This window comes from Candidatus Odyssella thessalonicensis L13 (genome assembly GCF_000190415.1).
In the GTDB taxonomy this organism is placed as follows: Bacteria; Pseudomonadota; Alphaproteobacteria; order Paracaedibacterales; family Paracaedibacteraceae; genus Paracaedibacter; species Paracaedibacter thessalonicensis.
Map to the genome: position 1 here is coordinate 1 of NZ_AEWF01000010.1, position 57,671 is coordinate 57,671.

Consider the following 57,671-nt stretch of genomic DNA (forward strand, 5'->3'; position numbering starts at 1 on the left):
AGAAGGGCGTCTGGACGAACGCGTCAAGCATAGGCAAGTTAAATACCTCAACAACATCCTCGAACAAGACCATCGACGCATCAAACGCCGTACTCGCCCCATGTTAGGATTTCAATCATTTAAGACGGCTAACCGAACCCTCAAGGGAATTGAAGCTATGGTCATGATGCTCAAAGAGCAAACAGTTTATTTGACAAAAAGCTTCCAAGATCAGGTTCGGTTTTTCAATCGTCTTTTCAATGTTTACGCCTAAATTCTGTCCAAATTATCCCGCTCTGCAATCTCAGCTCGGCCTATTTCCAGATTTGCAACGGAAACCAAAAAAGAGGCCTCTCTTTTAAGGATAAGTGGCATATTGACGAAATGAGAGTCGTCATTAAAGGAGAAATCTTTTGGCTTTGGCGTCTGATTGATAGCCAGGGGGAAGAGATCGAAATCCTTCTTCAGAAAAGAAGAAATGCCAAATCTGCTATCCGTTTTTTAAAGAAGGCCCTAAAAATGGTGGGCTGTGTGCCTCGGCTCATGGTAACAGACAAACTGGGAAGCTATAAGAAAGCACACAAGATTGTATGCAGCTCTGCCGAATACCGCAGCCATAAGCGGCCTTGTATGTATTGTCCAACGGTTTGAAAAGGTAGAAAAATAGAGGGCGTCCGTTATCCAGGCTTTACCGTATCTTCTACGTAGGTACCACCCTTACGCATATATTTTCCAAGCCAACAGTAAGCCTTCTCTTCTATGGTCATATATGTTAAGTCGTTGCCTTACAAGATCCCCTAAGATTACCCAGGCAAACAGTGAGACTTGTTAGACTTTCAATAAAGAGACTAAAATGAAAAAAAATATATCTTTAACTGTATTACTTTTCTTATCCTTATATTTCTTAACCTTTAACGCCATTGGGAATGATATAAATCCTGAAAATCAGCCAGGATATGTCTATCACCGCCCTATCATTAAAGGTGATTTAAGTAATTTCCAGGACGAGAAAGTAATTATTTTATATCGCGGCGTAAATTGCTTAGAAAGCAAATTCACTCCAATTCAAAGGCAAAATTTTCTTGCCGAAAATCATGTTAACCAGGGGATGTTTGCTTCAGCGGCTTATGAATTATCCGGTTTAGATTATAATGTTCACGATGATCCGGATCTGATTGAGCACGCTCAGGCAGTTGCGGAGGATATTAACGTTCTCAACTTTAAAGCCCCTTACACAGTTAATGGCTGGCAATTTCCATCGAAAAGATTTGCTCTTCAGCAGCTTTATTCTAATAATTGTCTGGGATTTTACAAGCAACTTACGGATCCGGCGCCAGCGTATGCTCCCATATTTGATACCTTCGGCTTTACAAAGAATCCCATCCTTTCTTTTTCAGACAGAATAAAACATCCAGGCAAATATGGTTATGGAATAAAGAACTTTGGCCTCGATACTCCCCTTTCAGCTGAATATGATATAAACGGGAAGCCTAAACATCCTGTACTAGGCAAACTTTATGGGGTGATTTTGGATGAAGCTGCCGTGGAAGAATTACAACCGCTTAATGTTGCTAAAGCCCATCATTCAAATTACCTAACCCTGAATACCCATTATCGCAATGATATTCTAAGTGAACGCGAAATTGCGATTGCAGGTTATATTCCAGGGGAATATGTAGTCTTTGAAATGCCCCTTCAAGTGCCCTCTTTTCATCATGCTACTTGTCCGTCCTATTATGTTCAGAAATATGGGCTTTCCCAGGTGCGCTATCGAAACTATCGTCGTTTCTTCACTTCCCCTAATGCAACTCTAGAGGCTCGAAAAATGAAAGAGACTAAGTTAATTAGCGAGCTCATTCAAGCGGCCAACCAAGACAACAATTTACGGTATATGAATTGTCTTGATCCTTTTATTCCCAACCTTTTCGCTAATGAGTTCGGACGGTTAAATATTAATATCGGTCAGCTCAAGCTGGACTATACAATAGAGTAACAGAAGCTAAAAAACGAGGATGGCACAGAGAGTTTGTAAGGTCTGCTTTCAAATTTTTGTGCTTCCATAACAAATCTATTAAGGATATCTTTTTAACTGAATCTTATGTCCATTATGAAGTAAAAGGTAGGCTCTCTTAGCGGTTCCGTTGCAAGTTTTTGAGGAGTTAGTAATTTAGGGAAAAGCAGTTCTATAAATGAGCTAAATGATGAAGCCCAAAGAGTTTAGATATCGCCATTTTCTTCCCGACGTTATCTTGCAATGTGTGCGTTAATAAGCCTCTCATTTATATATCCAATAAAATTTTGCAAAAATTATATCGTTATAAGTATATAAGAAAACGGGTTTTAATAACAGGCTAATTAGCAGCTGTAAAATTAAAATAGAAAAGCGAGCTGTCAAATTTAGAGGGAGAATTTAATGTTCACTAAGTTATAACTTAGTAGACGTAAAACAATATCTGTTTTAAACTGTCTATAAAATCGTCTTTTTGCACGTTAGGAGACAGAGTGTCTATGAATCGATTTAAGCGACAAATTTCATGAGGCTTTTTGGGTATGCGCGTGTGTCAACGAGTCAGCAGTCTTTAGATATTCAAGTTAAGGCTCTTAAAGAGGCTGGGGTAAGAAAAGACCGCATATTTACCGATAAAGCTTCTGGCAAGGAATTAGACAGAGCAGGATTGAATTTGCTTAAGCTTAAAGTGGAGGAGGGAGATGTCCTCCTGGTAAAGAAGCTCGATAGGCTTGGACGCGATACCTCCGATATGGTCAACCTTGTCAAAGAATTTGATCGTATGGGGGTAAAGATCCGCTTTCTCGATGACGGTATTAGCACAGAAGGGCCCATGGGTAAAATGGTGGTTACCATTTTAACGGCTGTGGCCGAGGCTGAGCGGCATCGTATTCTCGAACGAACGAATGAAGGCCGTCTAGAGGCTAAGTTAAAAGGGATAAAATTTGGTCGCAAGAGAACAATTGATAGAGATAAAGTAAAGTCTTTCCGTTCCGCCGGCATGGGTGCAACCGAGATAGCAAAACAAGCTGGTATTGGAAGATCAACTGTATACAAGCTTCTTAAAGAGATGGATAGGCGATGAATCATATTAACACCGACCCACAAAATCAAATGCTGATATATCAGTCTGAAGATGGCAGTTTTCAAACCGAGGTGCGTCTCGAATCAGACTCTGTCTGGCTGAGTCAGAAGCAAATGTCAGAATTGTTTGGAACCTCCACGGACAATATAGGGTTACACCTTAAAAATATCTATACTGAAGGAGAGTTGTCGGAAGATGGAACTACCGAGGCTTTCTCGGTAGTTCAATTAGAGGGTAAAAGAAAGATTAAAAGACATGTCAAGCATTACAATCTAGATGCCATTATTTCTGTAGGCTATCGAGTGAATTCCAAACAAGGAACGCAATTTAGGATTTGGGCTAATAAAGTACTCAAGGGATATCTGTTAGAGGGATATGCTTTAAATGAGTCTCGATTAAGACAACAAATTGAAAAAATAGTTCTGCTGAAAGAAACGTTAGCTATTTTTCAAAGGGCACAGCAAGAGTCCTTAGCTAACACCGAAGCACAAGGCCTTTTATCACTCTTAACAGAGTATACTCATAGCTTTGTTTTATTGAACCAATACGATACAGGAAATTTACCAAGAGAGGGGTTATCTAGAAATGTATCTGCTGCAATTGATGAGGAGGAAGCAATATTAGCTGTTAAAAACCTCAAAGAAAAGCTCATGGCGCAAAATGAGGCGACACCTTTATTTGGACAGACTAAAGATGATAGCTTTAAAGGTATTTTGGGTAATATTATTCAGAGTTTTGATGGCAAATATCTGTATCCTAGCATAGAAGAGCAGGCGGCACATTTACTGTATTTTATTGTAAAAAATCATCCTTTCACTGATGGAAATAAGCGTATTGGTGCATTTATGTTCATATGGTTTCTACAAAGGAATATGCACCATTTGAAAAAGAGTGGGGAGCCGAAGATAAATGATAATGCATTGGTTGCAATTACACTCCTGGTTGCGCAGAGCCAACCAGTCGAAAAAGACATCATGATTGATTTGATAGTAAATTTAATTAAAGAGCAGTCGAGCCCTTAATGAAGTGTGAAGTTTCAAGAGAAACGCTACACTTCAGCTATCTTTACGTGCATTAGTTTATCTCTATAAAAGCATCATTATTAATATAGAATTTTATTGCTCGTATATAATCGTTCTCAGATGTCAACACCGGTTTAAAAATGATACAGATGAGAAGAGATCACCGATTTAAAAATGATACAAGAGAGATCATTTTTTAAATGGAAGTATATGGTGTTCCATTACCATATAATGAAAAGTTTAGAATATTGGATTTAGATGAGAAGAATTACCATGAATATATTCATGAGCATACAGATTGGGAGAGAATCCATCAGTTGATGCACCTTACACGGACCTCAGATTAAGGCAGGGCCGAAACTATCTGTTTACTCCCAGGCAGACATCGAAATTAACGATGTCCAGCATGTGTCCGAGCATCAAGCTGAGCTTACTACTAAAAAGCGCGGCTTTGGGGGAACCAAAAAACAGCCCATCAGCTTTCCTCCTCAACTACCGTTTCTCAAGGCGCCCAGTTGGAAGCCGAGCAAGTTGAAATGGCATCGGTTAATAGCAATGTTAAGTTGGTCAATCCAACGATTAACGGCACCAAAGCTTCCGTAACGGCGCCGCAAGGAATCGTTAGGTTTAATGCGGGTGTCAATCACACGCTGCTCGCGTCCAGCACCACCAAGAAAAGTCCGATGTGGCAATCTGCAAAACAGCATAAAGAAGAACATAAAACTTATGCCTATCCTTCACTGAATTGTCCTGTTGAAGTAACTTCTCAAGAAACCATTGCTCAGGTGGTTAACGGAAAACCTGCCCTGTATCTTGATCAGATCACCTTAAATGGGGGGAAGTTAACTCAAGAAGCTCTGCAGGAGATTCATGAAGTTCACATTAAAAAGGTTAAGGGGCCTGGTCAAGCCTTAGGGGCTCTAATCGCTTTGGCCATGACAATCCTGACCTATGGTGCCGGAGCGGGCTTTGCTGCAGGGGGCTTTGCGGGATCGATAGGTTTTGCGAAAGGCACGGCCCTGTGCGCTATGGTTAATGCCGGTGCCGCCTCTTTGTCGACGCAGCTGGTCAATGGGATGTTGAGCCACAGCGGCAACCTAGGTAAAGCCATCCAGGGTGTAAACACCAAGGCGCTCCTAATATCTGTTGCCAGCGCTGGCATCACCCATGGCTTGAGTACTGAATTCAATATTGCTAAGCCTGATATGCTGACAATTGACTCATTGAGCAATTCTGAGATCTTCATGCAGCATTTACAGTATAATTTGATGCAGTCGGGAGTCTCGGCCACCTTATCCATGGTTGTTAACGGCGAAGCCCCCAAGGACGCCTTAGTCAATGGCTTGAAGAGTGTGGTGGCTAATACGGTTGGTGGATTTATGGCCAACCAGATTGGCAGCTTATATAATGATGGGAGCTTGGATTATGTCACCCATAAACTTATGCACAGCTTAGTGGGTGGGTTAATGGGTGCCATTATTTGCGATAAGCCTGAACGCGGAGCTCTCGCAGGAGCGATTGGGGCTTTTGCTGCAGAAGTCGTGGCCGAAGCGGTAGCCGGAGATACCCAATCTCTCACGGATCGCATTGCTAGGAAAGCCCGGGCCGAAGGACGGATCCTCAGCGAAGAAGAGTTTACCAAGCAATTCCAGGCAGGCTTAATGGAGTCCGCTCAGTGGGGCAAGCTGGGCGCTGCTTTGGCAACCTTGATCGCTCATCAAGATGTCAATGTCGGCATCCAAACCGGCGCCAATGCTGTTGAAAATAACTTCCTCATCTTTGCTTACTATGCAGCCGTTACCGCCGGTATCCTCTATTCAGGGTACAAGATTGCAGAAGTCCTTGACAAAGAAGGACCCGAAGCTGCTTTAAAACAGTTGGGAATTGAAATAGTTACCAATGTTGTTGGGGGCGCTGCCTTTCGGGTTGGGGCACCGGTGGTTTTCCGCTTTGCTGGCAAAGTGTATACGAGCGTGAAAGAGGTAGTCAACGCTGCTTTGAGTTACACACCGGGGTTAAAAACTGCCCTTGGAAGTACGCTTGAACGGTTGATTGTGGCCGCGGAGAAAATGATTAGCAGTTATGCTGAGAAATATGCCGCTTCTGCGGTCGGTAAGAAAGTTGCAGAAATTGAAAGCAAGCTTATTCAAACTGAAGCTAAAGTTGTAAATGAAGTAAGAGAAGTCGGGCAAAAGGTTAACCAGAAATTTGTTGAAGTCAGAAAGACTTATCAATTAAATAGATTCCTTAATCAAAATTGGCAAAAAAAATTCGGTATTAAAGATACTTGGAATAAATATGCTGTATTGTTTCAAGAACAAGCACTACACCATATAAGCGCTACTTTGTATATAGAGATTATGCTCTAAAATGAGTGCACCATAAATAAGATTAGACAGAACTATGATACACAACTCAATGCCTTTTTCTATGATAGCTAATCGTGAATATAGTAATGACAGATTGGGTGATAATATTTTCAAGAATATTGTGCAACAGCTCCCTGTTCCCGTAATTATCTTTGATAATGATCTCCGCTTTATGGTAGCAAGTGACCGCTTCTTCGAAGAATCACCTTTAAAAAAGGAAAATGTGAAAATAGGCGACCATTGGTACAAGCTTATTCCTGATATGCCTCTAAAATGGAGAATGATACATCAGAAATGCTTAAAGGGAGAAGATTTAAAATGTGATGAAGATCCTTTTCCCCGAGAAGATGGAAGTACAGAATGGTGGAAATGGCGAATAAAGCCCTGGTTTCAACGAGCCGGCGATATAGGAGGGATAATTTTATATGTTGAGAATATTACTGAGAAAAAGAAGACAGAGAATGGGCTTTTAAAGAATATCCGTTCTCTAGAGAAGTCTAATAATAATCTCTCAAAGTTTGCTCATATATGTGCTCACGATCTCCACCAGTCACTTAGGACTATTTCTCTTTATACTCAAATTATGCAAACAGATCATAGTATAGGTTTAAATCCCGCGTTAAATAAATATATGAATCGTATTATTGATGCCGTTGATCAAATGCGAAACTTTATTCGCAGCATGCTTGACCTTTCCCATTCGAAAGATAAAAAGCTTTTACTGACGAATGTCTGTATGAACGAAGTTGTTCAGAGAGTGGTGATAGCTCTCAAGAAAGAAATCGAGTATAAACAAGCAGTAATTAAGTATAATAATCTACCCTCAGTTCGAGCCAACAAATACCTTATAACTCAATTGATGCAGAATTTGATTTTTAACTCCCTTAAATATAGTGGCGAATCCATTCCGACAATTGAAATAAACGCAGAGGATAAAGGAAAGCTTCTCCTATTCTCTGTACAGGATAATGGCATAGGCATTGAAAAGAAGCACTTAAAGAAAATCTTTTATGAACGCAAACGCATTAATCCTACCCAACAACAAGGCTCAGGTCTTGGACTTAGTCATTGTAATAAGATTATAAAGGAACATGGGGGAAAGATATGGGCAACTTCGACTATCAATGAGGGAACAACCATTTTCTTTATTATCCCTAAAGCAGCAATAGAAGTATCTTACCCAAGTGATAGTTCTCTCTAGAGAGAGCTAAATCATGTTCTAAATATTTACAAAAATATAATTGTAACTATTAAGTTGATGACAGTTAATAGGGAACACAGTAGATAAGACATAATTAAAGGCTGATCTTTTAAGCGAATTGCATAAAAAAGCCAGCTTAAAGAACAGAATAATGCCACCCCTAAACCAGGCACAGATATATCGCCCGAACTTTGAGTTTGTAGAGTTTTAAGTATTTGTAATAAGCTGGGGAATTGGGCAAGTATTGCAATAATCTTCATATATCTAAACATAAAGGTATACTTTGCTTGATTGCTATCAGAGGTAGAAGTGCTATTTGAGATCTTTTGTCTTGAACTACTCATATTTCCTAGGTGTTACTTATTATATATTACAGAAAATTATACATCCTTTGTAGCTAAGGGGCGATACAGCTTAATTAATTAAAAGCCTGTCCAAGCTCTTTGCTGATTACTATTCTAGTAAAAAGTTCTCGCGGAAGGAGAAGATTTTGAATTAATGTTTGCTACTTTCTCTAATTGCTCCTGAGCCCAAACGCATAAACGTGCAATTGGATAAGATTCTAATCTTGCTACTCCTATAGGATTACCCGTATGTTCACAATAACCATATGTACCATTTGTGATACTAGCAAGTGCAGCATCGATTTGTCTTAAAAGCATTTTCTTGTGCTCTATACAAGCTACTTGAGGGTAATTTATCTCTTTATTAGAGCAGTTATCTAAGGGGTCATTTTCCCGAGTAGTTACATCAGCCAAACTGTCGACTGATGATTGTTCAGATTTTATAAGGCTATTTTTCCATCCGACTAACTTGCTATAAAAGTAGGCCATCATTTCATTTGACATATAGGAGTCATCTAACTCTGGTCTATATCCTTTTAAATTAATAGCTTCTTTAGAGAAAGATTTTTCCATAGGTATATCCTCTTAAAATAAATTTAGTTCAGAATAAATTTTAAGCATATAAATTGTGGCTTAAAGGCCATCTCAATAGCTTGAAATTGTAAACTTAATTAAGAAATAAATTGCGTCCTAGGGGTATGTTAAAATATATAAATTTTTCATCATTTTTCTTCCTAAGCTAGTGTTCTTTGCATAGCAGCTGTGCGAGAATCATCACACGTTCAAAGATGCATTATTCAATCACATAAGAGTATGAATTTTTATCTTTCAGAAGCTTCTCTTCTCTAAGAGAAGAATATTTGCTTAATTTATATTGCTATACTGTATAGTCTTGTCGAGATATTTATAGGGTACACAATTCAAATAATCAGGCTTGATTCTAAGTTCAAACGGCTTCTACAGAACTATTATTTTTGAGGAATCTTATAATAAATAGATATAAGGTTACCTAAAGTTAAGGATCAAATCTATAAACAGCGCATAATCTATATTTCTACCCGCACGGCAAGACAAAAATTTCTTAAAATTTGCTTCTATTCCTGAACACCATACGCACAATCTTAATCTTCCCGAGCTCTCCTTAAGCCTTAATCTTCTTGCAAAGTGTAGTAAGCTAGATACGCTGCATCCTTATGGAGATATTATATGGGATACCTAGGGATATGACTTCCCCTTAAAGGAGAACAGAGTATTAAAGCTCTTAGTTCTTAAGAGTGAGAGGTTAAGCAGGCGACCGAATTTAAGGTTCTTATTAGAAAGCTATCTGATAGGGTATGCCTGCTCCCTGTTCATATTTCTAGATAAACTTGTCTTAGTGGCTCATTTAAAGCATACACGGCCGTTCTTTTGGAAATCTTTCTCTGCTCTACAATCTTCTTATTAGTTAGGTGCATCTCCGAGTAGTTTTTAAAGCATTCATAGACAATAGAAGCTGCTGGTGAAAGTTTCTAAATATTAATGAGGCACTCATAGTAGATATCAACATTTTCTAAGGCTTCGCTAATAATCTTAATCATATTGTTTAGAAAGTATTGAACTCTGTAATGCATGGGGTCTGAGTCCTACACTCTCTCAGAGTACTTATTTAAGATAATTCTTAATGGTTCTCAATATGCTGGTTAATAGCTATAAGAGGCATAACAAATTTAATAGCTTCCTGATTTGATTGTAAAAGAGCGAGCGCAAAAAGCTCTCTTCCTAGCCTGCCATTTCCGTCTTGAAAAGGATGTATGAATAAGAAATGGAAAACAAATTCGCTTGCAACTGCAATAGTTCAGGGGTCTTTTTTTATGGCGTGATTATATCAACTTATTAAGTCTATCATTGCAGCTTGCGTAATGAGGCCTCTTTCAGCAATAACCTTTGACCATAATCTATCACTCTCAATGCGCCTTCTTGGAATATTATAGCTTCTTGATGGAGATTTTATGGATCCATAATTAATACCTATCAGGGATAATTTTTAAGGGATTTAGCTTGCTGATCCTTACTTATCTTCCCTAACACTTCCCGAAAACTTACTCTTAATAAATTATTTTCAATACTTCGCTTGGGGCAACCTTGGCTTTCTATTGCTAAATGGACAAGAAGAGGTGCTGAATATAAGATCGAAAATTTATCCACAATTCTGGGGATAACTCAGCAATTTATTAATAGTTTGTTAACCTATAAGCGGCACAAAATAAACTTGTTCACCACTTTGCCTAGTTTTTAGGCTTATCAAAGATTGAAAATTTAGAATATATTTATTATTAACTATTCTATAGCAACATAGCTCTAAATGTGCTCATCCAAGGACCACTAATGATAAATCAATTATTCTGCTGTTATTTTCCCACAAAAGTTGTTTTTGTGGATGATAATAAAAGTTTCTTAAAAAGTATGCGTCCTCTTCTGGATGATAATATTGCTAGTTATGATTTTTTCGATAATCCATATAACGCTTTAGACTTTATCAATGGAATCCAAGGTATTGATTTCTTGCCCTCGGCTTTCCCTGCTCGCCCCCACATAGATGAGGAACTTTATAAAGCTATCTATAGCTCTCGGCGTTATGAAGAAGTATCCACCGTCATTGTGGACTATGAAATGCCTGGCATAAAAGGATTAGAATTCTGCGAAAAGCTTGCAAACCCTTATATTCGTAAAATCTTGTATACTGGAGTTGCTGATGAAACTATGGCGATTGAAGCCTTTAATAACGGCATTATTGATGGTTACATCCGTAAAAAGGGTCCTGATCAAGATGTTCTGGTACGAGAATTTGTTATTATGAGTCAGCTAAAATACTTTAAGGCGCTCTCCGATGTGTCGATTGAAGTGTTGCTCAAGAAAGATATTGTATATGACAACCATCGAGATGCTCCTTTTTATGATCCCATGTTTATTAAGTATTTTAATGAGCTCATAAAGAAGAATAATATTAGTGAATATTATTTTAATGATTATATTGGTGGATTTGTATTTCTGACATCTCAGGGTAAGACTAGTGCTCTTTACACATTAGGAAGTGAAATCTTTGATGACGTGCAGTCAGAATTTATTATAACTCTTAAAAAAGAAGATGCTAAGAATAAACGGTTAGCTTTATTAGTTAAGGAATTGGAGCAGGAGCGTAAAACGATTTGTTTGCCATTTCAGGGTAATAACCAGCACCCAGATGCTAGAAATTGGGAAGAATATGCTTATCCTTTGGATATTGTGCAAGGAAAAAACACGTATTATGTAGCGTACGTGCCAGAAGTTAACTATATTAACTCTCCCGATATTTTTTCTTTCGAAAGATACCACCGCGATAGATAAAAGCGATTACTTTCAGCATAAATCTATGCAATTTAGATAATTTTTATGGATGGATTGATTGGCCCCCTTTCTTATTACTGGACGAGGTCACCTCACTGAGTACAATCACGACCACTTATTCTTTTATTAAGGGGAAACTTAGAATAAAGTAGGTAAATTTATTCTCATATAGTACACCAGCTGTAAACCTACCAAACTTAATGCAAGAGCGATCAGCGCAAAAGCCAATAGTATCCCTAGAGATATCCAAGGGCCAGGCATTATTCGCTTGGCTGCTAGTGTCATAATCCTCCGGGGTGGTTCAAGTGATATACTTATTCAACTGGCATCCTTTCAACATCAAAATAAGTTAACAATTACGCTTCACGAAATAGAACCTATGGAGCGCACCATTTTTATTCTTAGCTGGATCAGTTCCCTTTTCCTGCAGTGGCGCACACAGATGGAACTTCATCATACTCTTAAATGAGTTCTAAACTGGAACCCTAGAGGTGAGATCACTAATCGCATATCAGAGAGCCAGCATTTACGAATGATGCATTTCAACTTGCTTGCTGCCATCATCATCTATTGGAATACTAAACATCTAGGTCGTATCACTCATGCTATGGAACAGAATGAAATAATCATACCGTCAGAGAAACTGGCACATCTCTGGCCTCTTGAATGTTAGCATATCATCATTATAGTGTGCTATAAGATGGTGATCATTTATCCTTAACATAATTCCCTGTACTTTCCTGCAAACTAGCCCTTTTTGGGGGTTTCCATAAAAATATCACCATATTATTAGCGGCTTAAGTCGCGACTTAAACTGCGGGTTTGTTGTTGGATTTGTTGTTTCTCATGGTCTTTTGCGAGAGCTTGCACATCTTGATGTAAGTCGGGGTACCAACCCCGCATATAAAACATAGCATTGTCATCTTTTGCAAGAGCCACTGCTTGCTTAGCGAGCGCTTGTTTATCCCCGAGGGTGGTTTTACCTTGAGCTTCGGCTTCTTTGTAAGAGTGATAAGCCTCTCGGAAAGCAAGGACATCTTTCTCAAACTGAGGCCGGTAAGAAGAGACCGGTGCTTGGTCTGGCGTTGCCTTAGCCGCGCTCATCCGAGAAGGAGAAGTTACGTTATGTTGCTTCTGCATTTTGGCTAACATCTCTTTCCAAGACGCTTTAGGGGCTTGCGGCAAGGATGGAGCAGAGGAAGAGCGGAAGAATTGAGCTTTCGCTTGCTGATACTCTTGCAAAGTTCTCCCGGTGGCTTGGAAGATACGTTTTTCCATATCCTGTTTCTCTAGATCAGCCAACATTTCCTTCCATGACTTAGGAGCCTCTGCGGTAGGAAGATTTATTTCTGGTTGAGGAGGAGTGGAGTCTAAGGAGACAGCCTTGTCCTGATTAAGGGCCTTTGCACGCTGAGCCTCAGATGGAGCAGTCTCCACTAGAATCGCCTCAAACGGGGGATCCTTGTGCAACCAATGGTTGAGGCTGCGTTTGGCCGTATAATGAATGGCTTTCAGGGTATTGGTGACTTTCTCCAAAGCTTCCCGGATAATCGAGCTCTCTTCTTTGACCAGCTTTAAAGCCTGATCAGTATCGATATAGTCGAGTGAAGATAGCTTTTCTTGCTGTTTTGAGAGCTGTTTAACTAAGACCCCTTCTGTCCAAAACTCTTGAGAACTGCCATAAATATAGGCGTCTTCACGGTGACGTGTTAAGGCCACATACGAGAGATTGCTGTGGAAATGGTTAGAGGCCAGGATAAAGCTTTTATCATTAGTCGCCCCTTGCTGCTTGTTGATATTAATGGCCCAGCCTAAGTCAAAGTAAGGATAAAGCTTAGAGGCAAAAGAAACGAGTTCGCCCTGTTTCCCGTCTTTACCATCTAAGCGGACTTTTAATTTGGTCGCATTAATCTCTTCAATGGTGCCGAGCATACCATTGCGAACGCCTAAGCCTTGATCATTCTTCATAAACAGAAGGCGATCGCCTTTAGAAAAAGCACGTTGCTTTTGAAGTTTACTTTGGTCGCCGAAATCATTCTCTTCCAGGCGCATAATCGTATGAGTAAAGCTTTGCTTGTCGACCGCTCCATCTTGGATACGCAGCAGACGAGCTTGCTCATTTAAGGCTTCCGTCTCTTTCAAGGTAAAAGCCATTAAGACATGGGATTTATGAGGCTCCGCTTGAATGGAGGCATGCCAATCCCGCATCAAGGCCGCTTGAGTCGCTTGCTTGGGCTGACAGATAAAGGCTTCACCGTCTCTCCTTTGGTTGTCGAGGCCCCATTGCTGCACGAGGCGCTGGAGTTGATAATTTTGCAACGGTGGGGCTGTTTCAGGAATGAGATGCGCCGCAAGACGATAAGGATCCGTCTTTAAGATCTGTAGAGCGGGGCGGCAAGCATCAATATTCTGAGTGATAGCTTGGGCCGCTTCAGCTTCAAGCTGTTTCCACTGTTCTAGCTGACCGTTTCCGCGCTCCTTTTCAGCAGCATTGAGCTCAAGGCCACTGCGGAAGCTCCAGCCGACCAGCTTTTGCGAGCGAACAGCCGTATTAAAGGTCTCTACAAGGCCTACATAATTCTTTGCGCCTGACAAGCTCTGAATAGAGGGTAAAGGTTCATCAACAATCTTTATCCGCCCCTGGTCGTGATACTTCTGCAAGGCCGCTTCAGTTTCACCGCGGCCAAAGTGCTGCGTAGCCTCTTTCATCCCCGCGCGAAGCCCATCCGAGCTTACTCTGACCCTGCTTTGACAATTGAATATCCCATTCAAAAGATTGACCCTGAGTTCTAGAGGACCCCTGAACCCACTCATTTCCGAATCTGTCTATATAACCCTTATTGTCTCCTCTCGTTAATGGCATAGATGGGTTATAGTTCTTCCTTGGTATAAAGCGGATCTTTCCTTTAATGGGTAACTTAGCTTCTTTTAACCTAGATTTTATCGAATGTTTTTGATCTCTTGTCAATATCTGTATCTGCGGCCCATCATAAATCTCGAAGCCTTCAAGAGTAATATTGATGCTGGAGGGTGCCTGGTCAAAGCCTTCGATACCTGGTCTTGCAGGCTCTGGAATAGGAGTCGACAGTATTTGCACCTTTGTGGGCTCGGTGGTGAAACCTTCATCAACCCAGCCTTCGACGGGATCGGTGGTTTCGCAGTGGCTGGTGCTGCTGCCAGAAACTCTTTCCTTTCCTTTATCCGTGCTGGGATTATAGACGCCGGGAATGGCTGTGTCCGCGGCTGCTAAATTATAGGTATGGCGCTGCAGCCAAGCTTGACCTTGTCTGGAAAGTCCATTTGGTAGAAGAGAGTTGATAACCTTACCTTAACTTGACAGTAAACTCATAACTGATAAACAGGTAACTATGACTTGACTGTCTAATCAAGTTTAAACTTTTACATCTAAAACTTAAGCCGGAACTGTCAAGATATAGGTTGCTTTTTTAATTGAAGGTAATTAATACCTAAGAAGTTATCTATATCATCTAAAGCTGATCCTGCTTGGCCACTTAAATCGATATCATTTCCTAAATAGGAATCAATAACACATTGCAAAGTGAAAGGATCAACAAGTCGATCATATACTCTTGCTATATGCCCGACAGCTGTCATAGTTAGCCCTTTAATATCTGGATCATCCGAGGTGATATACTTTCTACATACCCTATCCGCCAAATCAAAATCTATTTCATTAAAGGAGGCCACTAAAATACAGTCCAATATATCTTGCTTTGACACGCTTAATTTATCTTCTAGGATCATAGAGATAAGCTCTTTTGCTTCCTCATCGTTTGTTATTGATGAAAATATACTTTGTTTAGTCATTTTGGGAGATTATCTTTCCTTTTTTTGTTACCTTACCAGCTTTTATGAGAGCATTCTTCATTTTCTGATCTAATCCACGCTTTTCATCACTGCTATCCCAGGTTCTCACATGACCATGCCAAGTACCATCATTAGTATTATTGAATACCACAAATTCTCCAGTTTGAGAATCAACAGCAACTCGCCTTCTAGGATTAGCGGGATCATATACAATTGATTGCTCAAGAGTAGCTTGGGGATGAGAGGGGGCTCGTGACTTGTATCCCTGAGAGTTAGAATGATGATAAGGAGCCCCTTTATAAATTAGATCCTCATTTGTCAATATCTGTATCTGCGGACCATCATAAACATCAAAGCCTCCAAGAGTAATACCGATGCTTGATGGTGCCGGATCGAAGCCTTCGATGTCTGGTCTTGCGGGCTCCGGCATAGGTGTTGAGAGGACGTTAACTTCACCCTGATGGGTGTCAAATCCTTGGTCGACCCAGCCTTCGACAGGATCGGTAGTCTCGCAGTGGCTGATGCTGCTACCGGAAACTCTTTCCTTTCCTTTATCCGTGCTGGGATTATAGACACCTGGAATGGCTGTGTCGGCGGCGGCTAAGTTATATGTATGGCGCTGCAGCCAAGCTTGACCTTGCTGGAAATGAGATGATTCATAGGCTTGCTTAAGATCTTCGCGTTCGGCAGCGGCTTGACTTTCTTTGGCCCGTTCACGGTCTTGATACCATTCAAAACCTTTATAGACTCCATACACTGTACCTAATGCAGCTGCTGTCATTAGCGCTGTATTAGGATTCAAAGGAACTTTACCGAACCCAGCTGCTGCTACCTCAAAGATCGCGGGGGCTCCGCCAGCCGTGGCGGCGGCTAAGCGTGGCATAGCTCCTTGCATTATCTGGCCTGCGGCCGTTGCGGTGGCGGCCAGACTGGCCATCATCACCGAAGGGGTGGATGAGCTTGAACTGGAGGCTGCATAGCCAGAAACCTGTGCCAGATCAGGGACGGTGTGGCTCGCCAAGGCCTGCTTGGCCCGCTCAATGATATCAAATTATCCCTAAGCAGTTAATGAGTATTTTAGGCAGAACCTCTAACTGCCTTTAATACTCTTTAATCTTCGTCTTTTTCCCAAGTTATAGGATTAAGTCCAAATCTTTGTGCAGCTATTTCTTGAGCAGCTTTTAAAGAAGCTGGTTTTAAATATTTCTGCACCCCTCTAGTGGGATTAACTTTATCTAGGAAAGGCTCAATAAAACTTACTTTTGCCACACATCTTACTTCAAAATTCTCATGTTGAACTAATTCTTCAATTAATTCGAATGCTTTCTTGAGACTTGATCGGCTTAAGCTATCTTTCTTCTCAAGAATGCTTAAAATGTAATCACATAAAACTTGCTCATAAATACTATGAGCACTATACTGATAATCTTCACAAGCCTCAGCAATAATCTCTTTGTACTTTGAAAAATCTAATAGCTCTGGGAAACTTTCAAACAGAGCCTCATTGCAATATGTAGAATAATCATATTTTGCCATCTTATTTTCCTTTAGCCATTTCTATTGCTTCTCTTAAATCTCTTACCAAGCGTTCTGCTGCTTGACGATCTAAGCGGGAAATTTTTTCATTTCCGTCTTGTAGAATTCTCTGTATCCTTCTTAAGCGTCCCTCGCATTTCTCTAAATGAGTTCTTTCCATATTTTGAACTATTTCTCTTCGCAATGCTCCAGCTGATCCTCCAGGATACATGTCCTTATCACGATACAATTCATTTGCAGTATCTTGAAGCTTTTTATTTTCAAAGTTCGGTCTATTGGGAACCCAATCTTTATCCTTAGCTTGGTCATTATGCCATCTGTCTTTATTATTCTTTTTCCATTTATCGCCTTCATGATCGTCCGGTTCCCAATCTGGTGGAAGAGAAGAAGAGCTGGAAGAACGCTGATTTATACTAGAACTAGATCTTGTACTCCCCGTATTGCTAGCTTGTTTAATGAAGATATCGGGATTATGAGCAGACGCAGATCTCTCTAAAGCGGCAGCATTTTCTATAAATTCAGAACCGATTAATTTCTCTTTACCCTTGTCGGTGCTAGGATTGTAGACGCCCGCAACGGCTGTGTCGGCAGCTGCTAAGGTGTAGGTATGGCGCTGCAACCAAGCTTGACCTTGCTGGGAACGAGATGATTCATAAGCTTGCTTAAGATCTTCATGCTCGGCAGCGGTTTGGCTTTCTTTAGCTCGTTCACAGTCTTGATACCATTCATAACCTTTATAGGCTCCATACGTTAAAGCTGTGGCAGCTGCTCCTATCATCAGTGTATTAGGGTGCAAGGGAACTTTACCGAACCCAGCTGCCGCTAGCTCAAACATTGCGGGGGCTCCGCCGGCAGTTGCGGCGGCAAAGCGCGGCATAGCTCCTTGCATTATCTGGCCTGCGGTCGTTGCGGTGGCGGCCAGACTGGCCATCATCACCGAAGGGGTCGATGAGCTTGAACTGGAGGCTGCATAGCCAGAAACCTGAGCCAGATCAGGGGCGGTGTGGCTCGCCAAGGCCTGCTTGGCCCGCTCAATGATATCAAAGCGTCGCTCCGTGGGTTTGACTATTAAGTGCGGTTGCTGCGCTAGCTGCTCGAAGGTCGTGTGGGCCGTATGATGCTCGACCAGGAGCTGACGGGTCTTGTCCTCCATAGCCTTGCGGGCTTGAATATTGGCAATGCGCTGGTCACGGGTAGCAGCATCAAAAAAGAGTCCCGAGAGATCCTCAGCGGTCGAGGCTGTATCCCCATTACCGAGACGATACTGTCCTTTCTGCAGGGCCTGCCCCTCTTCTCTTAAATCCTCCCACTGGTCTAGGGTGGCTTCCAGCTCAGCTTCGCTACGAACACAGGTTTCATCCGCCGCTTTCGCTTGCTGCTCCTGCTGGGAGAAATCATCAATAGCAGTAGCAGAGAGCATACTGAGCGCAGTAAAGACCTGGTTACAGTTATTCTCCTTTACTCCTTAACGATTATTCTTGTTTAAGGGCAACCTATCTGGTCCAAATACTTTACGATGAATCCGGATATAGCTAGCTTCATTTAATCTAGCAGATCTGTTATTATCATGAGTTAGAGGTAAATCAAATTAGATGTCTTGAGTTATCACTGATAAAAACCCGCTGTAAATGAAGTTTACGGCCAGGGAGCAGGCGTATATCCTAGGATTGCTTCCGGTGTTAACGGTATCTTCTGCTCCCAGATCTCACAGTCTTCGATGGTTAATGGAATCTCCCCAAGTTTAGAGCGAATCTTCTCCACTGGTTCTGTTGGCAGCTTATACTTCCGCAGTACATGTAAAACAGCTTCACAGGCAGCAATAAGATAGATTTCCTTTAATAGCTCAGGATTATTCTTGTCCGCCCAGTCTAAAATTAAAGTGTCGAGCTCTACGTATATTGTAAGATCTTTATATTTTGAATGTATGCGGTCATACTGTGGAATAAGTTCAGTTTTAATGCCATATCTGTAAAAAAGATAAATAACGGCAAATTTCTGATCCTTAAAATATCTATTATCATACATATAATGAAAGATAGGCTTAAGCTCTGTTATCCTTTGCGGTCCTTTTCTTACAAAGCGCCCTACAACCATAGCCACAGCTCCCCCAATACTTATTCCACTCGGTGGGATGACAGATTGAATCATTTTTACTCCTTAACGATTATTCTTGTTTAAGGGTAAGCTATCTGGTCCAAATACTTTACGATGAATCCGGATATAGTTAGCTTCACTTAACCTAGCAGCCATTTTAGTATCAAACTCCTTAATGATTTCAGTATAATACTCTTGACCTGGATGTTGTCGCTTTAATTTTTTTGCCTGAGCTTCTGCCCTGATTGATTGGCCTAAACTATTCTTCCCCATTGCACTTTCACCATACTTTAGGATCTTACCAGATGCATCACGAATTACATAGACGTGAGTTTGCCCGACATAACTCAGAGAGTTTCTATGGATCGCGGTTTTTCGAGAAATACTTGCCAGATCTAAAGCTTCAAAAGTACTGGTGGCTGCAGTAGAGTCTACCATTCCTGCCCACCTAGCCACTTTGCTAGCACCTCCTACTTTCATAGCCTTTGCCGCGGTGCCTGGCGTGACCATCTCAGCAGCTAACATTATATAGTCAGCCGTTTCTTGAGCAAACGTAGCATTTCCAGTGAGATCCCGTAGCCCTCGCCGGATGCTCGTGTTTGCGGACTGAGAAGCTTGACCCATCAGTTCTCCTGCTTTTGAAAGATTTCCTCCGCTGACAAAGTCCGCAGCCTTTGCCATATATCCGAAAGTATTTAACCAATCGGCACCATGAGCTTTTAGAAAGGTCTCTATATTCCTTTCACCGTTTCTAAAACGAGCCTTCCCTTCGTAAAGAGTATCACGCGTGTCAACCATCATACGTCTAAACTTCTCAAAGCTTGCCTTTTGGTCTCTGGGTGGGCTGTTTCCTTGGGAAGAACAGGAGCGAAGCTCGCGTGTCCGACTCCGGCCGCGCGGTTCTTCTTCAGCAATGCGCCACATCAAATCCTGAAAGTTAACCTTATCCGCAATCTGCGTATCAATGTTCTCTGTTATGAATGAGCCGGTCGCCTCAATATCCTCGTAATCCTTCTCATCTACTGCTTTTTCTTTACCTTTAGAACGGCTTTTGGAGGCCCTTGCAGAGGAGCGCTGATCTGATAAAGCTTTTTCCTCTTCTCCTAATTGATCCTTAAACATGGTGGCAAATAGGTCATCAGGGTCGTTACTCTGCAGAATTCCTTCAAACACTTGGCTGCTGTTATACCTCAAGGCCATTTCCGCAGCATTTACTGCTTCCTGGATATCAAACCCTAACCCTTGGGCTGTCATCACAGCTGTCATTTGGGAGAAGAGCTTGATTTGTTTGTAATATATTTAAATTGGATAACTGATCCAATCCCGATACTTGTAGCTCATGCATATGATCCATATGTGCCTTGTCTATCAGTTTCTTAACTCTCTTATAAAGTTCAGGATCAGGTGCCCCATGTCATGTTATTTCAAGTAAAGACAAGATGAGTATTAAATGTGGCTTTCTCAAAGAGAAGCCTAGACATATCCGCAATTGTTGACGCCCATATTGGCGAAAAGGTTCGTATTGGACTAAATTAGTTGATGGTCTTTTAATTCGTTTAACCAGTCTTCACCTGCAAATTCATGGGCATGTACACCAAAAAGATAATCACATATAAAATCAGTAAAATTATCAGCCACTGTATGAAATTCGCCCCCATCAGTATCTATGGATAAAATTTCTCCATCTTTGTTCTCTGCATATAGAAACCCCGCAGGATCAGAACCAATAATTACTAAACCTTTATTGTTATAATCAAATTGGTTTTCTAGAAGATTAGAGAGAGGAGGCTCTACATTACCGCAGCCAAATAAGCGTATGATATCTAAATTAATACCATTCCAATACTTTAAAAATTGTTGATATTCTAAAGATAAAGAATGAGGTAGTGTTTTATTTGTTAACTTTATTTCTTCCTCAGTGGCTCCGTTATTAGGTAGAAAGTATATCCCTTTAATTAAAATTCCTGAATTAACTACTTTATTTATTTTCCTGAAAATTTTATCCATTTGCATAGTTAATTTTCCTTAACATTTATTTTAGTAACACGCGTTTCCTTACCTTTTGGTAACTATGGGGTAATTTGTCTTCCTAGCTGCAGATCAATAATAGGATCCGTATCACATCCTCTTAGCTTTACTAAAGCATTCTTACGAGCTTGAGGATTATTCTTGTAGATCTCATTTACCCTCTGAACTAGCTCTCCTCCATATTGTCGTGCCATGGAGATTTAATAAATCTCCTATAGATAACCTTATATTATATTGTCTGTGAATTTTTCGTATTTAAGGTTAGGCCCATCCTTGTTTAACCAAGAAATCATAGAATTCATTGTCTTCCGTAAATGAAAATTCTGGATATCTTTTTCCTAAAACACACTCATCTATAAAAGTTTCAAATGAGTTTGATACTAAGCATGGTTCTTGCTCCTCATAAATTTCAGAATCAAACATGACTATTGCACCATCTTTATTAATACAGTAAACATTTGACCCACTATCTTCCCCTATCGGACAATACTGCAGCTCTAAGAAATCCAAATTATGTGACTCTTTCCACAAATTGAGAATACTAAACAAGCTAGGGAATATAGATGAGGAAGAACCATAAAGAGTTATCCAATCCAATCCGATTCCATCATTAGAGCGTAAAAATTCTAAATATGAGAGAGGTAGCGGCAAGAAATTCTGTGTTAATTCTTCAAGAAAATATTCTGAACATCCACCTTCTGATAAAAGAATTTGGGCTTCTACCTCATCTGATAAATCTAGATATATTAATTTTAAGTAATTAATCTTTTCCATAAAACTCACTTTTTGACCTCCTTAATAATAATATTGCTAATAGGAGTATTATTCGGCAGTTTCCTTAGTTGTTGCCATAATTGATAGCCCAGTAATTGGTTAACATTCGCATCCAGTAAACATAAATTTGAAGCATGATCTAAGCCTTTCACTTGCAGATCATGCATATGGTCAGCTTGTTTATTTGCTATTTTTTCCTTAATCTTATTATATTTTTGAGGATCCGAAACCTTCCATTGCTTCTCAGCTTGCTTTTTTATACGAGCTCGATAAGCAGCTGTCACTCGAGGATTTCGTTGAACAGGATTTGAAGCCTTAAAAAGTTTGCCACGTTCTGCTAAATCTTGCAAGGCTTTCACCTTTCTATTAAAATCTCGTAAATTCATCCCTTCCTTAAATTCTAGGGTGAGAGTAACTCCTTTTGGTTTTGCTAAATCTAGCCCCTCCAGAGTTCTGCTGGCTTTTGTTGCTCTGTTGGAACTCTTGGCCATCTCGGCCAATTTCTCAACCTTACCCACTATCCCTACTTTGCCCAGTGGGTTGATAATCGCTCCAACCACCATTCCTGCCCCCCTAATTAGGGTTTCAACACCTTTACCGGTATCTTGAGCGGTCGCTTTCTTAAACCCTAAATCCCGCATTTGCCGGGCTACGCCTTTTCCAATTTTATGCCCGCCATATTTTACCCCCTTATCCATGAGGTGGTCTAAACCATTGAAGAATCCATGAGAACTTAAAGCACAATACTCTTCCACCCACTCCTTTCTTAAGTTTGCTTGGTCGGCTTGTGAAAGACTGCTAAATTGAATCCCCCCTCTTTCTTGCTCAAATTGGGCAATTCGAGAGTGTTCAAAGTCAGCGTAAGGAGCATCATAAGGGGCTTGGTGCTCGGCCATCTTATGCAAGCGAGCTTTCGTCCTACGGCCAAAGTTAAGCAATTTCTTCCCATACGCAGTTTTATCTAAGGCCTCTAGTCCTTGGTTTACCTTCTTCTTTTGACCTTGAAGAAACTGGTTGAGCGGCGTATCTTTTTCATCCCCATCGCTAAAATACCCCGGGTCATCAAGGTTTGCGTCCTCAACAGCCTCTTCTTCTAATTGAGCCTCGACCATGGCGGCAAATAGGTCCTCAGGGTCGTTACTCTGCAGAACTCCTTCAAACACTTGGCTGCTATTATACATCAATGCCATTTCTGAGGCATTTACCGCTTCCTGGATATCAAACCCTAGCCCTTGAGTCACCATGACAGCTGTCATTTGCGAGAAGAGCTTGATTTGTTTAAAGGCTTCATCCTTAAGCTCTTTTTGCATTTGGATATACGCCTCACTGCCCTCCTCTAATCCTGACTCTTTCAGCTTTTGCTCAATTCTCGGCGCATAGACCAGCATCAACAATTCACTCATGCTCTCGGCCGCCACAGCCCCACTCATCGCCCCCATGACGGAGTCCCGCAATTCTTTACCCTTAAGATGATTGGCTTTCCCCACTGCTGCCGCTTTGGCCGCTGCGACTGCTGCATGCATAGCTTTATGAGCAATAAAGTTCAGAATTTGATTTTGATTATCCGTCAACGTCCCCTTGCGCCAGCCGCCAATCTTGCTCAGGCCCTGTTCGGTCGCTGTATTAGCTACCCAGTTAATGCCTGCTTTTTTCAGATCCCAGTCTTTATCAATCAGACCATCGGCCATAAAATCCACTAAAGTGGGGGCTAAATTATTGACCAACCTTTGGCTAAATTCCTCAAGGCAGCTACTGGCTTGGATGCCTTGAGACCCACTCGTGCTCCCATCTCCCAAAATGCTATAGCGGATCAGGTTCTTATAGAACTGTTTCATCCCTTGCTTGTTAAAGGTGTCTTTGGCAGCCCGATCCAGGTGACCGCGTTGGTTAACCGCATTCACAACAAAGGAGGCGGCAAAGGTCTTGAGTGCCACACCTAGAAGTCCCCCCAGACCCGGAATAAAATAATTCGCAATCAAGGAGACCACAATCTTTGCAGCTTTGCTCATCTCTTGATGGGCAAAACGGCCGGAGTCGTGGCGTTCATCCACCCAGACTCGGGTGACATCATCGCGTTCATCGAGAAGTTTGAGCCATTCATAGCCGGGCTTATTGCTGTAATCTTTGAGGCGTTTCCACTCGCGCGGACGACCCTTATCAACATCACCGTCGGCGCGTGAATGCTTCTCGGTGACCATTTCAACAACAATTCCTTCTGGAGTTCGGAACTCCACGCCACCCCCTTCAGGGAAGTGGAATTGGCAGGGCAGCCGCTCCTCATCATACTCAAAGGTTTTTGACTGGCATTTCCAAATCGCATCTTTGGATTCTTTGCTTACCTCTACAAAGTTGACATTGAGGGCTGTTAAAAGGCGGATCAGACTTTGCTTACTCTCGACAATGGTCTTAATGGCGTGAACAGTGGTGCCAACGGACGTGGTGGGCCCTTCACTGCCCAAGTAAACCGTTTCAAGATAGCCTGTTCCGGTGTTAGGGCGAACTTCCGAAACTTGGGCTTGCTGATTGTAATGCCTTGTACGTATTTTACGTTTACGGCCCGTAACTCTCTTTACTCCTTTTTTCTTTTTCTTCTGATTGGTAACCTCGTCCTGCCAGTCGTAGACTTCATGCACCGTTAAAGAGAGACGACCTCTTAAATAGGCGGCTTTGCCTGGGTAAATCTTTACTCCTTGATCCAAGGCATGCCCTTCGGATTGAATTTCAATTGTGCCCGCTTTCGACGGCCGGTCTAAGAAAGCGATAAACTCTTGAGCCTCGGCCTCAGGCAATAATATGTTATAGTGGTTCAAGCCTGCATCACTATCTAGAGCCGATTGTGACGCATTCTCTAAGGGCAATTTTAATGCCCATCCGCCCTTTGTTCCGGCTAAGGTGTGAAGCAGGGTGACTGGCTCGCCGTCAAAGTCATCTTCATGATCTATCTGGAACAGGCCGTCAGCGGTTTTCTTAATCACCCGCAATTTCTTATTCAGTAAGCGAGCCAGTAGGTTGAAGACCGACGTGCTAACTTTATAGCGTCCTAACGTGGCATCCTTTTGATCATCCAAGACTTCAAGCATCTTATTAGGCTGACCAAATGGCTGGGGCGCATAGAGCTGAATATACAATTTATAGATATCCGGTTGGCGGGCAAAAGCTTGGAGATCCGCATCAAAGGATAAATAGGCCTGAGCTTGACGGATAAAGTCCGGATAAGCGTCTTGGAAGCCTAAACTTAGAATATGATGATAGGTCTCACGCCAAGTATCATCTTTTGGGCGACCGAGTTCTTCATTGATGCGCGTACCCACTTCCTGCTCTAGCTTTTTGCGTAACTCGCTTTGTTGTTTTAATGCTTGAAAATCGTTGCGATTGCGGAAGGCCGCACTCTGATCCAATCTTCCTTGAAGGAAAGCCTCAACAATTTCTGGAGCTACAATTGCCCGAGCCGCTGCATCATTTTTGCGACTTAACAGTAACTCCACCGCTTTGGCCCGGCTAATATCAAGACAATTGAAGCCACACTCATTATTGTCACCGGAAACAGCGACCTCATAATAACGGCACACCTGGGCTGTGTCGCGGTCAGGGCATAACAGCGGCATTCCCAGGACAACGGCAGGAGAATCGGGCGAGACCTCAGCTTCGGGATCTAAGCGCGTATTCTCAGCAATAAATCTAGCATGGGTGCACCGATCTACCTTTTTCTCGCCTTTCTTGATGGGAATAACAGATTGGGCAAAGAGCGGAACAGCCCCTAAACGGCGATTACCGCCATTGTTCATAGTCACCGATTTGCCGTACAGCCGTATCGCTAAAGCCGTCACATCTTCTTCAACTTGAATGAAGAGGTCACTGAACTGGCTACCCAGAGTGGTTTGGCGTTGACCACGTTGGTAATAGCCTTGGTGCGTATAAATGGTCTCAATTAAAGTGTAGGCATCCAGCTCTTGAGCTTGGATCAGCGTCGGTCCGCGCTCACTGGTCACCGTGCTTGAGGCTGCTGTCAGCTTTCCTTTGACAGCGACATGAGCTGTCTTGCCGGCATGAGCCGTACTATCAGTCAGGGTCACCGCGGCTTGCGCTTGTAAGGTTACATCGCCTTGAGGGGCCGTTGTGTCTAACCCTGCTAAGGTTGACTCTTGACGCAAGGTTTTTTGAATAGAGCCGCTTTCATTAAGTTCTTGGGCCCTGACCGTACCAATGCCAGGGATGTGGGCGGCTCGGGTTTCCTGCTGGCCAAAATTGAGATTCATTTTAGCCTCAGCATCAGTCACAGCGATCACCCCCCCTTCCATGGTTTGCCGCTCGATTGTCAAATCCATGGTTCGGCTTTGTACAGAGCCTGAATGCTGAGTACGATCCGCTTGCGTGGTTTGCGGCACATAAGCGTAGGATTCTAAAGACAGTCGGCCCTGGCGATTAACCGCTTGGTAGAAGATGAGAAAGGTATTAACGGTTTCAAGAAACTGCGGCGTGAGCTTAATGCCTAACGATCCCAACTGGGCTCCGGCCTGAGCACCCGCTTGATAAAGAGCAGCACCACTATTGCCTTGATTATCATAAATGCGACCGGTCATCTGCTGCGAAAGGCTCATCGTCGCCAAGGTCTCCAAGGTCGGATCCAGGTGAAAGGGAAGATTGAGCGGGATATTTAAGGTTAGCTGACCGGTCTGAGGGTCAAGATAAGCGACATTGGCCGGGCGATTAATGCCACCTGCCTGCCCCGTTCCGAGTGTGAGGTGACCTTGGGGGTGGTGATGAATTAACGAGGTTCCTGGCGCTAAACCTTCAGCCACCGTTGTTAGAGAGGTGGGTTGGCTCTGGGCCCGTTGAAAAGCGCCAGTAAGGGCGCGCAGATGAGCGGACGACAAATTTGCCGTTATCTGCTGGGCTGTGACCGAGCCCCCATTCACAGTAAGCTCGCCAGCCATATTTACAGATAAATTTTCGCCTAAAGCGAGATTACCGCCTGAAGTGCCTCGTTGAGAGTAGACGTACTTATGCCAGGTCGTATCGAAGGCCGTATTATAGTGCTCATAAGCCGACAGAGTTAAGACAGTGCGGGCCCGTTCTAAATCGGTAATATGTTCTCCTTGCCACCTTAAAGCCCCTGAGATTAAGGCATCAACCCCGAGAAATTGGACAGAAGGACACTGGAGATTTAAATTTCCCAGTAGGAAGAGCTTAGGAACATGGGTGACCTGAGTCACCGCGTTGAAATTGCTGTAATTTCCATAGCGTCCGCTATCTACCTCTAAGGCTTGGTTGGGGGTGCGATGATAAGTTAAAGTCTGAGCTCTAAACGAGCTATCGCCAAACAGGAAGAAATTAACGTCGAGAAAATCTAGGTTAGGAGCCCTACTTTTCAACCCTTGGGGAGCCAGGAAAGAGCAGAAAGCAGCCTGAACACCTTGGTGCGCTTTTAGTTTGATATGGGCCGTTTGAGAAGTAAATTGGCTGCCATTACTTAAGTAAAAGCCCCACCATTTATGAAACGAATTACTAGGATGAGACGAGTTGGAATTGAATCCGGCTCCTAAATGGAGATACGGATTACTTTGGACGCGGCTGGCAACTTCCGCAGCTGGCACAAAGATCTTGTCCCCTAATTCAATTCTCCCTTGCAACGATTCTAATCTAATCTTCTGGTGAGCCTGAATGGAGCCATACTTACCATCAATGATATTGTTAACACGAAGATCGACTCTCCCCTGATCAGCTTGGAGTTTTCCCATCTGGTCATTGCTTGCACCGAGGTAGACTCCGAGGGTATTGTGAACTAAGATATGGCCTTGGTGTGCCCGTAAAAGGCGTAAAATAGAAAGATTGCGGACATTACTGAAGGTGACCCTTTGGGTTAAGATCTCATTTAAAAAAACGATATCTGTATAAAGGGGATATCCTAAAAAGTTGAGCTCCCCTAACCTGGACAGATCATAATTGCCTTGGATCACATTTTTTAAAGCGATTCGGTTCTCATTTACTAAGAGAGCAATATTCCACTGCGTAAGAGCGGCAATCTGATGGGTGCTTGCTAAGTGATCTAAATAGAGATCATTTAGCGGCAAGCGCGAAAGCTCCAGGGCCTCTGCCTCAACTTGACCCGTTAAGAAATACGAAGGTGCAGAGAGCTGAGGGTCGGAAAACGACAGCAAAGAATCTGGATAAAGGAACTTATTGAGAGAGCGATAGGAGTAATCATACATCAGTTTGCCGTGCGCCTTAAACACGCCTGTATTGTCAAGGATCCGAACGAGGGCCCGGCCATTAATCTCTCGCGCCGGTAAATCTAAGGTTTGGCTCAATTCCAAGCGGCCAAGATTATCGATCCAGGACGTCAGTGCCAAGGAGTCTATATCTAGAGCCTGCACGCGCGCTACGCCGCTATTGTTTAAGACGCCTGCCGGTAAGAAAAGTAAGCCCACGTCAAGCTCGGCCCCTTGCCTATTGATCACCTGAGCCCCTCTGTTGAGGGTAAGAGTCTCCGCCTCAAACTGACCCTGATTATCTAGGGTCCGGCCTAAGGAGGTTACGGTCTGGCTTTCCCAGACACCGAGATTGCGAATCGGAGTAGGAGACGGGACGCGACAGGCTTTGAGAAGAATATCCAGGGCTGAGATTTTGCCCTGAGCTTCGTTGGTAAATTCGACGACCTTGTCCCCGATCACCACCTGCTGGCCTTGGATCTCGGCCTGCTTTTCAGCCGTGCCGCCATTTATCAGCCGCTGTATATTGATAACGAATTTTTTATTCTCAGGAGTTATCAGCGTGCCGCGGTTTTCAAGCAGCCCAGTGCCTGAAATTGCTGCTCTGGGTTTCCGCCCCTGCTGCGGGGGCTGAGGACTAAAACTAAGGACTCCATCATTTTGCAGCTTTTGGCCATCAATAATTAAGGTATGCAAGGTAAGGTGGCGTTTGTTGATAAAGATTGATTGGGCTCCAATATCTACATGTCCTAAATGGGCCGCTTGACCATCAAAAATAAACTCTCCGCCTTGCTGGAAAAACTGCTCACACCGCATCACCCCGGTGTGAACGACTGCCCCTCCTCGGACAACCATAGCTTCGCACTGCACCACCCCGCGTAAAACTAAGAGTGCCGCAGAGGACTGAGTGGACGGCGTGAAAAAGTGGGTTACGAGGATCTGGCTTTTATCTGCCATGGTGAAGTGACGCAGATCCTTGCCCAATACCAACTGGCGAGCTTGAATGGTGGCGCCGTTTTCTCCGCGATCCCGCATCTCAAAGCGCTGGATATCAATTTGAGTCACCCCATTGGTTTTCTCTTTATGGAGATGGCCCTCATGAATAAAAGCTCCGTTTCCTTGAAGACGAGAGACCCACATATTAGCCTGATTGGTAAATTGACCTAGAAGGGTCAAAGTTAGCGCAGATAAATCGAGGTCCCCTGTATTTTGTCCCTGATCAATCGTTAAGGTTCCCGATGCTGTGAGAGAGCCGGCATTCGTCAGGGAGACTAGTGACGAATGAGCCAAAAGCTGTCGCAGCTGACACTGTCCTTGATTTTCTAGATTCACCGCGTGAATGAGACTGCGTTGATGAGTGAGACTACCATGATTGATCAGACTGAGATGATGGAGATTGCCCTGCTCCGCTTGCATCTGCCCTCGATTAACAAGCTGAGCTGAGGTATCGGCCGTTCTGCCTTTTATCTCATATTCGCTGTCACTGCTGAGGGTTCCATCGTTCGCGAAGTAGCCGCCAAAAGTATAAGTGCCCTTTTTTCGGGTGTGCAGCGTGGCGGAGATCGCATTGGCAATATTACCCGTCACGGCTAGGGTTGCCGTGTCTAAGTTAGAAGATCCTAAATTGACATAGTCTTGAGCTTGTACAGAAAGATGGCCGCCGTCAATGGTGCCACGGTTGGTAACCACGCTTGCATTAACAATAGAGCTGGGTCCCTCAGTTCCGTCAACGGTGAAATGCTTTAAGTTATTAAATTTATTCCCCTGGAGATCCCAGTGTCCGCCCGCCTGGAGGTGCAGACGTGCATGATTATCTAACCGACCCCGCTTTAAAAGTAAATTTCTTAAGGAGCTACCTTCCGCTCCCTGAATCACTAAGCCACTATCTGTATCGGTCTTAGCTTTAAAGTTCGTTAGCTGATTTCCTCCCAACAGCACACCGCCGTGGCCGCTAATGTGAAGGTTATGAATATGACAATTCGCAAGAATAATGAGGCTCTCTGTTTTAATCTTAATAATGGTATCGGTATTGTCATACCTTAGACCGTCTAACAGAACATTCCCGCTGGAATCGATCTTAATCTCGCCCAAGCCGGCGATAGTCCAGCTGAACCAGCCGATCTCCTGATCACTCAGCCAAGTCGGTTGCACGTAGTGAGGGAAGGCAAGACTGGTAAAGTCGATTTGAGTTGTTTCTTTCTCTTTAATAATACCGGTGTTACGATCCTGCGTTATCTGCCGCACATTTAATGCTGTTACTTCCCCCTGCTCATTGACACCCCGGTCAACCGATAATTTGAGGACAGTATTAGCTCTCTGGAACTCCGCGTCCACTGCAAAGGAGGACACTAAGATCATTCTCACATAAGCGACCAAGACCAAAACATTAACAATTTTACGAAAACTGAACATAAACCGACCTCACAACAAAGCCTCCATGACGACGAATCATAGAGGCTGGCAACCGAGCACAAATGTATTTGAAAGAGGTTTTAATCTTTTGTTAAGAAAATTACAAGAGGCAAAAATGGTGATTTTTTGCCCTTTCGAAGAAAACTTTAAAATAATGCAATAAAATATGAGGGGCTATATTTTAGATAACAGTTTTTATTATACAATTTACTTAAAAGTTGATTTTGTTTTATTTATAAGTATCACTCTTTTTATTATGACTCAATCTTAACCTTAAGTTCGATTTAGAATTTTGCCTTTTCTTCGATAAAAGCATAGCTAGGGTTACCATTTCCGCTCAAATTCCTCGACCACATGCTCATCTGTCAGATTCAGGTAAATGGCGGTTGTGGTTAAACGGTCATGGCCTAGAGCTTTTTGGACGGCGGCTAAGGAGATACCTTTTTGGAGAGCCAACGTGGCAAATGTATGGCGGAGTACATGCGGCGTGACAGTTTGGGTCAGTTTCGCTCGATTCGCCACATGTTTAACAATCTTCTGCACCTGGCGCGGCCCCACAAACCATTTGTCATGGATCGAAAAATAGGGCTCCAATAAGGCTTGGACGCGCCGTGACATAGGAACGACTCTCTTTTTGGATTGCTTCCCATAAGGCCCTCCTTTACCAGCAATGCGAATTGATTTCTGTTGCCAGAGGATATTTTGCGGCGTTAAGCTGCAAAGCTCCGAGACGCGCAGGCCCGTATCAAGGAGTGTCCAGATGATCAATTTTTCTTGAGGCGTTTGACAAGCATGAGAGAGGCGATCAGCTTCTTCGGCCCGTAAAGGATCCCTGACATATTGATAGGCCATGAATTATCATTTCCTTGAAAAGTTCGCGCTTTAAAAAAACTTGCGACTATAGTTCGTATTTTATGTAATTCATCCTTAGCCTGAAACCTTGAGCAATGCAAGAACTGAGAGGATTATCATGGATCTAAAGTAGAGGATTGATCTGTGCCTAGTTCGCCTTTATGTGCGGAAGGCGAACTATGATTAAACAGAATTACCTCTTCTGAGCTTTCAGTGGCTGAGAAGAAGTTTCAAAAAGTTATAAGAAAGTCTGAAGTTTTGGTTTTATAGAAAGCTCTCTATTTGATATCTCGTATAGCTTTTAATATAGACGCGAATAGGGTTCAGTTCCTTTATTCAGGACTTCCAGATATTCACTATAAACAAATATTTTATGGCGCTCTTTTCCTGTTACTTCTTTCACGATTCCCATACCTTCCAAAGAAGTTAGAGAGCGTATTACTGTTGGAAGGGAAAGATTACATGCTTGCTTAATGGCAGTTGTCGTCGTAATTGGATGTTGTTGTAGATAAGAATAAATCATCAAGATAGTAGCCGTAGATTTGTGTGATTCTTCGATAGTTGCTCTATCTTTGTTAAAAATCTTGATAATTGCTTGAGCGGTAGCCGTTGCTTGATTTGCAGTTTCAATGACACCTTTCAAGAAAAATACGATCCAATCTTCCCACTCTCCCGTTTCACGGACTCTTTGCAGATGCTCATAGTAAGCTGTGCGATTAACTTTAAAATAAAGACTCAAATAGAGAAGTGGTTGCTGCAGGATTCCTTCATGACAGAGAATAAAAGTAATTAGTAGCCGCCCGAGTCGCCCATTACCATCTAAGAATGGATGAATAGTTTCGAATTGGACATGCGCTAGTGCGGCTTTGACAAGGGCTGGTAAATTAATGGGCTCATCGTGGAGAAAACGCTCAAATTGCCCTAAGGTATCCATAAGATATTCTGGAGGTGGTGGAACAAACAACGCATTACCTGGCCGCGATCCACCGATCCAATTCTGTGAGGTCCTAAATTCTCCAGGGAGTTTGGTACTTCCTCTTCCATGTGCCATAAGTTTTTGATGAATCTCCCGGATAAGACGCAAAGATAAAGGGAATTCTTTTAGTCTCTCTAATCCATAATTCATTGCCGCGACATAACAAGACACCTCAGTAACATCATCAATTGGGACGCCAGGAATTTCCTGGTTTTCAAATAAGAGAAGGTCAGATAGAGAAGATTGAGTACCTTCTATTTGAGAAGATAAGACTGCTTCTTTACGGACATACATGTAAAGAAAAAGAGAGGGGTTGGGTAGAATCATACTCATGCCGTCTAAACGTCCAAGCGATGTAGCAGCCTGATCCAACAATGAATAAAACTTATTGATTTCTAGCGGAGGTGTAGGAGGAAGAGGTTGAGGTAGATAAGCATTGTAAGTTTCTCCGCCAAGAGAACACTTAATGTATTTACCAATTCGATCTTTTTTGTTCATAACAGAAATAAGTAACGTAATATTGGATTTGTGTTACTAGCTATAAAATAACTAACATCCATGAAACATACAATGAAATAAGTAACATTTTTGTGTAAATGTTATATTTAAATTATACCTGAAGGTAAAAATGGCCTCTAAAAGCTTTAAAAAGGCTTACAAGAAAGATCCTGAGAAAATAGAAAGCTTATATACTTTATAGTCTGAGTTCTTAGCTATTTACTGCCAAGCTTTTCCAGCTATCAGTTACAATAGTTAATAATTAGTAAATACAAGGGATATCCTATAAAGCGCTAAAACTATCAATTGCAAAGGTGACCTCGTCTAAATATGCGTAAGACTTGTTTCCTTCGTGCCTGCCCTGCTCAGTGGTTAGGTCTTTAGCAGATCTCTACTTGAAAACCAAGCCATTTTTGGATATCTGGCAAATACTTACTGATAATCCAATCTCTTTTAAACTGATTCGGGGCCTTGAGCACAAGAAGCTTAGAAGCTAATTCAATCTCTAACTCTTTAAACCAAGCTATATAAGTTGCTGCTCCTACAATTTTAAGAATTCGCGCTCGAATATCTCTAACTCTAGCATCCTCTGTAGCAAGCTCGATTGCATTTAAAGCATCTTTAGATAAATTTGGGAGGGGCCTAAGCTCTTTAACTCCTAGTTGTTTTTCAAAAATTTTCTGAATAAAGCCAAATTTAAGAGCACTATCTAAAGCAATCTTAAAACCATTTCTAAGCTTCCCCATAAGAAAATCACTAGAGGCAATTTGTAAGCAATATTCTTTCCATTTTTGAAGACTATTGTGAAATTTATATTTTAGAGCAGCGACGAGCTGTTGACAGCGCTGTCGAGTAGGTAGTGCTTTGACTTCTGGCGCAATAATTTCATTCCATATTGCGACCATTTCAAGAGCAGCTGGTTTTTCACCAGTATTTTTTTCAAAATTATTTTCTTCTGATTGTTTGGAACTATTTTGATTTATTAAAATATCTTGTTTTGTTTTCTTATCAATATAGATTGGCTCATTTTGAGCTGATGATGGAGTCAAAATGACCTTACTTTCTTTAGTTTCTTCCGAGATGGATAATGGTGCACTACGGCTTGTTAAGGATGAAACAGAAGGAAAAAACTTTTCTATTCGATCATAATTAATCGTATACCAATTTGTGCGATTGCTCTTATAAGAAGAGAGTTTACCAACAGATAAAATACCTAATCTTTTTAGGTTACTCACTGCTCTTTTAATTGTGCTTAAGGACAATACTTTTAAATCTGCAGCCCAACTTTCATAAGTATTAGCTATCCACTTCTTTCCCTCAAAAGATTTACCTTCAACTTTTGGATTGTTGATCCAAAAATGGATCTGTTGTAATAGAAGAGCGGATGATTTTCCAACTGCTTTTATTAGCTCGGGTTGCATTAGAAGACATTTATCCCCTATTAACAATGCTTTGGATTTAGACATGTGCATTTCCTTTTTTAAAATTTGCACATGTTCAACAATAACAACAACTTGACATTGTAGAATAAAATCTTTAATATCAAATTAGAAATGTAGCTATTATAGAAGCTCATGTGCACAAAAAAACCTTCTGTTCCCGCAGAAGGTTTTTGTTACTTTTCCACCATTAAAAGCATTATCTTTCTCAATTCTGTTACTGAGTCCTTTAATTCTTTAATGTCATTATGTAAATCAGCGTGAATATTTAGGTTCTTCAACTTGTCCCCTATAGCCTCCTTGATAAACTGTGTACGAGTCATATTTCTCTTTTCGCACTCCTTTTCTATTTGGATAAGAGTTTCTAAAGAGAGCGCCATATTAACTCTTCCCGAAGTTGTACTCAAGCTTTTGCCCCTTTTCACCTTGTTGGTTAAGTAGATCTTAATCACGGAATAAAGTGATTGTCAATAGGTGTGTAGAATTGTGTCAAAGCGTGTTAATAAAATTGGCTAATAATTTTTCTTGTCTCTCGATAATGTGAAAACAAGATAGCATGATATCAAAAAATCGAGTTAACAAGTTATTTTTATATCAATATAAAACGAAAGCTAGATATCTAGATAAACACATTTCTTGCTTTCGGAATAACACTATATTACGTTAACTAAAAATCGTGTTATCATGCTGAGTTTGAGAGTTTCATATAATTAAGCTTTAGCTATTCTAGCACTATATACCGAAAAAAATATATCACGCTATATAGCAAACGGGCTTTCAGGATATATAGATAGCGCGATATCATGTTTTTAGCTTTTTTATGGCAAAGGTACCATTTAAAGCAAAGCATTGTATATGAAAATTTATAAATCACGATATCAAGAAATAATTATATACAGATGTAGAATAAACACGATAAATAAAATTTTGGATATCAAGAAATCAAAATATCCATATTTATAATTTTCACGATAAAGCTAGGAAAGGTAGAGCACATAAGTTTGGTAAAGGAATCACGATATATAGAAATAAAGAAATATATATTTATCTATGACACTATTAAGGGATTTATTGTTATCACTATATCATTTTGACTGCTTATCCCTATAACCGGCTAACTAAGGAAGCATTATCACTTAAGAATAACTAATTTAATGTATGGAATAAAAAGATGGAGAGAGGCAGCGGCGACTATACCATCTAATTCTGCTAAAATGTCTCGTTAGATGCTTTCTCATTGCTACATCTTCATTAGAGAGAGTCAGCTGAAGAAGATAAATAAATCCAGATATAAAGAAAACATGAAATATATATATCTAGAGAAAAATTTATATAGAAAACTAGCTAACTAGTAATCTTGTTTTCAGTTTTATCTTTTAGGAGTTAAAGACAGCCGCATGCATAGCATAAAATGCCACAGGGCTATCCCTTTATAAGAGTAAAAACATATGGAAGAGTTTAAAGGAACATTAATTATTCATAATAATTTACCTATATAAAGAAGCTCTCCATATTTTCCATAAAAGTGGATATATATATTAAGTATTATAGATAATAAGAAATACAAGTTTAAATAAAAATTTTTAAAAATTATAATATAATTATGAAAAACTACGAAGTATTATTATTTAGTATTATGATGTGTACAACACAATATTAAAATATTACACTAGGGAATTTGACCACCTAAATAATATTTAAAAAGATTATATTGTCCTTTTTATAGTTTAATTAAATAGGCCTTATCAGTATGAATGTTTATTTTTTTAAAAAGAGAAAAATTAACACCATATATAAAAACGTCTATATATCTGTAAACTTAATTCTCATAGAGAGGCAGAAAGATTATATTAACTTAGAGATAGCAATTGGTAACCCATACATAAAGAAGGTATGTGTCGAATTAACTATCTATGCACATCCTGTGTCATATGTTATGTATAGCATTATAGGATATAAATATGGATAACTAATGAAAGTATTAACCATTGCAAATCGAAAGGGTGGAGCTGGAAAGTCAACTTGTGCTGCCCATTTAGCTGTTGAAGCAGTAAAATTAGGGATCAAAACTATACTTATAGATATGGATCCTCAGAAAACTTTGGAAGGTTGGTGGCAGAAAAGAAGCGAAGAGAATCCCTATTTAATTGAAGCAAGCGCACCTGATCTTGAAAATGTAATAGAGAAACTTCGAAATAATAACTTTGATCTTTGTATTATTGATACCCCAGGAGATGCAAGCATCAACGCTCTCTCCGGTATGAAAGTTGCAGATTTAATAGTAATACCTTCTAAACCAACGGCTCCAGATTTAACAGCTATTGGAAGAACGATTAGTATGGTGGAGGAAAGTAAAATTAGTTACGTGTTTGTAATTACTCAAGGTATTATAAGAGCAAAAGCGACTCTTCAAGCAGCTTCAGTGTTATCACAATTTGGAGCCGTAGCTCCGGCGGTCATCTCGAACAGAACCTCGTATGCGACGGCAATGGGAATAGGAAGCTCAGCAGTAGAAACGGATAAGCAAGCAGCGGAAGAAATTAGCCAGGTATGGGAGTTTATAAAGTCTAGGCTGTTTGAATCTCCTAAATCTAGCAAGAAAAAATTAACAGCGTAGGAGAAAAAATGTCTAAACCGAAATTCTCGCTGACCTCAGATCTAGTAAAAGTGGAACCTGAGCCAACTGTCGAGCCTAGTGACAAGCAGTTGCATCCTTCTAAAAAGGCAAAGAGCACCCACAATGTGCAGAAAGATTTTATTAGCTTGAAAATCCCTGCAGATCTTAAAAAGAAATTTCAAATATGGTGTTTAATGAATGATAAAAATATGACAGAAGGGTTAGAGGAAGCGCTAAAGCTCTTAATTGCAAAATAAGATATTTATTAGCTAGGAGGGGTTGTTATCTCTTGCGGAATAGTTGAAAGGAGTAGAAAGAATAAGTATAGGCTTTTTAAAGCTCATCAGTGTTACTCAAGAATTTTTAAAAAACTAATTAATCGCTTGGGAGAAATGGGAGAGGATTAGGAATGTTGCTGTGATATAGCAGAGTAAGTGGGAAGGGGTAATAACTGCAAAGAAAAGCAATAATTGTTACTAAACTTCGCAAACCTATGAGTAAACCTTAAGCTACTAAAATCCGCCAAGAGAATCTATCTTGTAATCGTCTTTCCAGCCAATTAAACTGCAAGCCTCCTTTTTTACGCGAACACATCTAAGCGATTGGTTGGCTTTAGAAAATTATTTCTCTTGCCTGTATCAATCTGAGCTAGGTCATCCACCTTTGCCGATTTCCCTCATGGTAGCACTGATCATGCTCCAACATATGCAGGCTTAGATATATAGATCGCTCATGAATGAGTTAAGAATCCTTATTATTAGTATTTAATGGCTATGACCACTTTCGATATAAGCTTCTAATTGATCGAGTAATCGTTCACGTAGTGAATCCCCGTTTATGAGCAAAGTAAAGAAAATTCTTCAAATATTACTTAAAGGAAAAAGATGTTTAGGCTAATCAAGCCTATGTCTAAATAATAGACGGTGTTTTATTTATCTATTTCTATGCAGTTTGTCAAAGAAGTAATATTTTCATTTACATAGCAATAATTTTACTTCTCGAATAGGAGGAAAATGAGTAGTGGCTAAAAGCAAGTGTTTTACGGCAATATTTTTAGACTTATCATTTAAATAATTGATTAGGTAGCTGAAGCTAGTATTTCGCCGTAAAACTAATACATGCCCTTTAGCGAATAAGGTTAATCTCGATATCAGTCAGCCCTAAATCAGCCCATACTTGATCTGCTGTATAGACAGGGAGTTTCATTTTTATTCCTAGGGCCATACAGGCCCTATCGCCTAAGGAAAGGCCTTTATGTGTGATTTGCTTCTCTAAGCTAGCTGCCATTAAAGCTTGCGAGGCATCAAAGGGAATAAGATGAGATATTAAAGGAAAAATAATTTCTTCACACTCCGGGAGGCTCATTTGAGAATCAAGAAGAACACTGGCAACTTCAGAAACATTAAGACTTGACATAACAATATGACCAAGCAATTCTTCCACTATTGTCGCTCCTTGCTCATTTTTAAGGAGAGCAAGGTCCTACGAACAACGGGAAATCCATATAACGTAAGTACCAGCGTAAGCATTGCAAGATAACTTCTGGAAGGAAATGGCGATATCTGAACTCTTTAGGTTTCATTGCAGTGACCATTTATTAGATAATTTACCCTTAACCTAACAACTTCCCAAGAATTTGCAACGGAACCTAGTCCTGCGATTACAATAACATTAGAGGCTACAGGCTTATTACATGATGAAGGTTGTTTAAGTAAAGGTCTGAAATTACTGTCAGAGGCCGCAGTCGCCTTAGATAGCTGTGCTCATGAGCATCCCCATCTGACAAAGTTTGCTTTAACTTCGTTAGAGCTAGCCATGGGGGGCGTCACCGGATATATTGGGTCCAAGGTTGCCGACGGGCTTGGGGTGACAGCTGTTGTCGATACGCATGTCAAACAAGCTGAATCTTGGATAAGCAACCAGCTCCAACAGACTACAGGAATGGGTGAGCAGAAATCTGATATGCTCGCTTCGGCTGGAACATTTGGGTTGATGTTTGGTGTTGGGGCCATGGTGGGCAGCACCAAGGATAAGCTGCTTGAAAAAGCCGGCCAGGTTGCTGAGAAAGTTAAGTTTTATTTTACTTATACGAAATATAAACCTAAGACTGGCCAAACTTACAGCGGTAGGGGTAGTGGAGTAGGGGATCCAAATAATCCATATGATGTGCAGCGCGCACTTGAAAGAAGAGACGCTAGGCACCATAAAAATGCTGAGGGATATGGCAGGGCAAAGTTAGATAAAGTTTCTACAAACCCTGATTCTATTAGAGGTCGAGAACAAATTCAAATGGATAGTTTTGGTGGAGCACAATCGACAGGTGGAACGTCTGGGAATAGCATAAACGGAATTAGAAAAAACCATCCTAAAAAAGATATATTTATGCAAGCAGGGAGTACCTTAGAATAATGGCTAGTAATAAAAAAAGAGTAGCTTTGAAAAAAGGAATAGTTTTCCAAGTCCCTTTAAGTGATGGAAGTTTTGGATATGGACAAATTGTGGAAAAGGCACGAAAGAATTTCTTTAATTTTAGAAATAATGGAGAAATACCCAACTTGAACACATTGGTAAACTTACCTGTTTTATTTCAGATCTCTGTATATGATTATATTTTTAAGGAAGGAATTTGGCCAATAATAGGAAAAGCTGACGTTAATGAGCAGAATATTGACTTTGTTAAAGGTCATTTTACATATGATAAGGATAAAGGATGTTATCTTCTGTGGGAGCAAAACGGTAAGAGAATAGTGGAACCAGATCAGCTAAAAGACTGCGAATATGTCTCAGTGTGGGATTACCAGTCAGCACAGCAAAGACTTTTAGATGCATTAGATAGAAGGCCAAACTATTGGGTGGAGCAGGATAAAAATATGCATAACCCAGATTTTCTAGATATTGTAAATTTTTACAAACTGTATGGCTATGAATTTAAATTACCTGATTCTTTTAAAGATTAGCCATACTTATCTATAATCAGAGGCTGCGCTCGGCGGCGCCATTGGCACGGCTACGGCTGAACGCTTATAAGGAACGGTATAGTGTTCTCAAAAACCACCAAATGGAGAAGATCAAGGCTTATGGTCAGCTCGCCGCTGTCGGTGCGGCCAATACTCTGGGTCTTAATGTCGAAGCCGCCCAATCGGCCGCCCTTAAAGCGATGGAGAATAATACAGGGCAGGTCTTTGGTGCTTTCAGTATAATCTCTGAGACTGCTATTGATGATTTTTCCCAGCAGGAACACCAAGCGAAAGCGGCGGATGAAACCTGTGTTCGTAGCGAAGCTGAGCTGGAAGCCACCCTAGACCAGTGGGATAATTTAAGAGAAGAGGGGCAGGCCCTGCAAAAAGGACAGTATCGTCTCGGTAATGGGGATACAGCCTCGACAGCTGAGGATGTCTCGGGACTCTTTTTTGATGCTGCTACCCGTGATCAGCGGATCGCCAATATTAAAGCCCGCAAGGTTATGGAGGACAAGACCCGGCAGCTCCTGGTCGAGCATCACACGGCCCACACGACATTCGAGCAGCTAGCGCACCGCACTTAATAGTCAAACCCACGGAGCGACGCTTTGATATCATTGAGCGGGCTAAGCAGGCCTTGGCGAGCCACACCGTCCCTGATCTGGCACAGGTTTCTAGCTATGCCAGCGCTAGTTCAAGCTCAACCGGCCCCTCGGTGATGATGGCCAGTCTTGCCGCAACCGCAACGACCGCAGGCCAGATAATGCAAGGAGCTATGCCACGCTTAGCCGCCGGCGGCGCCCCCGCGATCTTTGAGGTAGCAGCAGCTGGGTTCGGTAAAGTTCCTGTGAATCCTTATACAGCGCTAATGACAGCAGCTGCATTAGGTACAACGTATGGAGCCTATAAAGGTTATGAATGGTATCAAGACCGTGAACGAGCTAAAGAAAACCAAGCCGTTGCCGAACGCGAAGATCTTAAGCAAGCTTATGAATCCTCCCGTTCCCAACAAGGTCAAGCTTGGTTGCAGCGCCATACCTATAATTTAGCAGCCGCCGACACAGCCGTTCCGGGCGTCTATAATCCCAGCACGGATAAAGGAAAGGAAAGAGTTTCCGGCAGCAGCACCAGCCACTGCGAGACCACCGATCCCGTCGAAGGCTGGGTTGATGAAGGTTTCACCACCGAGCCCACAAAGGTGCAAATACTGTCGACTCCTATTCCAGAGTCTGCAAGACCAGGTATCGAAGGCTTTGACCAGGCACCCTCCAGCATCAATATTACTCTTGAAGGCTTCGAGATTTATGATGGGCCGCAGATACAGATATTGACAAATGCTGCTAGCTCTTCAGAAGAATTTAGAGGAGGTGCGTATGGTCAGCTGCCATGTATTCCGGGGTGGCATCGTCACCATATGCCAGCTGACAGCGTGAATGGGATACCCTCTACCTATGCTGGGCCTGCTATACAAATGGAAATGCAGGACCATCGTTTAACATCTAGCTTTGGAAACTCTTCTGCTGCACAGGAATATAGGAAAGAAATAGATAAATTAATCAGCCAAGATAAGCAAAGAGAAGCCATGGCTAAAGAGATATGGGATGTAAAAGCATCTTCTGGTTCTAAGTATAACAAGCCTATGCAGGATATGTTAGAGTATGCTAAAAAGATTGGATATCTTGATAAGAAGTAGGAGCATAAAGTGACCACTATACTTGATAAACTATTATTATACTCTCCTAGAGAAACAGAAGAGCAAGTTAATAATTTTGTAGATATTGTAGAGAATTTACAAGGAAAAGTTGATTGTGTTGTAGCCCATGCATTAATGAAAACTTTTTCTCAAGCGCCCGATTACGGTACTCAAGAATCAGTTATGAGCACTCTTGCATCTGGAGACCCAAGTGTAGTAACAAAAGCCATATTAGAGGAAATACCGAGATTAGTAAAAGAGGCTCCTCGATGGGCAGACACTTTAATGATAAATCAGTACCTTTTTAATAAAGAGCAGGTATTAAGTATATTGAAGGATTGTCCAATGCCTATAAAAAATGCGGTGCTAAAAGCCATAAATAAGCCAGAGGTACTTAGCTTTGAGCCTAAAATAAAAGAGCTGATTGAGTATATAAATGATTCTAAAGAATAAACAATTTGACTACTTGCGCTGGATGGGCATTGTAGGAATCTCTTAAGATGGATTTAAAGGATCAATTTCTATAAGGCAAATCCCAATAAAGTTCAGCAATAAGATTAATTTACAACTGAGACCCGTATAGGTGAATATTTTATGAATTTTACCCGTAGTTCTATGATTGCAAATAAACCAGGATGGAAAAATTTTTGTTATACTTATTATAGGAATAAAGTTAAAAATTGTATGATCCTTTTAAAGCGTGTAGACTCCACGTTAGGACGCGGCTCACTTAAAATAAGGTTATTTTCGAATGATGAGCCCATACTTTTTGATAGTAGTAATATACTCAAGAGATTAAACTTATATTGAGGTATCTAATGATTGATAATATTGACAAATACGTTGCCAAAAAATTAAAGTATTATAGGTTAAAATTTGATTGGCCACTCAAGAAGTTAGCCGATGATCTAGACGTTTCATTACAACAAATGCATCGCTATGAGCAGGGAACAAATAAGATCTCAGCTGGCTTACTTTATAGATTATCGAAGATATTTAAGATAGATTTAGCATGTTTCTTTGATAATGTAGATGAATCTTCATTAGATACAAAACAGGATCCTTATAGAGTGCTTTTGATAGAAGACAATCCAGATGATGAATACTTCTTTAGAAAATGCATATCAGAATATGATGAACAGTTAGACATTTATGTTTTAAGAGATGGAGCAGAAGTCCTCAATTATTTTAGAGAGCTTCAAGATACTTCGGTTCGTCTGTTCTCTCAGCCCGATATAATTTTCATGGACCTAAATATTCCGTCTGCAAATGGCTTTGAGCTTTTAAATGACCTCAAGAAGCGCCCAGTTTTAAATGGGGTACCAATTATTGTTCTGACTAGTAGTGTTAATGAAGAAGATGCTGTTAAATCTTATCTTTTACATGCAAATGGATTTATACGTAAGTCATTTACTTTTAAAGAATATAGCGAACAGCTCAACATTGCGCTGAATTATTGGATAAAAGCTGCGGGCCTTCCCCATCACGAACAGATAAAAGAACAAGCATAACATAAAATAAACCAACAGAGGTGAAATACCTCCTCTGTTGGTTTAGGTCTAATTTTTTCCTCGAGATTTTAAATAAACAAGGGCAAGAGCCATTCCTAAGGCAGTCCCTATAACCTTTCCTGTTTTTCCTTTCAGTATAAGGGGGAGGGATAACTGCTTTACTGTTTTTTCCATTATAGTCAATAAATCTTGTGCGGATGATCTTGAAGAAGAGGCCTTATGATAAAGTAATAATCCTCCTATTATTAAAATGATCACGCTTATCAATAAGGCACTCCCACCTTCTCCCAGGAGAGGGACGAATAATTTATAGGAAGCATAGACAGCTAAGCTAGCTCCCTGGATTATCAATATCCCTCCCAAAACCTTTTTCCATAAGAATCTAATGCTATATGCTGGCTTGTCCATGCTTCTTAAAATAAAGGCTATTAAAGGAGGCAAGATACTCATTTTATAAGCCGCCCTAGAAGAAATCCAATACCTAAGCTTATTGCTACAGAAGGTAAAGGATTATCTTTAACCCTCTCAGATAAATCCTTAGCTAGCTGTTGTGAGTAATCGACTGCTTCCTCCTTTTTTTCTTTTAGAGTGTGAAGAGTATCTTCTATTAAACCTTCTGATTTATTCAGTATTTCGGTTATATAATCTTCAATATATTCTTTGGTTTCGCCATACTTACTTTGGATTAGGCCTACAAGCTTGTCCTTTTCTCCGTTAATACTTGAAAACTCTTGATCCGTAATTTTTCCCCATCTTTTCTGGATGGAACCTTTAAGTTCATTTATGTTTCCTTTAATAATATTATTATTCATTTAATTACTCCTTTCTGTTTTATTTTTAAATAATATAATATTTAGGGAGGAAGAATTAGGTTAACTATTAACAATTTTTCCTTTGATGCTTAATCAGAAGAGATTATAGCCTCAAACCAAGCCTTATGGCGGCGCTCATCCTGTAACGCCTCTTGAAGAGCATTATCTGTATCAGTCCATCTACCTTCAAAAAGGTTTAAGCGTTCATAGGCAGTGTTAGTATCAATTTCATTAGAATGCATTGCGTGAAGAATCGCTTTATCCCCGACTAAGCCCGCAACAATAACTTTACCTTTGGCTAGAAAGCTTTTAGTAGAGTCGGGACCTTGGGGGGCCTCTTTATTATGCTGCATTAGAATGCTTGAGAATTTCTTTATATGCCGTTTATGGTCTTCTAAGAATTCTCTAATTCTTTCTTTATAGTTTGAGTTTTCTAAACGAGCTAAAGCAGCCTCGTAGGCCTCTACTGCATCATATTCGAGCTCAATTAAATCATACAAGGCATCCGTAAAATTTGATTCTAATCCCACTTGAGTTACCATAGAGTTTTTTCCTTTCATATTAGTTAGATAGTTTAAATTCAATGGAGTCAAAAGATATACGTTTCCAAATAATGTTTACTGTTTTCACAATAATTTTATCATCTTATTGTGCTGCTTCAGACGGATCTAAAATTTAGATAGATTCCTTTTCTTTACTCGAAGAAAGAGTTATAAGTGCACACCGTTCTAATTTCAGCAGCTCTTAAATATTCTGAAAATAGGCCCTGTAACGCTCTTTTCACAAGCTAGTAGATAATTTAGCTTTACTCAGCATCTTGATCTATATTAGAGAGCCATGAAAAAATAGATAAAAAAGACTGTATACCCATTTCGCTTCTATATTTGCTTCTTTTATAAGTTAGCTAATGGTTACTCCTTTAAAGTCGGGGACCTATATAAGATACGTTTTCTATTCGAGCCCTTCTGTTTTGGTTACAGTATATAGTGTGAACAACCCTGAGATCCCTACTAAACAATAAACTATTTTTTCCAATAAACGGTAAGGCGAAAAAAGGTAGTGGACTAAGTTAAAATCAAAAAAGCCTACTAATCCCCAATTAAGAGCAGCCACGATTAAAATAATTCTATTAATGATAACTAATGGATAGTATTTCTGATTCATAATAGCTTCTCCTTAAAATCTAATAACTTGTAATGCCTAGCAGCCAAAAAAGTAAGCACCCTATCTGATTCTTCTTAAAAGTAAGCTATAGAGCTATGATAATATAGAATATATCCAGTGCTCTATAGACAATGAATTTATACTGCTTGGGAAAACTATTCTAATATTAAAGCTTTGCTAAACGCTTGCTTAAAAAACTGTCTCTGTCTTCCCTTGCAAACTTATACGTAATTTAGTTCAATTTTTCCAAGGCCCTACTTATCATGTATCCTCATATTTTTTGGACTCCTAAATAATATCATGTCTTTATTATTACTATGATTAATCCCTAAGACCTACGTAATAAGGGGAGTAGTTTTTACGTTCGGTGCTTACTGCTGAGAATAGTCTGTAGAAGAACATAGCTTCTCTGTTTTGTTAGCTTAAAGTTTTCCCCTTAAATATACTTGTTTAGGAACACCCGGATTTATGTATTCTATCAATATATTCCATGTCAAACTAATTATAAGGTGCCTTCTAGGAATTTATACAAGCCGGATAAAATTAGTGTCTCCTAAGAGCATCATTTTAAGGGATTAACCATATAGTTGCTTAACCTAACAGTTAGCATCACCTTCTTTCTTTTTTTCTTTAAGCGCTTAACCTTTCTTCAGGAAGTAATGGCTTTCTCAAATTATTTAATAGCATGTCACGAGTAATAGTCTTATCAACTCGTATAACAATTCCTACGCCCCCATTATTTATTTCTTCCTCAAGAATTTTTGCTTTTTCATTAGGAAATCCCCACCCCACTAGAGCACCAATTAGACCCCCCGTAGTACTACCAGCTCCAGCGCCTGCTAAGCCTGCAGCTAATGGTCCACTGATAGTTAAGCCTAGAGCTGGGAAGACTAAAGTGGTGCCTATCGCAGCTAGGGCTGCGGCAATACCCCCTATTGCTCCTCCAGCTACTGCACCAATTCCTAATCCCTCCATAGATTTACTTCCCATGTTATAGGAGCTTTCCTCAGAGGAATTAGAGAAATATTTTCCATGTACAGCCTCAGACATAATCAAATTAATTTTCTCCTTGTCATAGCCTATGTCAAGTAAGCGCCTATAAACATTTTCAGCCTCTATGGGCGCCTTAAATATGGCAGTAATAATATCATTGTCTTCTAGAATAATTATATTTTCTTTATCCATTATTTAATTCCTTTAAAAAAGTATATGACTTTAACATAATAATTTAAGGCAAGGTATAAAGAGTACGATAAATCAGTAATGATTTTCTCGATCACTAAGAACATAACTGAGACTTACATCTAAATTTTTTAGTAAAAGCCGGAAAAGGTTAAACTGTTTATTGTCCAAGCTTGCTGACAGATACTATATCCATCTTATACAAATTGTGCTCAAGAATAACTTCTAGTTATGAGTCAACACTTCTGATGGCCTCTCGGGTAATCTGGCGACGCCTCCCTGAGCAGGAAAAGATAACTTTCTTGAAGGGATAACTTTTATCTCTTCAGCAGAAACTGTGAGAGGTGAAGATATCTCTGTGCCCCTGCAATCTGTTCCAAAAAGATTATTTGAGAATTCAACTCTATAGCATTTACCTGTTTCTAAATTATAGCAGGTCCCTATTGGTGTTAAAGAGTTTGTTTCTCCCGTGATTGAGAAATATTTATAATTACCTAGTTGCTCTACAGATACTTTGAATTCAGTTTCAACCCCTATAGTTTCGTCTAGAGCTCCAGGGATAGTTAAGACTATCCAACCAGCTTTATTATGATCATCAATTTGTTGGTATGACAATTTTGGAAGCTCAGGCTTTATCAAAAGGTTTAGGTTCTTACGGTTTCTATTCTTAATAAGAAGATAAATCTCTTTTGAAGAAGGGGATGAAATATTACTTTTAACGGGTAGCTCCCCTTGTGCATTACAATAACGAGGGATCAGTAATATATATACGCTTGCTAAAACTAATTTATGCATGGACAGTAAATTTTAGGTTTTTAGATATTTAATTATAATAGGAGGGAAAATTAAACAGGCTTCAGGTTAAAAGTTGTGGATGATTTACATTCCTAAAACTTACCTATTTATATTAGTTTTAAATATGTTGTTATGCTGAGTGTTATAATTAACTTTAAGGGCTTGTATGCATAATTCTTAGGAGGGAAATTAATAGTGTTATCAGTGTTGCGATTAACTGCTGCAAATCAAAACAACCCAACTGCGAGCATTAGCCAAAGAATGAGTTCAGCACACGAGCATCCCAAAAACTCTATAAAAGAGGGAGAGAGAGCTACTTATGAGCGTAGCATTATACAAAAGAAGATACCCACAAATCCTCTACAAGATATACCTGAATCACCTCTCATTCCAGAGCTTCCTGTTCATCCTTCTCCTGAAAGATCACCTCTACAAAAAGAAAGATCTGATTCCCCTTTGATTCCACTTGATCCTAAAGTGTAGTCTTTTTGTCACTTATAAATTTTTGACTAAAATTCTTTATAAAGATTGTTACGGCCTATAATTTATATGGGAGCAATAATAAGTTTCTACTGCCTCCCAATCAAACAATTTTAATCCCTACAGAATTAGGAGTTAACCTACCGAGTTTGAAGGAGCTATTTTATCAGTATTTTAAAATTGTCCTCAGTTTTCTCAATAAGTTATATCAGTATGCCGTTTATAACTTGCAACTCCCTTGAAACTAATGACTATTAGTCCTATAACAGTAGCAGCTATTAACTTAATAGGTCTCCTATCTATATCCTTTAACCTAATCAATTTTTTTAATTTGTCTAGAAGCAAGATTAGCCTTAAAGGGGTCATCTGAACTTGGTACTATTGCAGAAGTTTTATTCGCGCAGCATCTAAAAGATAAGGTGTATCCTAGCTGCCGCCCTCATTAGTCCTCTGCTAGTAAGTGAAAAATAATTTATACATACTCTTATTCAGCTTGCCGCCTCCTATAAATCAGGAAAAGAGTTTAACTTTGATCCTGAAAGTAAAATAGAGGATTTATTAAGGAAAGAACTGCATAACGCTAAACTGTTTTTTAGATATAAATACGCCTATTTAGGCGTAAATACACTGCTCTTGTTTTACAAGGAGTAAGATGCAGGAAAATCTTTCTCAAAAGTTCTTTGATGCCTTATTTCCCACAGAGCATGTTACCTTTATTATTGTTAAACTTCTGTTTCTTGTTCGATTTTCCCTTCTCTAGTATTAGTGTTTTAATCCGTATAAATAATGTCAGCCTGAGTTTATTAATAAATTTACTTTTGTAATGTATAAATATTGCTCAAAATTATTTTGTCTTTACGTTAAATATTATCTGTTGAGATTAAGAGTCGAATTTTTATATGTTTTCTAAATTGTTTTAGTCGACAATTTCACTGGTATTGGGGGCAAGTAATATACCGGGGCCATTATTTAAGCTCAAGAATCTAATCCAGCTTCTAAGTATTTAATAAATGGTCACAAGAATATATATCTTAATGCAATATTATAACTATTTATATAAAAAGTGATCTTGTGCAACGGCATAGTAATGAGGTATACCTACTATAAATAAATGTTTTCTAATTGGTTTACGTATCAATTTAAGAGATAATTAAATATGAAAAACAGCATCAATCTTAAAGTGCCTCTTGATGGTCACTTTCCTCAGGAAGGCGCCGTTTTAGCGCTCTTTGCTCCTTATACTTATGCCTTATCTCAATTAATGGCGGAGAAAGAAGGCAGCAGCAATGCTGAAGCTTACAGTAAAGAATATGTATTGTCTTTTATAGAAAAAGTGAAAGTTAATGTAGGATTCCTTAATATCGATGGAACAGTCGAGGCTCTTAGCCCCTCCTTTGAAAGATCATTAAGGTTAACCTATGGGATAACGGACGTTGCTGGAAAAAATATTAGAGAACTAGTTTACGATTTTCCTCAAGAAATGGAAGCTGCTTTAGAAAAAAGTCTAGCGGGAAGTTCAGTCCGGATCTCAAAGGTCCTGGTACAGGTTAGTGCTTCCCAGGCTACATGGATCACTTGGGAATCCTTTCCTTGGTTTGGAGCAGAAGGTAAGATTACAGGAATCTTCTTTTTTTGCAAAGATATTTCTAGGGAAATAGAGTTAGAGTTAGATCTTTCAAGGTTATGTTCACGTACAGAATTATTGACAAGGTTTTCTCTAATTTTCTCTCATGATCTTATACAGCCTCTGCGTCAAATCTCCACTTATGTGTCCCTTCTGGAATTAGAATTAGAAGATACCCTAAAAGAGAAGCCTAGTGTTAATGATACTTTACATGCTTTAAACAGATGCATATCAAAGGCCAAAGAAATTTGTGAAGGAATAGTCTTATATTGTAAGAATGGCGATCTTACAGTAAATAGAGAGCCAGTAACGTTAAGAGAAGTTATGGAAATGACAATTGAATTTTGTGCTGAGAGGCCAGAAATTGTCATAAAGAATTTTACACCTCAGGACTTAATTTTGGATGTAAATAAGGCTTGCATCTTGCAGCTTTTTCAGAATCTGCTAGATAATGCGATAAAGCATTCAACAAGTACGCCTATAGAGATCACTTTCTCAGGAAAATACTTAGTAGATGATTACTATGAATTTAGCCTTCATAATAATGGATGGTGCGGCGCTACCTTGAAGCAGAATAATGTATTTAATGCCTTCTATTCAAATTATGCAGATGGAGCAGGTTTAGGTTTAATGATCTGTAGGAAGATAGTAGAAGCATATGGCGGAAAAATCAATTTTATATCTACCCCCGAAGAAGGGACAAGAATCAACTTTTCCTTGCCAGTATTTAATGGAGCTAAATTACCGCCTGAGAAAACGGTATGAGTTAGATTTTCTTTTTTTGCGGAACCATTTAATTTAGTAAATCTTCTCTCAAAAATTAACATTATACCCAAAATGTGTTGGACTGCCGAAATTTATTTGAGAAAATAGGCATAGATAGAATGGAAAATTATTGACGTATTCAAAATATAATCTATTCTAGAAAATATGTATTTTATTCTCTTTTGAATATATGGAATCTTGGTTCTAAATTGGCCATAGGAGGTTTCTTATGGAGTTGCTTTCAGATATACAGGTCATCTATGTCGAGGACGATGAGGTAGATCGCCATATCTTCAAGCTAGTTTTAAATAAAATTTCAGTAAACTCTCATGTAAAGTTTCTTGAGAACGGTGAGGAGTTTCTAGACTTTTATTATAGGCGGAATTCTTATCGTAACAGAGAACCGTTCCAGGGGAAGGTTATCATTTTCTTAGACATTAATATGCCTCGTTTGAATGGCTTAGATGTATTAAAAAGGCTCTCCGAATCCCAAAGCAAAGTTTTAGAGGAATCATTTCCGCCTATTATTATGTTTTCGGCTTCTAAGAGGGAGGTGGATATATCTGAAAGCAGGCGTCTAGGAGCAACGGACTACGTGGTTAAGCCTTTTTCTTATCAAGAAATGCAATCCTCCTTGAAAGCTCTTTTTTGTAGATATTTGCAAAGCGGAAAACTGAAAGAAACATCTCTATAAACTCCAACGCTAAGTAAGAATGATTAGTGTCGCCGTAGTAGAAAATACTTAGCTACAATAATTATAGAACATTACACTATTTTCCTCAGAGTTTAATGCAACCTAATACAGAAGTAAGAATTAAACTATTTTATTAACATAGCTTTTAGAAGATTCTAGCTAACTGTCCCAGGAGAGGAATCATCTGTGAACCGTAAATTTAATAGAGGTTAATAAGGAAAAGAGATTTAACCTATAAATTGCTTACCAGAGTAGGGTAAAAGGAATTCTTAGGTAGCTAAGGATAAAAGCCCCCCTCGCTCCCAGAACCATCTTAAACTGATCTCCACGCTCACCTTTAAGATAATTATTCTTCCTTTCTGTAAGAACAGTGTGCAGTTTTGAAGCATGGCATTTTTTAGTACTTAATTGATACTTAGTAATAAACCCCCTAAGAATGATATGAAGTATTTATTTGGCTATGAGGGTATTTTAGTTTTATCCTCTATCTCCAAGAGATACGGATATACCCCTTTTCTCCCTCACTTTTTAGTGGTGCGCCTATAATAGTTATCCTCATAGAGAATATTAAGAAAGAGAAGTTCAATGGATGGTGCCTTACAAGAAAAGCAGTAAGAACAGATTCGAGGTCAATAAGATTGGGAAGATGGAATAAGCACTAAGAGACAACGCCTCCTTGCTTGGCTACAATCGACTGAGAAAATACTGATCAGACCTAATAAGTAGAAAGCTCGAGCTTTGGCTGTTTGAATAGGTTTTAAACGTTTCCTCTATCTTTTATTAGTAAGAATTATAATATGGTAATGCCTATCCTGATTTCAGGATAGGCTGTTCTAAAACAAATTTATGTCTGCTCTATTTTAAGTTTATGATTTCAGATTTGCAGGAGGTTCCCATTTTGTCATTAGTAAAAGTTACCCTATAATCTTTATCAATCTTAAGGTTGTCGCAGGTTCCTCCTGCTGTAAAAGGATTAGTATCTCCCTTTATAGAGAAGCTTAATTTTCCATTCATATGTTCACGGTCTACACGGAATGTAGAGTCACGGTTTTCTGAAACTTTCATTTTAATAACAGCATCAGAATCCTCATCAGCTGTTACTTTTATTTTAATTGGCTTCTGATTTTCATTTGTTACATGGATAATACTTGCGAAGGCAGGGGTGGCTAAAATTAATGAACCAATTATGAAGGGTCTAATATTCAACATAGTTATTTCTCCTTTTATTGAATCAATACTCATTAAAGACTTATTATGCACCTAACCATACATACCTCTTATTTGAGGCTGCAATAGCTAGGACAAGCAAGCTTATTACCCTGGATAAAAGCTTATGGTGAGATACATAGGATTTTTTTACCCAATATCTATTCTTTAGAAGATACTTCCTTAATCAGATAGAATAAAAGGATAAAAATAACTTATAATTAACCCCAAAAATTAAATGTGCATATAAGAAATATCATTCTTTAACTTTATAAGGAGCAAATAAATCTTCTGAGAATATTTTAGGAGTTACTAAGAATTAGAAAGATAGGAGTAAGGGATGTGCTTATAGGGGGAAAGGACGTAAGAAATTAAGAAATAATGAGCATCTATAATCATAAAAGAGATAGGAAATAGGCCTATTATATCTTTAAAACTTCCAGGAGTTTTCTAATTTAAAAAAACTAGCTTAAAAGAATAATTTTCTACTCTAAGGGTAAGAGTTAGTTCTCCCCCTTAAATCGTAGAAGGAGAAGAATAAGGTATCATGGCTGTTTTTATAGCCTGCTTTTTTAGCTTTAAAGCTGTTCTACATTTTAAGAACCGTGATTTTTCAGAACTCTTCAAAAGTATCATCGAACCTACCTCCACTGCGTCTTAAAGATTAACCATATAAATAACTTACTTTATAAGTTTATATTACTCCAATGTGAAAGGTGGTTGCAGTTTCTCCCATTGAAGGACAGTTTTAACTTTTATAAATAAGATATTAAAGAAATATAAATTCTCTTATGATGACAATAGTATTTTTAAAGTAAGAAGTTTTATTTTATAAAACTTCTTACTTTAATAGTGATGGGGACAAATACCTTTTTATGGGCGACAGTGAGAATTAAAAAGGTTGTTTTGTATTCACTTCCTAATATCTATATTAAAAAATTTTTTCTTTGCCATAATAAACTGAACCCATACTTGGCTAGATAATTTTAAAATATATGTCTTCTATCTTATGTCTCTTCCAGAAGATACTATTTTAGCCTCCACGGAAAATGAGGTACTTTTCTACTTAACAGCAACTTTTCAATAATTTAACCGTGCTCTTAAGCGTTAGTGGAGTTAAGATAATCTTCTGGAAACATATACTCCATTTTTGAGGAGGTTCTATTGATTATTGAAAATACTTCTTATGAATTTAATACAGAAGAGGAACTTTCTAAATCAGTTTAAAGCAGGAAGAATTCTTTTAGATAAGACTGTTATCCGGTTTATGCAAAAAAGTATTAATTAATAGGGAAACATTTTGGGCGGTAACGACGCATCATGAAGCATGGCTTTCATCTGATCTCCCACCGTTTTGACAAAGTAACGTTGTCGAATTTTTTCAGGTACTGCGGTAAACTTTTTATCTTTTATATTTTGAATTGTCTTAATTAAATTCTTTGCTATGGCATCTGAGTTATTAGGAGAAGCTACCATAAATCCCATCTCTTCTATTAACCTTTGAGAGGCCCCAGGTGGGGTGATACCCAAAATAGGCTTATTAGCGCCAATATAATCAATCAACTTACTAGGAAGGAAGGGACTAATCTCTGCAGGGGCATCAATGATTAATAGTAAATCAGATGTTTGCATCAATGCTAAGGAGTCTAGATAAGAAATGGGGGGTAAGGTGAGTACAGTTTCTTCTAATCCGTAATGCCGAATTTTATTATTGACATCAGTTGTTGCGGCCCCTACAAACTCTATCTGAATATTTTGTAGTTGAGACTTTGGGAAATGCTGCAATGCTTTTAATAAACAGTCTGGTTGGCGAGCCCCATAAAAATTACCAATATATCGGATTTTAAAAAAGATCCTTCTTTCTTTTCCTTTTTTTGAGAGTGATATAAATTTTCATCAAATATATGGGGCAGATATAAGGCTTTCGAATGTATTTCTGAAGCATATTTTCTCATTACTAACTCAATGGTTTCTGGGGAAGTAAAGATGAGCCTGTCCGCATTCTTGAAAACAGCATTTTGATAACAAGTGTTAGCAAACTCTACCCAGCGGGTATAATCATTAAATAGGTTGTCAATCCAGGGGTCACTAAAATGTGCCAGCCATTTTAAGTGAGGATATTTCTCTTTAAGCTTTAATCCTGCAATATGAGTCGACATTGGCTGTCCAAAAGTGACAATAATATCTGCAGCGGCTTCTTCGATAATTCTTTTTGTCTTACTATAAAGATCACGGTGCCAAAGATATTGAAAGTCGGGTAATACCGCTTTTTTTATTCTATCCCCCTTGGATTTCTCTATAAAATTAGTCAAGAGGGACTTAGGAGCATAGTTCACATTGTCTAAGGGAGTAAATTTCAATAAAGATTGATCACCAGCCTTCTCGGGGTATGAAGTGATAACCCTTAAAGAAAAATGATGCCGCAGATACTGCACTAGATGGCTAATCTGAATGGAACGGGGACATTTTTGAGGTGGGTAATAATAGGTTAAAAATAAAACCTTTATCTTTTCCATCTTTGCATCCACTTAGCCAGAATAATCAGATTCCATACTTTGTGATCAGCGTTTATTTGGCCTCTCTTAAGGTTATGCAGGAGGCGTAATAGCTCCTCTGTTTTAATATATGGCTTGAGAGAAGACCCTTCCAAGGTTTCCTTTGCGAACTCAAAAAGGTCTTCCTTAACCCATTTATAGGCGGGAACCGGAAATCCTTGTTTAGGACGCTTAATAATTTCTTGAGGAATTCTCTTTTCTGCAAAAGATCGCAATATGCGCTTTGTAGTAAAACCTTTGTAAAATGACCCTACTTTCCATTCTAGTGGTAACCTGGCAGCCCATTCTACTAATTTATGATCAAGAAAAGGTACCCGTAACTCTAGGGAGGTTGCCATACTCATTTTATCTGCTTTCATTAAAAGGTCTTCCACAAGCCACCCATGGCAATACGCAGATTGGAGCTGATCAATGGGTTCTGGTGAAACATTACTATTATATAGCTCTCGCAGATAAGCTTTAGTGGATTTTCTAGCCGTATGAGTGCAAAGCTCTTTTTTTTCTTCCTCAGAGAATATATCAGTAATATGAGTTGCTTGAGACTTTAAGAAATTTTGGTAACCAGAGACAGCTAAAGTTTTCATACTTTCGAAAGGAAGAAACTTCAGAACTGAGCTAGGCAGATAGCTCATGACTTCCAAATAGTGCAACTTCTGCGCAAGTTGATCTAAGTTATATCCAGCTAGAATCTCATCTGCCCCCTCACCAGAAAGCACCACTTTCACATGCTCAGACGCTAATTTGGAAACATAATATAAAGGAATGGATGCCAGATCAGCAATAGGCTCATCCGAATACCACACAAATTCTTCTATAAAGTCGACAAATTGTTCTTGAGAAATAATAATTTCATGATGAGTTGAACCGATATGTTCTGCTACCTTCTTAGCATAATTGAGCTCACTAAATTCTCCACCATCCTCAAAACCAATTGAGAAAGTATGGAAATTTTTATGGCCAAGTTCAACAGCCGCAGCAGCCACACAGCTTGAATCAAGCCCTCCACTGAGGAGAATTCCAACAGGTACATCCGAGGCCAATAATCGCTTTTCTACAGCTTCCAAGAACAGGTTTTCAAATTCTGCCTCATAATTTCTGGTCCGCTGGAGTCTTTCTGAACAAAAATCCACAGACCAATATTTTTGAATTATAAAATTCTTATCCTTTAAATCATATACAAGATAATGTCCAGGTTCTAACTTATTGATGTTGCGCCAGATGGTTTCGGGCGCTGGAACATAACGTAATGTTAAATAATGCCAAATAGATTGATCATCAATCTCCGGTATCTGAGCTAGGGCCTCATGGATAGACTTAATCTCACTTCCGAAAACAAAGTTATCTGTGTGGTGGTAATAGTAAAGAGGTTTAACGCCTAAGCGATCGCGGACTAGATAAACTTTTTCAATACGGGGGTCATAGAGACAGATAGCAAACATCCCTTCTAATTCTTGGATAGCCTCTATCCCTTTCCTCAAATAAAGGCGGAGAATGACCTCCGTATCTGAATGGGTATGAAATACTATACCCTCTTGTTCTAATGAAGCTCTCAAATGTCTAAAGTTATAAATCTCACCATTGAATACGATACCGACCCCTGATTTATCCCATATCGGTTGGTCGCCTCCGGTGAGATCAATTATACTTAGGCGTTGCATACCGAAGGCGAATCCATCACGTACCCAAAACCCATTAGAATCGGGGCCTCGATGCTCAATAACACGAAGCATTTTCTTGATCAAGGCTTCACCTGAAAGTTGATCAAAGTTCCCAATAATACCTGCTATGCCACACATTATTTAGACATCCTTTGTCCCATTGAACCATAAGCTCCATCCCCAGCGGCGAGCCAGAGATTTAATAATAGGTTTAGGTATATAAGAACTTATACCTGGAAGCATGAGTCTTAAAACACAATCCAAATCTGTTCCTAAAACTTTAACGCTCGCATCTTGGCTAAATGGATATAGTAAATTAAGCCCTTCTTTCTGGGTTACTGGCCATGTATGAGGGTTTCCTTCTTCTCTATGTCCATCTCCATAACGGCTATTTAACTCTAAAGGAGATAAGAATTTTGCCTCTCGATGTAGAAAACCTTCCGTATAATCCGTCATATACCATTGATAGAGGCTCTCGCGACTATAAAGCATAATTCCGAAACCGCCTCCTGGCTTTAAGACGCGGAAAAGTTCCTTAATAGACAGCTCTAGATTAGGGGAATGATGTAAAACTCCCCAAGACCAAACATAATCGAATTGATTATCGTCAAAAGGTAGGTAATTAGCATCTTCTAATCTTATATCTGCTGTTAAGCCATGGAGCTCAAAGCGCTTTTTCGATTGCTCAATTGAGGTGGGATTTAGGTCAACCCCAGTACACTCAGCCCCATTTCTCGCCCAGTTCATTAACATTGTGCCCAGACCACACCCGATTTCTAAAACTTTTTTCTCTCTATAGTGATCATAGGGAAAGAGCCGATCGAAAGGTTTTTTATCATGAAGAGGTTGGTTCCAACTATAGAACTCCTTGTCAATGCGGTCAAAGAATTCACGCGTTCCTATTTCAAATGTGCCATCTTTATAGCTTGCTTGACCGTGGGTCTCTCCATAAGTCATGGGGTTCTGCGCCCACCACTCCTGTATGTCTTTTTTTGAATGATCAGCCATTATAAACGCCCTCTTATTTTATCTTTAATCGTTAGAACAGTGCCATAAATTAGCAGGAAAGGAGCAAAAATTATCTCTGGCAGGAAAGTTATCTCCAAGAATCTTCTTACACGGAGCTGAATAAGTTCTTTTCCATCTAACTGAAAAAATCTTTTTCGGCCGTTTAATACTTTAACATTATTAAACCTTCTTCGCAGTGCGCGCTCTAAGGGGCTCCATCCTAAGCCAATTGCATCGGGATAAAGTAGTACCAGTTGCCCGTTCTCAGTTGACATAGTGGTATCAATTATTTGAGCGTCGGGAACCTTCTCCTGAAGGATATTTAGCATATATTCTCTCGAGCGAGGATTCGATCTAAGACAGACAACATTGTATAGCTTGTAGGGCATCCACCAAGGCTTCTGCTTAAAGAAGGAGTCATCGAATATGGCGTAAGTTTTCATCAGTCATCTCTAAGAATTGTGTATAGTTAACATTTTTAGCAATTTTTGCTATAGCTTGCATGGCTTGGAAAAAATCAGGCTGATCATGGATATGGCTAGGATCTCCATAAATATTGATTAGAATAGGATGGTCAGAGGCAAATGCAGCAAGTTTGTGCGATGCCTCCTTATATTCTCCTGGAGTTTTAACACGATCGGGTGCAGCAAAATAAGCCCAGGTATCCATAATATTGAAAGGCTCCCCAAACATCCCTGTAACTGGGATTTCTGTAATATGGTTGCTCTTATAAGCAGATCCATATTGATAACCTTTAATAGGAATAGTGGAGGTTGAGAATTGATAATCCAGCTCCTTAAGAACGCGATACAAAAATTCTAAATGCTGAGTTTTTTGAAAAGTTCCAAAATGGGGTGTACGCCACCCTTTTGCTGTTATTCCTAATACATCCTGGAGAGCTTGATGACCCAGAAAAATATCTTCCTTTAAT

At 39.9% G+C, this 57,671-nt stretch carries 50 protein-coding genes and 2 pseudogenes (1 of these 52 running past the window's edge); 20 read left to right on the top strand and 32 right to left on the bottom strand.

The window, feature by feature from the left end; genetic code table 11:
* The 7 genes from HMO_RS0111960 to HMO_RS0111990 form a co-directional block, all read left to right on the top strand.
* A partial coding sequence (locus HMO_RS0111960; protein WP_010303994.1) for a DDE-type integrase/transposase/recombinase occupies positions 1-253 on the top strand: 253 nt, incomplete at its 5' end.
* 101 nt (positions 254-354) lie between these two features.
* Positions 355-630, top strand: coding sequence for a DDE-type integrase/transposase/recombinase (locus HMO_RS14960; RefSeq protein WP_280956266.1), 276 nt, complete (start codon positions 355-357; stop codon positions 628-630).
* A 202-nt stretch (positions 631-832) separates the two neighbouring features.
* Positions 833-1,972, top strand: a complete 1,140-nt coding sequence (locus tag HMO_RS0111970; RefSeq protein ID WP_010303997.1) for a hypothetical protein — start codon at positions 833-835, stop codon at positions 1,970-1,972.
* A gap of 541 nt (positions 1,973-2,513) precedes the next feature.
* Complete coding sequence (locus HMO_RS0111975; protein WP_010303998.1) at positions 2,514-3,071, top strand: recombinase family protein; 558 nt, start codon at positions 2,514-2,516, stop codon at positions 3,069-3,071.
* The gene (locus HMO_RS0111980) at positions 3,068-4,093 is read left to right on the top strand and encodes a virulence RhuM family protein/type II toxin-antitoxin system death-on-curing family toxin (RefSeq protein ID WP_010303999.1); all 1,026 of its coding nucleotides are present in this window, start codon (positions 3,068-3,070) and stop codon (positions 4,091-4,093) included. The genes HMO_RS0111975 and HMO_RS0111980 overlap by 4 nt, the downstream gene beginning before the upstream one ends.
* A gap of 536 nt (positions 4,094-4,629) precedes the next feature.
* A complete protein-coding gene (locus HMO_RS0111985) occupies positions 4,630-6,462 on the top strand; it encodes a DUF637 domain-containing protein (RefSeq protein WP_139016888.1) in 1,833 nt (610 codons plus the stop codon).
* A 61-nt stretch (positions 6,463-6,523) separates the two neighbouring features.
* Positions 6,524-7,663: a PAS domain-containing sensor histidine kinase gene (locus HMO_RS0111990; RefSeq protein WP_175282127.1), complete on the top strand. Its 1,140-nt coding sequence runs from the start codon at positions 6,524-6,526 to the stop codon at positions 7,661-7,663.
* 26 nt (positions 7,664-7,689) lie between these two features.
* Here HMO_RS0111990 and HMO_RS17700 read toward each other — a convergent pair whose 3' ends face one another.
* The 3 genes from HMO_RS17700 to HMO_RS17705 form a co-directional block, all read right to left on the bottom strand.
* On the bottom strand, positions 7,690-8,007 hold the full coding sequence (locus HMO_RS17700; protein WP_010304002.1) for a SemiSWEET family transporter: 318 nt from the start codon (positions 8,005-8,007) through the stop codon (positions 7,690-7,692).
* A gap of 114 nt (positions 8,008-8,121) precedes the next feature.
* Positions 8,122-8,580, bottom strand: coding sequence for a TraR/DksA family transcriptional regulator (locus HMO_RS14965; RefSeq protein ID WP_010304003.1), 459 nt, complete (start codon positions 8,578-8,580; stop codon positions 8,122-8,124).
* Between the two features lie 1,084 nt (positions 8,581-9,664).
* On the bottom strand, positions 9,665-9,838 hold the full coding sequence (locus tag HMO_RS17705; RefSeq protein ID WP_083821314.1) for a Fic family protein: 174 nt from the start codon (positions 9,836-9,838) through the stop codon (positions 9,665-9,667).
* Between the two features lie 533 nt (positions 9,839-10,371).
* On the opposite strand from HMO_RS17705, the gene HMO_RS0112005 reads away from it, so the two are divergent.
* Complete coding sequence (locus tag HMO_RS0112005) at positions 10,372-11,370, top strand: response regulator (protein ID WP_010304004.1); 999 nt, start codon at positions 10,372-10,374, stop codon at positions 11,368-11,370.
* Positions 11,371-11,638: 268 nt separating this feature from the next.
* Positions 11,639-12,043, top strand: a pseudogene (locus HMO_RS17400) (Tn3 family transposase).
* Positions 12,044-12,159: 116 nt separating this feature from the next.
* On the opposite strand, the gene HMO_RS0112010 reads toward HMO_RS17400, so the two are convergent.
* Complete coding sequence (locus HMO_RS0112010) at positions 12,160-14,079, bottom strand: Ti-type conjugative transfer relaxase TraA (RefSeq protein ID WP_010304006.1); 1,920 nt, start codon at positions 14,077-14,079, stop codon at positions 12,160-12,162.
* A complete protein-coding gene (locus tag HMO_RS0112015; protein ID WP_010304007.1) occupies positions 14,045-14,467 on the bottom strand; it encodes a polymorphic toxin type 17 domain-containing protein in 423 nt (140 codons plus the stop codon). Before HMO_RS0112015 ends, HMO_RS0112010 begins: the two co-directional genes overlap by 35 nt.
* On the opposite strand from HMO_RS0112015, the gene HMO_RS17405 reads away from it, so the two are divergent.
* Positions 14,462-14,620 (top strand): hypothetical protein, encoded by a 159-nt coding sequence (locus HMO_RS17405; protein WP_245528681.1) that lies wholly within the window; start codon positions 14,462-14,464, stop codon positions 14,618-14,620. The two genes, HMO_RS0112015 and HMO_RS17405, sit on opposite strands and share 6 nt — an antisense overlap.
* A 176-nt stretch (positions 14,621-14,796) precedes the next feature.
* On the opposite strand, the gene HMO_RS0112020 is transcribed toward HMO_RS17405, so the two are convergent.
* The 14 genes from HMO_RS0112020 to HMO_RS17130 form a co-directional block, all read right to left on the bottom strand.
* Positions 14,797-15,198 carry a hypothetical protein gene (locus HMO_RS0112020; RefSeq protein WP_010304008.1) on the bottom strand — a complete coding sequence of 134 codons (402 nt, stop codon included), beginning with the start codon at positions 15,196-15,198 and terminating at the stop codon, positions 14,797-14,799.
* On the bottom strand, positions 15,191-16,219 hold the full coding sequence (locus HMO_RS16260) for a hypothetical protein (protein WP_010304009.1): 1,029 nt from the start codon (positions 16,217-16,219) through the stop codon (positions 15,191-15,193). The genes HMO_RS0112020 and HMO_RS16260 overlap by 8 nt, the downstream gene beginning before the upstream one ends.
* Positions 16,220-16,308: 89 nt before the next feature.
* Complete coding sequence (locus tag HMO_RS0112030; RefSeq protein WP_010304010.1) at positions 16,309-16,734, bottom strand: DUF7674 family protein; 426 nt, start codon at positions 16,732-16,734, stop codon at positions 16,309-16,311.
* A 1-nt stretch (position 16,735) separates the two neighbouring features.
* Positions 16,736-18,154 (bottom strand): hypothetical protein, encoded by a 1,419-nt coding sequence (locus tag HMO_RS17410; RefSeq protein ID WP_010304011.1) that lies wholly within the window; start codon positions 18,152-18,154, stop codon positions 16,736-16,738.
* A gap of 215 nt (positions 18,155-18,369) precedes the next feature.
* A complete protein-coding gene (locus HMO_RS0112040; protein ID WP_010304012.1) occupies positions 18,370-18,882 on the bottom strand; it encodes an Imm39 family immunity protein in 513 nt (170 codons plus the stop codon).
* A 9-nt stretch (positions 18,883-18,891) separates the two neighbouring features.
* Positions 18,892-20,094, bottom strand: a complete 1,203-nt coding sequence (locus HMO_RS0112045) for a hypothetical protein (RefSeq protein ID WP_029449072.1) — start codon at positions 20,092-20,094, stop codon at positions 18,892-18,894.
* A gap of 261 nt (positions 20,095-20,355) precedes the next feature.
* Complete coding sequence (locus HMO_RS0112050) at positions 20,356-20,841, bottom strand: SMI1/KNR4 family protein (RefSeq protein WP_010304014.1); 486 nt, start codon at positions 20,839-20,841, stop codon at positions 20,356-20,358.
* A gap of 56 nt (positions 20,842-20,897) precedes the next feature.
* The gene (locus tag HMO_RS17125; protein ID WP_010304015.1) at positions 20,898-21,050 is read right to left on the bottom strand and encodes a hypothetical protein; all 153 of its coding nucleotides are present in this window, start codon (positions 21,048-21,050) and stop codon (positions 20,898-20,900) included.
* A gap of 67 nt (positions 21,051-21,117) precedes the next feature.
* Positions 21,118-21,630, bottom strand: coding sequence for an SMI1/KNR4 family protein (locus tag HMO_RS0112060; protein WP_139016889.1), 513 nt, complete (start codon positions 21,628-21,630; stop codon positions 21,118-21,120).
* Positions 21,631-21,635: 5 nt separating this feature from the next.
* Complete coding sequence (locus tag HMO_RS0112065; protein ID WP_010304017.1) at positions 21,636-30,251, bottom strand: hypothetical protein; 8,616 nt, start codon at positions 30,249-30,251, stop codon at positions 21,636-21,638.
* 324 nt (positions 30,252-30,575) lie between these two features.
* On the bottom strand, positions 30,576-31,103 hold the full coding sequence (locus tag HMO_RS0112070; protein WP_010304018.1) for a tyrosine-type recombinase/integrase: 528 nt from the start codon (positions 31,101-31,103) through the stop codon (positions 30,576-30,578).
* A gap of 301 nt (positions 31,104-31,404) precedes the next feature.
* Positions 31,405-32,577: a Fic family protein gene (locus HMO_RS0112075; RefSeq protein ID WP_010304019.1), complete on the bottom strand. Its 1,173-nt coding sequence runs from the start codon at positions 32,575-32,577 to the stop codon at positions 31,405-31,407.
* A gap of 380 nt (positions 32,578-32,957) precedes the next feature.
* Positions 32,958-34,043 (bottom strand): DnaA N-terminal domain-containing protein, encoded by a 1,086-nt coding sequence (locus tag HMO_RS15890; protein WP_010304020.1) that lies wholly within the window; start codon positions 34,041-34,043, stop codon positions 32,958-32,960.
* A gap of 149 nt (positions 34,044-34,192) precedes the next feature.
* Positions 34,193-34,339 (bottom strand): hypothetical protein, encoded by a 147-nt coding sequence (locus HMO_RS17130; protein WP_175282128.1) that lies wholly within the window; start codon positions 34,337-34,339, stop codon positions 34,193-34,195.
* A 1,649-nt stretch (positions 34,340-35,988) separates the two neighbouring features.
* Here HMO_RS17130 and HMO_RS0112095 point away from each other — a divergent pair.
* Both HMO_RS0112095 and HMO_RS0112100 read left to right on the top strand, forming a co-directional pair.
* Positions 35,989-36,633, top strand: coding sequence for a ParA family protein (locus tag HMO_RS0112095; RefSeq protein ID WP_010304023.1), 645 nt, complete (start codon positions 35,989-35,991; stop codon positions 36,631-36,633).
* An 8-nt stretch (positions 36,634-36,641) separates the two neighbouring features.
* Entirely contained in the window at positions 36,642-36,890 is a 249-nt protein-coding gene (locus HMO_RS0112100) for a hypothetical protein (RefSeq protein WP_010304024.1), read from the top strand.
* An 868-nt stretch (positions 36,891-37,758) separates the two neighbouring features.
* Here HMO_RS0112100 and HMO_RS14975 read toward each other — a convergent pair.
* A pseudogene (locus HMO_RS14975) lies at positions 37,759-38,097 on the bottom strand (type II toxin-antitoxin system VapC family toxin); the annotation flags it as partial.
* Positions 38,098-38,448: 351 nt separating this feature from the next.
* On the opposite strand from HMO_RS14975, the gene HMO_RS15895 reads away from it, so the two are divergent.
* The 6 genes from HMO_RS15895 to HMO_RS15900 all read left to right on the top strand — a co-directional run bounded on the left by HMO_RS15895 (position 38,449) and on the right by HMO_RS15900 (position 42,797).
* The gene (locus tag HMO_RS15895) at positions 38,449-39,042 is read left to right on the top strand and encodes a hypothetical protein (protein WP_010304026.1); all 594 of its coding nucleotides are present in this window, start codon (positions 38,449-38,451) and stop codon (positions 39,040-39,042) included.
* Complete coding sequence (locus tag HMO_RS0112115) at positions 39,042-39,590, top strand: immunity 26/phosphotriesterase HocA family protein (RefSeq protein WP_010304027.1); 549 nt, start codon at positions 39,042-39,044, stop codon at positions 39,588-39,590. Before HMO_RS15895 ends, HMO_RS0112115 begins: the two co-directional genes overlap by 1 nt.
* A 41-nt stretch (positions 39,591-39,631) precedes the next feature.
* A complete protein-coding gene (locus HMO_RS17415) occupies positions 39,632-40,177 on the top strand; it encodes a hypothetical protein (RefSeq protein WP_245528682.1) in 546 nt (181 codons plus the stop codon).
* Between the two features lie 53 nt (positions 40,178-40,230).
* A complete protein-coding gene (locus HMO_RS17420) occupies positions 40,231-41,286 on the top strand; it encodes a hypothetical protein (RefSeq protein ID WP_010304029.1) in 1,056 nt (351 codons plus the stop codon).
* Positions 41,287-41,295: 9 nt separating this feature from the next.
* Entirely contained in the window at positions 41,296-41,739 is a 444-nt protein-coding gene (locus HMO_RS0112130) for a hypothetical protein (protein ID WP_010304030.1), read from the top strand.
* 365 nt (positions 41,740-42,104) lie between these two features.
* Complete coding sequence (locus HMO_RS15900; protein WP_010304031.1) at positions 42,105-42,797, top strand: response regulator; 693 nt, start codon at positions 42,105-42,107, stop codon at positions 42,795-42,797.
* Between the two features lie 446 nt (positions 42,798-43,243).
* Here the strand turns inward: HMO_RS15900 and HMO_RS14990 are convergent, their stop codons facing one another.
* The 5 genes from HMO_RS14990 to HMO_RS0112170 form a co-directional block, all read right to left on the bottom strand.
* On the bottom strand, positions 43,244-43,609 hold the full coding sequence (locus HMO_RS14990) for a CsbD family protein (protein ID WP_010304033.1): 366 nt from the start codon (positions 43,607-43,609) through the stop codon (positions 43,244-43,246).
* An 89-nt stretch (positions 43,610-43,698) separates the two neighbouring features.
* Positions 43,699-44,151: a DUF892 family protein gene (locus tag HMO_RS0112155; protein ID WP_010304034.1), complete on the bottom strand. Its 453-nt coding sequence runs from the start codon at positions 44,149-44,151 to the stop codon at positions 43,699-43,701.
* Positions 44,152-44,560: 409 nt separating this feature from the next.
* Entirely contained in the window at positions 44,561-44,773 is a 213-nt protein-coding gene (locus HMO_RS0112160) for a DUF378 domain-containing protein (protein WP_010304035.1), read from the bottom strand.
* Between the two features lie 630 nt (positions 44,774-45,403).
* Positions 45,404-45,958, bottom strand: a complete 555-nt coding sequence (locus HMO_RS0112165) for a hypothetical protein (RefSeq protein ID WP_010304036.1) — start codon at positions 45,956-45,958, stop codon at positions 45,404-45,406.
* Positions 45,959-46,180: 222 nt separating this feature from the next.
* The gene (locus HMO_RS0112170; protein WP_139016890.1) at positions 46,181-46,570 is read right to left on the bottom strand and encodes a hypothetical protein; all 390 of its coding nucleotides are present in this window, start codon (positions 46,568-46,570) and stop codon (positions 46,181-46,183) included.
* Between the two features lie 1,816 nt (positions 46,571-48,386).
* On the opposite strand from HMO_RS0112170, the gene HMO_RS0112185 reads away from it, so the two are divergent.
* The gene (locus tag HMO_RS0112185; protein WP_010304040.1) at positions 48,387-49,619 is read left to right on the top strand and encodes a PAS domain-containing sensor histidine kinase; all 1,233 of its coding nucleotides are present in this window, start codon (positions 48,387-48,389) and stop codon (positions 49,617-49,619) included.
* A 229-nt stretch (positions 49,620-49,848) separates the two neighbouring features.
* Positions 49,849-50,313, top strand: a complete 465-nt coding sequence (locus HMO_RS0112190) for a response regulator (RefSeq protein WP_010304041.1) — start codon at positions 49,849-49,851, stop codon at positions 50,311-50,313.
* An 855-nt stretch (positions 50,314-51,168) separates the two neighbouring features.
* On the opposite strand, the gene HMO_RS0112195 is transcribed toward HMO_RS0112190, so the two are convergent.
* The 7 genes from HMO_RS0112195 to HMO_RS0112230 form a co-directional block, all read right to left on the bottom strand.
* Positions 51,169-51,522: a hypothetical protein gene (locus HMO_RS0112195; protein WP_010304042.1), complete on the bottom strand. Its 354-nt coding sequence runs from the start codon at positions 51,520-51,522 to the stop codon at positions 51,169-51,171.
* Positions 51,523-52,803: 1,281 nt separating this feature from the next.
* The gene (locus HMO_RS0112205; protein ID WP_010304045.1) at positions 52,804-53,304 is read right to left on the bottom strand and encodes a glycosyltransferase family protein; all 501 of its coding nucleotides are present in this window, start codon (positions 53,302-53,304) and stop codon (positions 52,804-52,806) included.
* Positions 53,305-53,309: 5 nt separating this feature from the next.
* A complete protein-coding gene (locus tag HMO_RS0112210; RefSeq protein WP_010304046.1) occupies positions 53,310-54,035 on the bottom strand; it encodes a glycosyltransferase family protein in 726 nt (241 codons plus the stop codon).
* Complete coding sequence (gene asnB, locus HMO_RS0112215) at positions 54,023-55,870, bottom strand: asparagine synthase (glutamine-hydrolyzing) (RefSeq protein WP_010304047.1); 1,848 nt, start codon at positions 55,868-55,870, stop codon at positions 54,023-54,025. Before asnB ends, HMO_RS0112210 begins: the two co-directional genes overlap by 13 nt.
* 3 nt (positions 55,871-55,873) lie before the next feature.
* A complete protein-coding gene (locus HMO_RS0112220) occupies positions 55,874-56,740 on the bottom strand; it encodes a class I SAM-dependent methyltransferase (protein WP_010304048.1) in 867 nt (288 codons plus the stop codon).
* Entirely contained in the window at positions 56,740-57,183 is a 444-nt protein-coding gene (locus HMO_RS0112225) for a hypothetical protein (RefSeq protein ID WP_010304049.1), read from the bottom strand. Before HMO_RS0112225 ends, HMO_RS0112220 begins: the two co-directional genes overlap by 1 nt.
* Positions 57,158-57,671, bottom strand: the 3' portion of a protein-coding gene (locus HMO_RS0112230) for a polysaccharide deacetylase family protein (RefSeq protein WP_010304050.1). It continues 362 nt past the right edge of the window; 514 of the gene's 876 nt are visible here — the last part of the coding sequence; the start codon falls outside the window, past its right edge; the stop codon is at positions 57,158-57,160. Before HMO_RS0112230 ends, HMO_RS0112225 begins: the two co-directional genes overlap by 26 nt.

Coding starts and splice junctions, on each gene's coding strand:
- HMO_RS0112020 (WP_010304008.1), bottom strand. CDS start 15,198: ATGACTAAACAAAGTATATTTTCATCAATAACAAACGATGAGGAAGCA.
- HMO_RS14990 (WP_010304033.1), bottom strand. CDS start 43,609: ATGAATAATAATATTATTAAAGGAAACATAAATGAACTTAAAGGTTCC.
- HMO_RS0111985 (WP_139016888.1), top strand. CDS start 4,630: ATGGCATCGGTTAATAGCAATGTTAAGTTGGTCAATCCAACGATTAAC.
- HMO_RS0112115 (WP_010304027.1), top strand. CDS start 39,042: ATGGCTAGTAATAAAAAAAGAGTAGCTTTGAAAAAAGGAATAGTTTTC.
- HMO_RS0112165 (WP_010304036.1), bottom strand. CDS start 45,958: ATGGATAAAGAAAATATAATTATTCTAGAAGACAATGATATTATTACT.
- asnB (WP_010304047.1), bottom strand. CDS start 55,870: ATGTGTGGCATAGCAGGTATTATTGGGAACTTTGATCAACTTTCAGGT.
- HMO_RS0111990 (WP_175282127.1), top strand. CDS start 6,524: ATGATAGCTAATCGTGAATATAGTAATGACAGATTGGGTGATAATATT.
- HMO_RS15900 (WP_010304031.1), top strand. CDS start 42,105: ATGATTGATAATATTGACAAATACGTTGCCAAAAAATTAAAGTATTAT.
- HMO_RS0112100 (WP_010304024.1), top strand. CDS start 36,642: ATGTCTAAACCGAAATTCTCGCTGACCTCAGATCTAGTAAAAGTGGAA.
- HMO_RS0111980 (WP_010303999.1), top strand. CDS start 3,068: ATGAATCATATTAACACCGACCCACAAAATCAAATGCTGATATATCAG.
- HMO_RS0112190 (WP_010304041.1), top strand. CDS start 49,849: ATGGAGTTGCTTTCAGATATACAGGTCATCTATGTCGAGGACGATGAG.
- HMO_RS17125 (WP_010304015.1), bottom strand. CDS start 21,050: ATGGCACGACAATATGGAGGAGAGCTAGTTCAGAGGGTAAATGAGATC.
- HMO_RS0112060 (WP_139016889.1), bottom strand. CDS start 21,630: ATGGAAAAGATTAATTACTTAAAATTAATATATCTAGATTTATCAGAT.
- HMO_RS0112185 (WP_010304040.1), top strand. CDS start 48,387: ATGAAAAACAGCATCAATCTTAAAGTGCCTCTTGATGGTCACTTTCCT.
- HMO_RS0112210 (WP_010304046.1), bottom strand. CDS start 54,035: ATGGAAAAGATAAAGGTTTTATTTTTAACCTATTATTACCCACCTCAA.
- HMO_RS14965 (WP_010304003.1), bottom strand. CDS start 8,580: ATGGAAAAATCTTTCTCTAAAGAAGCTATTAATTTAAAAGGATATAGA.
- HMO_RS0112220 (WP_010304048.1), bottom strand. CDS start 56,740: ATGGCTGATCATTCAAAAAAAGACATACAGGAGTGGTGGGCGCAGAAC.
- HMO_RS0112040 (WP_010304012.1), bottom strand. CDS start 18,882: ATGATTCAATCTGTCATCCCACCGAGTGGAATAAGTATTGGGGGAGCT.
- HMO_RS0112225 (WP_010304049.1), bottom strand. CDS start 57,183: ATGAAAACTTACGCCATATTCGATGACTCCTTCTTTAAGCAGAAGCCT.
- HMO_RS0112065 (WP_010304017.1), bottom strand. CDS start 30,251: ATGTTCAGTTTTCGTAAAATTGTTAATGTTTTGGTCTTGGTCGCTTAT.
- HMO_RS17700 (WP_010304002.1), bottom strand. CDS start 8,007: ATGAGTAGTTCAAGACAAAAGATCTCAAATAGCACTTCTACCTCTGAT.
- HMO_RS0112160 (WP_010304035.1), bottom strand. CDS start 44,773: ATGAATCAGAAATACTATCCATTAGTTATCATTAATAGAATTATTTTA.
- HMO_RS15890 (WP_010304020.1), bottom strand. CDS start 34,043: ATGTCTAAATCCAAAGCATTGTTAATAGGGGATAAATGTCTTCTAATG.
- HMO_RS0111975 (WP_010303998.1), top strand. CDS start 2,514: ATGAGGCTTTTTGGGTATGCGCGTGTGTCAACGAGTCAGCAGTCTTTA.
- HMO_RS0112070 (WP_010304018.1), bottom strand. CDS start 31,103: ATGGCCTATCAATATGTCAGGGATCCTTTACGGGCCGAAGAAGCTGAT.
- HMO_RS0112045 (WP_029449072.1), bottom strand. CDS start 20,094: ATGACAGCTGTGATGACAGCCCAAGGGTTAGGGTTTGATATCCAGGAA.
- HMO_RS0112050 (WP_010304014.1), bottom strand. CDS start 20,841: ATGCAAATGGATAAAATTTTCAGGAAAATAAATAAAGTAGTTAATTCA.
- HMO_RS0112075 (WP_010304019.1), bottom strand. CDS start 32,577: ATGAACAAAAAAGATCGAATTGGTAAATACATTAAGTGTTCTCTTGGC.
- HMO_RS17130 (WP_175282128.1), bottom strand. CDS start 34,339: ATGACTCGTACACAGTTTATCAAGGAGGCTATAGGGGACAAGTTGAAG.
- HMO_RS0112030 (WP_010304010.1), bottom strand. CDS start 16,734: ATGGCAAAATATGATTATTCTACATATTGCAATGAGGCTCTGTTTGAA.
- HMO_RS17410 (WP_010304011.1), bottom strand. CDS start 18,154: ATGCTCTCTGCTACTGCTATTGATGATTTCTCCCAGCAGGAGCAGCAA.
- HMO_RS0112005 (WP_010304004.1), top strand. CDS start 10,372: ATGATAAATCAATTATTCTGCTGTTATTTTCCCACAAAAGTTGTTTTT.
- HMO_RS0112155 (WP_010304034.1), bottom strand. CDS start 44,151: ATGGTAACTCAAGTGGGATTAGAATCAAATTTTACGGATGCCTTGTAT.
- HMO_RS0112010 (WP_010304006.1), bottom strand. CDS start 14,079: ATGAAAGAGGCTACGCAGCACTTTGGCCGCGGTGAAACTGAAGCGGCC.
- HMO_RS15895 (WP_010304026.1), top strand. CDS start 38,449: ATGGGGGGCGTCACCGGATATATTGGGTCCAAGGTTGCCGACGGGCTT.
- HMO_RS0111970 (WP_010303997.1), top strand. CDS start 833: ATGAAAAAAAATATATCTTTAACTGTATTACTTTTCTTATCCTTATAT.
- HMO_RS0112095 (WP_010304023.1), top strand. CDS start 35,989: ATGAAAGTATTAACCATTGCAAATCGAAAGGGTGGAGCTGGAAAGTCA.
- HMO_RS0112195 (WP_010304042.1), bottom strand. CDS start 51,522: ATGTTGAATATTAGACCCTTCATAATTGGTTCATTAATTTTAGCCACC.